Annotated in this window: 57 protein-coding genes; 30 read left to right on the forward strand and 27 right to left on the reverse strand. The window is 71.4% G+C overall.

Annotated features, from left to right (window positions below; all coding sequences use genetic code 11):
• Positions 1–174 precede the first annotated feature (174 nt).
• Genes ABZ396_RS35030 through ABZ396_RS35050 form a run of 5 tightly spaced genes read left to right on the forward strand, consistent with a single transcriptional unit; the run spans position 175 to position 2,843 of the window.
• Complete coding sequence (locus ABZ396_RS35030) at positions 175–1,200, forward strand: SRPBCC family protein (protein ID WP_358920008.1); 1,026 nt, start codon at positions 175–177, stop codon at positions 1,198–1,200.
• Positions 1,197–1,541 (forward strand): gas vesicle protein, encoded by a 345-nt coding sequence (locus ABZ396_RS35035; RefSeq protein ID WP_358920007.1) that lies wholly within the window; start codon positions 1,197–1,199, stop codon positions 1,539–1,541. The genes ABZ396_RS35030 and ABZ396_RS35035 overlap by 4 nt, the downstream gene beginning before the upstream one ends.
• On the forward strand, positions 1,538–2,353 hold the full coding sequence (locus ABZ396_RS35040; protein ID WP_358920006.1) for a GvpL/GvpF family gas vesicle protein: 816 nt from the start codon (positions 1,538–1,540) through the stop codon (positions 2,351–2,353). Before ABZ396_RS35035 ends, ABZ396_RS35040 begins: the two co-directional genes overlap by 4 nt.
• Positions 2,350–2,538: a gas vesicle protein gene (locus ABZ396_RS35045; RefSeq protein ID WP_358920005.1), complete on the forward strand. Its 189-nt coding sequence runs from the start codon at positions 2,350–2,352 to the stop codon at positions 2,536–2,538. Before ABZ396_RS35040 ends, ABZ396_RS35045 begins: the two co-directional genes overlap by 4 nt.
• A complete protein-coding gene (locus ABZ396_RS35050; protein WP_358920003.1) occupies positions 2,535–2,843 on the forward strand; it encodes a gas vesicle protein K in 309 nt (102 codons plus the stop codon). Before ABZ396_RS35045 ends, ABZ396_RS35050 begins: the two co-directional genes overlap by 4 nt.
• A 21-nt stretch (positions 2,844–2,864) precedes the next feature.
• Here the strand turns inward: ABZ396_RS35050 and ABZ396_RS35055 are convergent, their stop codons facing one another.
• From ABZ396_RS35055 to ABZ396_RS35065, 3 genes are all read right to left on the reverse strand, one after another.
• Positions 2,865–3,035 (reverse strand): hydrophobic protein, encoded by a 171-nt coding sequence (locus ABZ396_RS35055; protein ID WP_358920001.1) that lies wholly within the window; start codon positions 3,033–3,035, stop codon positions 2,865–2,867.
• Between the two features lie 47 nt (positions 3,036–3,082).
• Positions 3,083–3,898: a class I SAM-dependent methyltransferase gene (locus ABZ396_RS35060; protein ID WP_358919999.1), complete on the reverse strand. Its 816-nt coding sequence runs from the start codon at positions 3,896–3,898 to the stop codon at positions 3,083–3,085.
• Between the two features lie 139 nt (positions 3,899–4,037).
• Positions 4,038–5,522 carry a phosphatase PAP2 family protein gene (locus tag ABZ396_RS35065; RefSeq protein WP_358919997.1) on the reverse strand — a complete coding sequence of 495 codons (1,485 nt, stop codon included), beginning with the start codon at positions 5,520–5,522 and terminating at the stop codon, positions 4,038–4,040.
• Between the two features lie 72 nt (positions 5,523–5,594).
• Here ABZ396_RS35065 and ABZ396_RS35070 point away from each other — a divergent pair, with 72 nt between their 5' ends.
• From ABZ396_RS35070 to ABZ396_RS35080, 3 genes are all read left to right on the forward strand, one after another.
• On the forward strand, positions 5,595–6,254 hold the full coding sequence (locus ABZ396_RS35070) for a histidine phosphatase family protein (RefSeq protein WP_358919995.1): 660 nt from the start codon (positions 5,595–5,597) through the stop codon (positions 6,252–6,254).
• A gap of 141 nt (positions 6,255–6,395) precedes the next feature.
• Positions 6,396–8,015: an ATP-binding cassette domain-containing protein gene (locus ABZ396_RS35075; RefSeq protein WP_358919993.1), complete on the forward strand. Its 1,620-nt coding sequence runs from the start codon at positions 6,396–6,398 to the stop codon at positions 8,013–8,015.
• A gap of 259 nt (positions 8,016–8,274) precedes the next feature.
• A complete protein-coding gene (locus tag ABZ396_RS35080; protein ID WP_358919991.1) occupies positions 8,275–8,532 on the forward strand; it encodes a DUF6158 family protein in 258 nt (85 codons plus the stop codon).
• Positions 8,533–8,615: 83 nt separating this feature from the next.
• Here ABZ396_RS35080 and ABZ396_RS35085 read toward each other — a convergent pair whose 3' ends face one another.
• The 3 genes from ABZ396_RS35085 to ABZ396_RS35095 all read right to left on the reverse strand — a co-directional run bounded on the left by ABZ396_RS35085 (position 8,616) and on the right by ABZ396_RS35095 (position 10,067).
• Positions 8,616–9,164, reverse strand: a complete 549-nt coding sequence (locus ABZ396_RS35085) for a type 1 glutamine amidotransferase domain-containing protein (RefSeq protein WP_358919989.1) — start codon at positions 9,162–9,164, stop codon at positions 8,616–8,618.
• A gap of 37 nt (positions 9,165–9,201) precedes the next feature.
• A complete protein-coding gene (locus ABZ396_RS35090) occupies positions 9,202–9,582 on the reverse strand; it encodes a DUF2795 domain-containing protein (RefSeq protein WP_358919987.1) in 381 nt (126 codons plus the stop codon).
• Positions 9,583–9,785: 203 nt separating this feature from the next.
• Positions 9,786–10,067 carry a hypothetical protein gene (locus ABZ396_RS35095; RefSeq protein WP_358919985.1) on the reverse strand — a complete coding sequence of 94 codons (282 nt, stop codon included), beginning with the start codon at positions 10,065–10,067 and terminating at the stop codon, positions 9,786–9,788.
• An 880-nt stretch (positions 10,068–10,947) separates the two neighbouring features.
• Between ABZ396_RS35095 and ABZ396_RS35100 the strand changes: the two genes are divergently transcribed.
• The 3 genes from ABZ396_RS35100 to ABZ396_RS35110 all read left to right on the forward strand — a co-directional run bounded on the left by ABZ396_RS35100 (position 10,948) and on the right by ABZ396_RS35110 (position 13,623).
• Positions 10,948–11,079: a hypothetical protein gene (locus ABZ396_RS35100; protein WP_358919983.1), complete on the forward strand. Its 132-nt coding sequence runs from the start codon at positions 10,948–10,950 to the stop codon at positions 11,077–11,079.
• Positions 11,080–11,194: 115 nt separating this feature from the next.
• On the forward strand, positions 11,195–12,475 hold the full coding sequence (locus tag ABZ396_RS35105) for an aminotransferase class I/II-fold pyridoxal phosphate-dependent enzyme (RefSeq protein WP_358919982.1): 1,281 nt from the start codon (positions 11,195–11,197) through the stop codon (positions 12,473–12,475).
• On the forward strand, positions 12,472–13,623 hold the full coding sequence (locus ABZ396_RS35110) for an MBL fold metallo-hydrolase (RefSeq protein WP_358919980.1): 1,152 nt from the start codon (positions 12,472–12,474) through the stop codon (positions 13,621–13,623). The genes ABZ396_RS35105 and ABZ396_RS35110 overlap by 4 nt, the downstream gene beginning before the upstream one ends.
• Before the next feature lie 86 nt (positions 13,624–13,709).
• On the opposite strand, the gene ABZ396_RS35115 is transcribed toward ABZ396_RS35110, so the two are convergent.
• Together ABZ396_RS35115 and ABZ396_RS35120 are read right to left on the reverse strand one after the other, a co-directional pair.
• Positions 13,710–14,351, reverse strand: coding sequence for a VTT domain-containing protein (locus ABZ396_RS35115; protein WP_358920064.1), 642 nt, complete (start codon positions 14,349–14,351; stop codon positions 13,710–13,712).
• A gap of 14 nt (positions 14,352–14,365) precedes the next feature.
• Complete coding sequence (locus tag ABZ396_RS35120) at positions 14,366–15,139, reverse strand: MBL fold metallo-hydrolase (protein ID WP_358919978.1); 774 nt, start codon at positions 15,137–15,139, stop codon at positions 14,366–14,368.
• A gap of 83 nt (positions 15,140–15,222) precedes the next feature.
• Here ABZ396_RS35120 and ABZ396_RS35125 point away from each other — a divergent pair, with 83 nt between their 5' ends.
• Together ABZ396_RS35125 and ABZ396_RS35130 are read left to right on the forward strand one after the other, a co-directional pair.
• Entirely contained in the window at positions 15,223–15,654 is a 432-nt protein-coding gene (locus ABZ396_RS35125; RefSeq protein WP_358919976.1) for a hypothetical protein, read from the forward strand.
• A 131-nt stretch (positions 15,655–15,785) separates the two neighbouring features.
• On the forward strand, positions 15,786–17,786 hold the full coding sequence (locus tag ABZ396_RS35130) for a phage holin family protein (RefSeq protein ID WP_358920063.1): 2,001 nt from the start codon (positions 15,786–15,788) through the stop codon (positions 17,784–17,786).
• A gap of 63 nt (positions 17,787–17,849) precedes the next feature.
• On the opposite strand, the gene ABZ396_RS35135 is transcribed toward ABZ396_RS35130, so the two are convergent.
• Positions 17,850–18,683 carry a CAP domain-containing protein gene (locus tag ABZ396_RS35135; protein ID WP_358919974.1) on the reverse strand — a complete coding sequence of 278 codons (834 nt, stop codon included), beginning with the start codon at positions 18,681–18,683 and terminating at the stop codon, positions 17,850–17,852.
• 898 nt (positions 18,684–19,581) lie between these two features.
• Here ABZ396_RS35135 and ABZ396_RS35140 point away from each other — a divergent pair.
• A complete protein-coding gene (locus ABZ396_RS35140) occupies positions 19,582–20,361 on the forward strand; it encodes a hypothetical protein (RefSeq protein WP_358919972.1) in 780 nt (259 codons plus the stop codon).
• A 133-nt stretch (positions 20,362–20,494) separates the two neighbouring features.
• Here the strand turns inward: ABZ396_RS35140 and ABZ396_RS35145 are convergent, their stop codons facing one another.
• Both ABZ396_RS35145 and ABZ396_RS35150 read right to left on the reverse strand, forming a co-directional pair.
• Positions 20,495–21,010, reverse strand: coding sequence for a phosphate-starvation-inducible PsiE family protein (locus ABZ396_RS35145; RefSeq protein ID WP_358919970.1), 516 nt, complete (start codon positions 21,008–21,010; stop codon positions 20,495–20,497).
• Between the two features lie 529 nt (positions 21,011–21,539).
• Complete coding sequence (locus ABZ396_RS35150) at positions 21,540–22,100, reverse strand: HD domain-containing protein (protein WP_358919968.1); 561 nt, start codon at positions 22,098–22,100, stop codon at positions 21,540–21,542.
• A 290-nt stretch (positions 22,101–22,390) separates the two neighbouring features.
• On the opposite strand from ABZ396_RS35150, the gene ABZ396_RS35155 reads away from it, so the two are divergent.
• Both ABZ396_RS35155 and ABZ396_RS35160 read left to right on the forward strand, forming a co-directional pair.
• Positions 22,391–23,062, forward strand: a complete 672-nt coding sequence (locus ABZ396_RS35155) for a hypothetical protein (RefSeq protein ID WP_358919966.1) — start codon at positions 22,391–22,393, stop codon at positions 23,060–23,062.
• Positions 23,063–23,308: 246 nt separating this feature from the next.
• Positions 23,309–24,085, forward strand: coding sequence for a D-Ala-D-Ala carboxypeptidase family metallohydrolase (locus tag ABZ396_RS35160; RefSeq protein WP_358919964.1), 777 nt, complete (start codon positions 23,309–23,311; stop codon positions 24,083–24,085).
• Between the two features lie 99 nt (positions 24,086–24,184).
• Here ABZ396_RS35160 and ABZ396_RS35165 read toward each other — a convergent pair whose 3' ends face one another.
• The 5 genes from ABZ396_RS35165 to ABZ396_RS35185 all read right to left on the reverse strand — a co-directional run bounded on the left by ABZ396_RS35165 (position 24,185) and on the right by ABZ396_RS35185 (position 30,340).
• Positions 24,185–26,533, reverse strand: coding sequence for a GH92 family glycosyl hydrolase (locus ABZ396_RS35165; protein ID WP_358919962.1), 2,349 nt, complete (start codon positions 26,531–26,533; stop codon positions 24,185–24,187).
• 397 nt (positions 26,534–26,930) lie between these two features.
• A complete protein-coding gene (locus tag ABZ396_RS35170; protein ID WP_358919961.1) occupies positions 26,931–27,938 on the reverse strand; it encodes a DUF2891 domain-containing protein in 1,008 nt (335 codons plus the stop codon).
• Entirely contained in the window at positions 27,938–28,588 is a 651-nt protein-coding gene (gene pcp / locus ABZ396_RS35175) for a pyroglutamyl-peptidase I (RefSeq protein ID WP_358919959.1), read from the reverse strand. Before pcp ends, ABZ396_RS35170 begins: the two co-directional genes overlap by 1 nt.
• A gap of 61 nt (positions 28,589–28,649) precedes the next feature.
• Positions 28,650–29,624: a DUF979 domain-containing protein gene (locus ABZ396_RS35180; RefSeq protein WP_358919957.1), complete on the reverse strand. Its 975-nt coding sequence runs from the start codon at positions 29,622–29,624 to the stop codon at positions 28,650–28,652.
• A complete protein-coding gene (locus ABZ396_RS35185; protein ID WP_358919955.1) occupies positions 29,621–30,340 on the reverse strand; it encodes a DUF969 domain-containing protein in 720 nt (239 codons plus the stop codon). Before ABZ396_RS35185 ends, ABZ396_RS35180 begins: the two co-directional genes overlap by 4 nt.
• Before the next feature lie 196 nt (positions 30,341–30,536).
• Here ABZ396_RS35185 and ABZ396_RS35190 point away from each other — a divergent pair, with 196 nt between their 5' ends.
• The 7 genes from ABZ396_RS35190 to dnaK all read left to right on the forward strand — a co-directional run bounded on the left by ABZ396_RS35190 (position 30,537) and on the right by dnaK (position 38,389).
• The gene (locus ABZ396_RS35190) at positions 30,537–31,289 is read left to right on the forward strand and encodes a 5-oxoprolinase subunit PxpA (protein ID WP_358920061.1); all 753 of its coding nucleotides are present in this window, start codon (positions 30,537–30,539) and stop codon (positions 31,287–31,289) included.
• Positions 31,286–31,933 (forward strand): allophanate hydrolase subunit 1, encoded by a 648-nt coding sequence (locus ABZ396_RS35195; RefSeq protein ID WP_358919953.1) that lies wholly within the window; start codon positions 31,286–31,288, stop codon positions 31,931–31,933. Before ABZ396_RS35190 ends, ABZ396_RS35195 begins: the two co-directional genes overlap by 4 nt.
• Positions 31,930–32,787 (forward strand): biotin-dependent carboxyltransferase family protein, encoded by an 858-nt coding sequence (locus ABZ396_RS35200; protein WP_358919951.1) that lies wholly within the window; start codon positions 31,930–31,932, stop codon positions 32,785–32,787. The genes ABZ396_RS35195 and ABZ396_RS35200 overlap by 4 nt, the downstream gene beginning before the upstream one ends.
• A gap of 267 nt (positions 32,788–33,054) precedes the next feature.
• Entirely contained in the window at positions 33,055–34,116 is a 1,062-nt protein-coding gene (locus ABZ396_RS35205; RefSeq protein ID WP_358919949.1) for a MoxR family ATPase, read from the forward strand.
• On the forward strand, positions 34,113–35,912 hold the full coding sequence (locus ABZ396_RS35210) for a hypothetical protein (RefSeq protein WP_358919947.1): 1,800 nt from the start codon (positions 34,113–34,115) through the stop codon (positions 35,910–35,912). The genes ABZ396_RS35205 and ABZ396_RS35210 overlap by 4 nt, the downstream gene beginning before the upstream one ends.
• A 69-nt stretch (positions 35,913–35,981) precedes the next feature.
• Positions 35,982–36,407 carry an OsmC family protein gene (locus ABZ396_RS35215; protein WP_358919945.1) on the forward strand — a complete coding sequence of 142 codons (426 nt, stop codon included), beginning with the start codon at positions 35,982–35,984 and terminating at the stop codon, positions 36,405–36,407.
• 134 nt (positions 36,408–36,541) lie between these two features.
• Positions 36,542–38,389, forward strand: a complete 1,848-nt coding sequence (gene dnaK, locus ABZ396_RS35220; RefSeq protein WP_358919943.1) for a molecular chaperone DnaK — start codon at positions 36,542–36,544, stop codon at positions 38,387–38,389.
• A gap of 21 nt (positions 38,390–38,410) precedes the next feature.
• On the opposite strand, the gene narJ is transcribed toward dnaK, so the two are convergent.
• The 4 genes from narJ to ABZ396_RS35240 form a co-directional block, all read right to left on the reverse strand.
• Positions 38,411–38,902 carry a nitrate reductase molybdenum cofactor assembly chaperone gene (narJ, locus tag ABZ396_RS35225; RefSeq protein ID WP_358919941.1) on the reverse strand — a complete coding sequence of 164 codons (492 nt, stop codon included), beginning with the start codon at positions 38,900–38,902 and terminating at the stop codon, positions 38,411–38,413.
• Positions 38,902–39,105 (reverse strand): hypothetical protein, encoded by a 204-nt coding sequence (locus tag ABZ396_RS35230; RefSeq protein WP_358920072.1) that lies wholly within the window; start codon positions 39,103–39,105, stop codon positions 38,902–38,904. The genes narJ and ABZ396_RS35230 overlap by 1 nt, the downstream gene beginning before the upstream one ends.
• A 234-nt stretch (positions 39,106–39,339) precedes the next feature.
• Positions 39,340–40,203, reverse strand: coding sequence for a helix-turn-helix transcriptional regulator (locus ABZ396_RS35235; RefSeq protein ID WP_358919940.1), 864 nt, complete (start codon positions 40,201–40,203; stop codon positions 39,340–39,342).
• Positions 40,204–40,329: 126 nt separating this feature from the next.
• Positions 40,330–41,160 carry a helix-turn-helix transcriptional regulator gene (locus ABZ396_RS35240; RefSeq protein ID WP_358919938.1) on the reverse strand — a complete coding sequence of 277 codons (831 nt, stop codon included), beginning with the start codon at positions 41,158–41,160 and terminating at the stop codon, positions 40,330–40,332.
• A gap of 201 nt (positions 41,161–41,361) precedes the next feature.
• Between ABZ396_RS35240 and ABZ396_RS35245 the strand changes: the two genes are divergently transcribed.
• From ABZ396_RS35245 to ABZ396_RS35255, 3 genes are all read left to right on the forward strand, one after another.
• Positions 41,362–41,667, forward strand: a complete 306-nt coding sequence (locus ABZ396_RS35245; protein WP_358919936.1) for a 4a-hydroxytetrahydrobiopterin dehydratase — start codon at positions 41,362–41,364, stop codon at positions 41,665–41,667.
• Between the two features lie 5 nt (positions 41,668–41,672).
• Positions 41,673–42,422, forward strand: a complete 750-nt coding sequence (locus ABZ396_RS35250; protein WP_358919934.1) for a class I SAM-dependent methyltransferase — start codon at positions 41,673–41,675, stop codon at positions 42,420–42,422.
• 435 nt (positions 42,423–42,857) lie between these two features.
• A complete protein-coding gene (locus tag ABZ396_RS35255) occupies positions 42,858–43,769 on the forward strand; it encodes a methyltransferase domain-containing protein (protein WP_358919933.1) in 912 nt (303 codons plus the stop codon).
• Positions 43,770–44,002: 233 nt separating this feature from the next.
• Here the strand turns inward: ABZ396_RS35255 and ABZ396_RS35260 are convergent, their stop codons facing one another.
• Positions 44,003–44,194, reverse strand: a complete 192-nt coding sequence (locus tag ABZ396_RS35260) for a hypothetical protein (RefSeq protein WP_358919932.1) — start codon at positions 44,192–44,194, stop codon at positions 44,003–44,005.
• Positions 44,195–44,266: 72 nt separating this feature from the next.
• Between ABZ396_RS35260 and ABZ396_RS35265 the strand changes: the two genes are divergently transcribed.
• On the forward strand, positions 44,267–44,968 hold the full coding sequence (locus ABZ396_RS35265; protein ID WP_358919930.1) for an SDR family oxidoreductase: 702 nt from the start codon (positions 44,267–44,269) through the stop codon (positions 44,966–44,968).
• A 32-nt stretch (positions 44,969–45,000) separates the two neighbouring features.
• Here the strand turns inward: ABZ396_RS35265 and ABZ396_RS35270 are convergent, their stop codons facing one another.
• Complete coding sequence (locus ABZ396_RS35270; protein ID WP_358919928.1) at positions 45,001–45,696, reverse strand: glycoside hydrolase family 75 protein; 696 nt, start codon at positions 45,694–45,696, stop codon at positions 45,001–45,003.
• A gap of 226 nt (positions 45,697–45,922) precedes the next feature.
• Here ABZ396_RS35270 and ABZ396_RS35275 point away from each other — a divergent pair, with 226 nt between their 5' ends.
• A complete protein-coding gene (locus ABZ396_RS35275; protein ID WP_358919926.1) occupies positions 45,923–46,534 on the forward strand; it encodes a hypothetical protein in 612 nt (203 codons plus the stop codon).
• Positions 46,535–46,718: 184 nt separating this feature from the next.
• Here ABZ396_RS35275 and ABZ396_RS35280 read toward each other — a convergent pair whose 3' ends face one another.
• From ABZ396_RS35280 to ABZ396_RS35295, 4 genes are all read right to left on the reverse strand, one after another.
• Positions 46,719–47,555 (reverse strand): aldo/keto reductase, encoded by an 837-nt coding sequence (locus tag ABZ396_RS35280; RefSeq protein WP_358919924.1) that lies wholly within the window; start codon positions 47,553–47,555, stop codon positions 46,719–46,721.
• A gap of 368 nt (positions 47,556–47,923) precedes the next feature.
• A complete protein-coding gene (locus ABZ396_RS35285) occupies positions 47,924–49,750 on the reverse strand; it encodes a long-chain fatty acid--CoA ligase (RefSeq protein WP_358919922.1) in 1,827 nt (608 codons plus the stop codon).
• 247 nt (positions 49,751–49,997) lie between these two features.
• Complete coding sequence (locus ABZ396_RS35290) at positions 49,998–50,300, reverse strand: hypothetical protein (RefSeq protein WP_358919920.1); 303 nt, start codon at positions 50,298–50,300, stop codon at positions 49,998–50,000.
• A 21-nt stretch (positions 50,301–50,321) separates the two neighbouring features.
• Positions 50,322–51,188: a LysR substrate-binding domain-containing protein gene (locus ABZ396_RS35295; RefSeq protein WP_358919919.1), complete on the reverse strand. Its 867-nt coding sequence runs from the start codon at positions 51,186–51,188 to the stop codon at positions 50,322–50,324.
• Positions 51,189–51,374: 186 nt separating this feature from the next.
• On the opposite strand from ABZ396_RS35295, the gene ABZ396_RS35300 reads away from it, so the two are divergent.
• Complete coding sequence (locus tag ABZ396_RS35300; RefSeq protein WP_358919917.1) at positions 51,375–52,397, forward strand: bile acid:sodium symporter family protein; 1,023 nt, start codon at positions 51,375–51,377, stop codon at positions 52,395–52,397.
• Positions 52,398–52,868: 471 nt separating this feature from the next.
• Positions 52,869–53,396 carry an isochorismatase family protein gene (locus ABZ396_RS35305; RefSeq protein ID WP_358919915.1) on the forward strand — a complete coding sequence of 176 codons (528 nt, stop codon included), beginning with the start codon at positions 52,869–52,871 and terminating at the stop codon, positions 53,394–53,396.
• 4 nt (positions 53,397–53,400) lie between these two features.
• Here the strand turns inward: ABZ396_RS35305 and ABZ396_RS35310 are convergent, their stop codons facing one another.
• Entirely contained in the window at positions 53,401–54,120 is a 720-nt protein-coding gene (locus tag ABZ396_RS35310; protein WP_358919913.1) for an SDR family oxidoreductase, read from the reverse strand.
• Positions 54,121–54,224 lie beyond the last annotated feature (104 nt).

A 54,224-nucleotide genomic window follows, 5' to 3' on the forward strand; every position in this document is an offset into this window, starting at 1 on the left:
CAAGGGGCCTGCCCGCAAGGCGCCGGGCCAGAAGGCCCCCGCGAAGCAGGCGGCCAAGAAAGCTCCGGCGAAGAAGACGGCCGCCAAGAAGGCCCCGGCCAAGAAGGCCGCGCAGGGCCGGGCTGCAGTCCAGAAGACGACGGGCCGGGCCCCGTCGAAGGGAGGCGCTGACCGATGAACACAAGCCCGCTCACGGACGCGGCCCGCTCCGAGGCCGCCGACCGCCTGAAGGCGGAGCTGCAGCAGTACCTCACCGCCCAGGCCGAGCGCCTGCTCACGGGCGCGGGGCGCAAACTCGGCGAGACCACCGGCAAGCTCAACGACATAGCCGAGGGGAACAGCCCGGGCTTCGCCCAGCTGGCCATGGACGCCGGCCGCAAGGTCGCCGAGGGCAAGGGCCCGGTGCGTTCCGTAGTGGAGCTCGGCCTTTCCCACGCGAAGGACACCGTCATGGACAAGGTGCGCAACGCCGGGGGCGGCAAGGGCAAGGGGAAGAGCAGCGGTCAGAAGCCGACCGTCATCCTCGAGTCGGTCGACGTCGGTGTGCCGGTGCGCACCGCCTACGACCAGTGGACCCGTTACCAGGACTTCAGCATCTTCACCAAGGGTGTGAAGAGCGCCAGCCGTACCGACGACATCACGTCGGACTGGAAGGGCAAGATCTGGTGGTCCACCCGCAGCTGGAAGGGCCACACCGCCGAGCAGGTCCCCGACTACCGTATCCAGTGGTCGTCGGAGGGCGCCAAGGGCACCCACAAGGGCGTTGTCACCTTCCACTCGCTCGACGAGAACCTCACCCGCATCCTGCTGGTGATGGAGTACTACCCCAGCGGCTTCTTCGAGAAGACCGCGAACATCTGGCGCGCCCAGGGCCGCCGGACCCGTCTCGACCTCAAGCACTTCGCCCGGCACATTTCCATGAAGGGCGAGGCGGACGAGGGCTGGCGCGGCGAGATCCGCGACGGCGAGGTCGTCCGCAGCCACGAGGACGCCCTGGCCGAGGAGGAGGAGAACGAGGCCGAGGAGCGGTACGAGGACGAAGGGCCCTACGACGAGACGGAGGACGCCGGGCAGGGGGAGGATGAGGAGTACGAAGGCGAAGCCGAGGAGGACGAGGAACCCGAGGGCGAGTACGAGGACGAGGAAGCCACCGAGGACGAGGACGAGGACGAGTACGCCGAGTCCGGGAGCCGTCGATGACGATGGCCGGTCGGCTGCCCGAACCCTACGGACGTGACGGCGGGGGTGCCAATCTCGCCGACATCCTGGAGCGCGTCCTGGACAAGGGCATCGTCATCGCCGGTGACATCAGGATCAACCTGCTCGACATCGAACTGCTCACCATCAAACTTCGCCTGGTCGTCGCCTCCGTCGACCGGGCGAAGGAGATGGGCATCGACTGGTGGGAGCACGACCCGGAGCTGTCCACCCGGGCCCGGCGCGACCAACTCACCCGGGAGAACCACGAGTTGCGGGAGCGGCTCGCGGCCCTGGAGGCGCTGGAGGCCGGACACGGACAGCGACAGGAGGAGGATCGATGACCGCACAGGCCGGACTCCGGTATGTGTACGCCGTCTGCCGCCCCTTCGAGGCTGCCCTCCAGTCCCAGCTCACCGGCGTGGCCGGCGCCCCGCCCGGGCTGCTCAGGCACCGCGGCCTGGTCGCCGTCGTCAGCACGGTCCCGGAGGGGGACTTCGCCGAAGGGCCCTTGCGGGAGCATCTGGAGGACCTGGACTGGCTGGCCGCGACCGCCCGCGCCCACCAGGGCGTGGTCGACGCGCTCACCACCGTCACTACGCCGTTGCCGCTCCGGCTCGCCACGGTCTTCCGGGACGACAGCGGCGTTCGGACCATGATGGAGGCCCGCGAGGCCGACTTCCTGCACACCCTCGACCGGCTCGAAGGACGGGTCGAATGGGGGGTCAAGCTGTACGCCGACCCGCCGGAGAAGGATCCGGCGCCCGCCGGCAAACCCGCGAGCGGGCGGGACTACCTTCGGCAGCGGCGAACCCGCAGCCGCGAACACGAGGAGAAATGGCGGGCCGCCGAGGAATTCGCCCGTGTCCTGCACGAGCGGCTTTCCCAGCACGCCGAGGATTCCCGGCTGCACCCACCGCAGAACGCGGCGCTTTCCGGAGTGCCCGGACAGAATCTGCTCAACGCGGCCTATCTGGTGGGGCGCTCGGATTCCGAGGAATTCGTGGAACTGGTGGACCGTACGAAGGGCGAGGCACCCGGCATGAGGGTGGAACTCACCGGGCCATGGGCGGCCTACTCGTTCACGGAACTGATCGCGGAGCCGGGGCAGCCGGGGCAGCCGGGCGAGTCGGCGGAGTCGGGGGCCGAGCGGTGACCGTCGTCGAACGCCGTGAGGTCGCCCTGGTCGACCTGCTCGACCGGCTGCTGGCCGGCGGGGTCGTCATCACCGGCGACATCACCCTGCGCATCGCGGACGTCGACCTCGTCCGTATCGACCTCAACGCGCTGATCAGCTCGGTCAACGAGCAAGTGCCCGCACCCTGGGGGGAGCCGACGTGAGTGAGCACCGCGATCAGGAGCCGGGCGAGCGCCGCAACCGGCTGGACCTCGACCCGGACACGGTCGAGCGCGACCTGGTCAAGCTGGTGCTGACCGTCGTGGAGTTGTTGCGCCAGCTGATGGAACGGCAGGCGCTGCGCCGTTTCGACACCGGGGAGCTCACCGAGCAGCAGGAGGAGCGGATCGGGCTCACCCTCATGCTGCTGGAAGACCGCATGGCCGAACTCCGGGACCGGTACGGACTGCGGCCCGAGGACCTGAATCTGGACCTCGGGCCGCTGGGACCGCTGTTGCCGCGCGAGTGAACCGGCCACCAGGGGGTGGCCTCACCACCTGTACCAGCGGCCCCTGCCACCGGCGCCGGTCGTGCCGCGGACCAGGAATCCGAGGAGCCACAGCACGAGCACGGCGAGCGCGATCCACCAGAGCAGTTTCACTGCGAATCCGGCACCGAAAAGAATCAGCACCAGAAGCAGTACCAGCAGAATGGGAACCATAGTTTGACCTCCTGGCACCCGGGTTTCCCGAATTAGGCGGATCAGACTCACTTCCGGCAGAGAATTTCTCCGTGCAGGACGGCGAACCAGCCGTCGTCCCGCACCGCCCACTCCCGCCAGGCCGCCGCGAGCGCGCGCAGTTGCTCGGTGGTCGCGTGACCACCCTCCGTGGCCCGTCCGGCGTACGACGAGGCGACCGTGCGGTCCGCCCACAACCCGCCCCACCACGCCCGCTCCTCGGCCGTGCTGTACGTCCAGGTGCCGGAGGTGGCGGTGATGTCGGTCAGCCCCGCGGCCAGCGCCCAGGACTTCAGCCGCCGCCCGGCGTCCGGCTCGCCCCCGTTGGCCCGCGCCACCCGCCGGTACAGCTCCAGCCAGTCGTCCAGGCCCGGCACCGCCGGATACCAGGTCATCGCCGCGTAGTCCGAGTCCCGTACGGCGATGAAGCCCCCGGGCCTGGTGACCCGGCGCATCTCGCGCAGGGCCCGCACCGGGTCGCCCACGTGCTGGAGCACCTGGTGGGCGTGGACCACGCAGAAGGTGTCGTCCGGGTAGTCCAGCGCGTGCACGTCGGCGACCGTGAAGTCCACGTTCGTCAGCCCGCGCCCGGCGGCGGTCTCCCGGGCCTGCTCCAGGATGCCCGGCGCGTGGTCGGCGCCGGTGACATGGCCGTCGGGAACCAGTTCCGCGAGGTCGGCGGTGATCGTGCCCGGGCCGCAGCCGATGTCCAGGATCCTCATGTGGGGCTTCAGCGAACCGAGCAGATAGGCCGCGGAGTTGGCGGCGGTGCGCCAGGTGTGGGAACGCAGCACCGACTCGTGGTGCCCGTGCGTGTAGACGGCGGTCTCCTGCGGTTTCGACATGGCTCGGCCCCTTCGCTGCACACCAGGCGGACGGGGCCGGACGACCCCGTCCCGCGGTACCGGCAAAGCTACGCCCGTATGCCGAATGATGAGACCCGCGTTCTACGATGTGGACAGACGCTCTGTCGGTGAGGCTCTGTCAGTGGGGTCGGTAGACGGTCAGCGCCTCCGGCAGCTTCTCCACCGTCACCTCGCCCGTCACATCGGTGACCTCACCGTCGTACGCGAGCGGGGTGCCGGTCATGAGGCCGGTGAGACGCAGCCGGCGCACCCGCGCCTCCGCGAGCGCGGGGGAGCGGGTCAGCGGACCCGCCACGGCGGCGGCGAGCAGGCGCAGCGCGGGATGCCGGCCGCCGTGCACCACCCGCACGTCCAGCAGCCCGTCCGCCAGGTCGGTACGGCGGCCCGGCGTGAGCCCCATCCGGTGGTAGACGCAGTTGCCGACGAACAGCAGCCACAACGGGCGTGACGCGCCGCCGAGTTCGACCTGCAGCGGATGCTGGTCCGTGCGCAGCACCCGCAGCGCCGCGAGCACCTCGGCGGGCCGGCCGCCGATGCGGTGCGCCCAGCGCTCCCGCTCCCGCACCAGCTCCGGATACACGCCGAGGCTCAGCGTGTTGAGGAATACGCCCTCCCGGCCGTCGCAGGCGAAGCGGCCGACGTCCACCCGGACCGCCTCGCCGTCGCGCACCGCGCGGCCCAGGCCGCGGCCGTCCTCGACACTCAGGTCGTAGGCGAAGTGGTTGAGGGTGCCGCCGGGCAGCACCGCGAGCGGCAGGCCGTGCCGCAGGGCGATCTGGGCGGCCGCGTTCACGGTGCCGTCGCCGCCGCACACCCCGAGCACCTGCGCCCGCAGCGCCGCCTTCTCCAACTCGGCCCGCACCTCGACCGGATCGCACTCCACCAGTTCGGCCTTCGGCAACTCGTCGTGCAGCGCCCGGACCCGGTCGGCGCTGCCCGAGGCCCGGTTGGCCACCATCACCAGGCCGTCCCCGTCGGGCAGCGCCGGGGCGTCCGCACGGGGCCGGGGCGGCGGGCCGGTCTGGATCCGGGTCGGCACCAGCCGGCGTACGGCGAACGCGGCGCCCACGCCCAGCGCCGCGCCCGCGAGCACATCGCTCGGGAAGTGCACGCCCGTATAGACCCGGGACATGGCGACGGAGAACGCCAACGGCGCCACCACCGCGCCCCACGCCGGGGACTCCAGAGCGACCCCGGTCGCGAACGCGGCCGCCGACGCCGCGTGACCGGAGGGGAACGAAGTGGTGATCGGCTGCCGCTTCAGATGCCGTGCCGCCGGCACCGGGTCCAGGACCGGCCGGGGCCGGCGCACCGAGCGCTTGCCAACGGTGTTGATGGTCAGGGAGGCCACGCTGAGCGAGGCCAGGCCGCGGGCGGCGGCCCGGCGGGCCCGCGGGGTGCGGGACGCGGCCACCGCGGCCGCCGCCGCGAACCACAGCACGCCGTGGTTGGCGCTGCGGCTCAGCCGGGGCAGCACCGGCTCCGCGAACGGCCAGTTCCGCTCGGCGGCCGCCTCGAACAACCGCAGGTCGAGAGCGAGCAGCCGGTCACGCAGCGCGTGCCGGCCGGGCTTCAGGACGGTCAGGTCAACATCTGGGCTCATGCGGGTGCGGGTACCCTGAAGTGGCTGTTTCCTGCCGGTACGCGGTGCGGTCGAGTGAGAGGAACCCCCCGGATGCGCCTGCTCCTCATACGTCATGGGCAGACCCCGACCAATGTCGAGTACCTGCTCGACACCGGCGTACCGGGCCCCGGCCTGACCGCTCTCGGCGAGCAGCAGGCGGCAGCCCTCCCCGAGGCCCTCGCCGACGAGGACATCGAGGCCCTCTACGTCTCCACCCTGACCCGCACCCAGCTCACCGCCGCTCCGCTGGCCGCGGCCCGCGGCCTCGTGCCGATCGTCCGCGACGGCATCCGCGAGGTCTCCGCCGGCGACCTGGAGATGCTGCCCGGCCACTCCGAGGCCGGCAAGAACTACATGCGGACCGTGTTCGCCTGGGCTGCCGGGGACACCGCGCATCGCATCCCCGGAGGGGAGACCGGTGACGAGGCCCTGGCCCGGTACGACGCCGTGATCGCCGAGGCCGCCGCCAGTGGAGCCCGGACGGTCGCCATGATCAGCCACGGCGCCGCGATCCGCCTGTGGACGGCGGCCCGCGCCGACAACGTCGACGTCCCCTTCGCCGCCGCCCGCCCGCTCGAGAACACCGGCGTGGTGATCCTGGACGGCTCCCCGGACGACGGCTGGAAGGCACTGTCCTGGGAGGGCGCGGTCGTGGAGCCGACGGGCGCGAGCGGGCCGACGGGGGAGCCGTTGGAGTCCGCCGCGGAGTGACTGTGCGTCACAGGGATGCCGACGTGTTCGGCTGCGGGCCCGGTGGGAACTGCGCGAGCAACCCCTACGCGCCCGCACCCGCAGGCGTCGGGCTGATAACGGTTTGCCCCAGGTCGGGGGCGCCACGCAGAATGCCTGACCATGGGACATCTGGAAGCCGCGCATCTTGAGTACTACCTCCCCGACGGGCGGGCCCTGCTCGGCGACGTGTCCTTCCGGGTCGGTGAGGGGGCGGCCGTCGCCCTGGTCGGCCCCAACGGCGCCGGCAAGACCACCCTGCTGCGGCTGATCTCCGGCGAGCTGAAGCCGCACGGCGGCACGGTGACCGTGAGCGGCGGCCTCGGCGTGATGCGCCAGTTCGTGGGCTCCGTACGGGACGAGACGACCGTGCGTGATCTGCTGGTGTCGGTGGCCCCGCCCCGGATCCGGGAGGCCGCGCAGGCCGTCGACCGGGCCGAGCACGGCATCTTGACCGTCGACGACGAAGCCGCGCAGCTCCGGTACGCGCAGGCGCTCGCCGACTGGGCCGAGGTGCGCGGCTATGAGCACGAGACGCTGTGTGACATGTGTACGACGGCCGCGCTCGGTGTGCCGTACGAAAAGGCCCAGTGGCGCCAGGTGGGCACCCTCTCCGGCGGTGAGCAGAAACGCCTCGTCCTGGAGGCCCTGTTCCGGGGCGCCGACGAGGTGCTGCTGCTCGACGAGCCGGACAACTACCTCGACGTCCCCGGCAAGCGCTGGCTGGAGGCGCAGCTGAAGGAGACCCGCAAGACGGTCCTGTTCGTCTCCCACGACCGGGAACTCCTCGCCCGCGCCGCCGAGAAGATCGTCTCCGTGGAGCCCTCGCCCACCGGCGCCGACGCCTGGGTGCACGGCGGCGGTTTCGCCACCTACCACGAGGCCCGGCGCGAACGCTTCGCCCGCTTCGAGGAACTGCGCCGCCGCTGGGACGAGAAGCACGCCCAGCTGAAGAAGCTGGTGGTGAACCTCCGTCAGGCGGCCGCCGTCTCGCACGAGATGGCGTCCCGGTACGCGGCCGCGCAGACCCGGCTGCGCAAGTTCGAGGAGGCCGGCCCGCCCCCGGAGCCGCCGCGCGACCAGGACATCAGGATGCGGCTGCGCGGCGGCCGTACCGGCGTGCGGGCCGTCACCTGTACGGGACTCGAACTCACCGGGCTGATGAAACCCTTCGACCTGGAGGTCTTCTACGGCGAACGGGTCGCCGTCCTCGGCTCCAACGGCTCCGGCAAGTCGCACTTCCTGCGGCTGCTGGCCGGCCGGGAGGTGGCACACACGGGACAGTGGAAGCTGGGCGCACGGGTGGTGCCCGGGCACTTCGCCCAGACCCACGCCCACCCCGAGCTCCAGGGCCGTACCCTCCTCGACGTCCTGTGGACGGAACACTCCCAGGACCGGGGCGCCGCAATGTCCCGCCTGCGCCGCTACGAGCTGACGAACCAAGCCGAACAGACCTTCGATCGACTCTCCGGTGGCCAGCAGGCCCGGTTCCAGATCCTCTTGCTGGAGCTACAGGGTGTAACGGCTCTGCTGCTCGACGAGCCCACCGACAACCTCGACCTGGAGTCCGCCGAAGCCCTCCAGGAGGGTCTGGAGGCCTTCGACGGCACGGTGCTCGCCGTCACCCACGACCGCTGGTTCGCCCGCTCCTTCGACCGCTACCTGGTCTTCGGCACCGACGGCCGGGTCCGCGAGACCCCGGAGCCGGTGTGGGACGAGCGCCGGGTGGAGCGGGCCCGCTAGGGCCTGTTGCGAAAGTCCCGCCTGCCCCGCGACGCCCGGCACGCACTCTCGCCGCACCGGGCACAAACCCAAGTACGTCCAGTACGAGGGCTTGCACCCGGCACCCCGAGAGCACGCACCGGACGCCGCGGGGGCCGCCCTCCGGGCGGACGACGGGACTTTCGCAACAGGCGCTAGACAGGACCGGGAGCCCGGACCTCCGTAGAGTGGACGCAGGGATCCGGACCGCCGGGACGGACACGACGAGCGGGGTACCACCATGACCGGAGTCGACCCCAGCCGGCTGGACGACCAGCAGCTCATGAAGGAGCTGGAGAACATCCACCGGACGCGCCACGACACCCTGCTGTACGGCTCCAACGACGCGCTGCGCGCCCACAACGAGCGCATGGCCCAACTGGAGGGCGAGTATCTGCGCCGCAATCCGCGCCGCGTCGTCGCCGCCGGCCGCACCCGGGAGGGCGCCAGGGAACGCACCTGCGCCGAGACAGCGACACCGAGGACCTCCGCGACCTGAGACCGCCGCCGGTCAGCTGCGCGGCGGCGGCCGGCTCCGGTGTGCCCGGAGCCCCTCTCGGTCGGCCTTCTCAGTTGCCTTTCTCAGTTGCCCTTCTCGGCCTTGCTGAAGACGTCGAGGAAGGCCTCGCAGAACGCCTTGAGGTCGTCCGGCTTACGGCTGGTGACCAGTGTGTTGGGCCCGGCCTCGCAGATCTTTACCTGCTCGTCCACCCAGGTGCCGCCGGCGTTGCGGATGTCGGTCCGCAGGCTCGGCCAGGACGTCAGGGTCCGGCCGCGCACGACATCGCCCTCGACCAGCGTCCAGGGCGCGTGACAGATCGCGGCGACCGGCCGGCCCGCCTCGAAGAAGCTCTTCACGAACGCGACGGCCTTCTCGTCCATCCGAAGAAAGTCCGGATTGGCGACCCCGCCGGGCAGGACCAGCGCCCCGAACGAGTCCGCCGAGGTGTCAGCGACCACCTCGTCCACGGGAAAGGTGTCCGCCTTGTCGAGATGGTCGAAGGCCTGGATCTCTCCCGGCTCCGTCGACACCAGCACCGGCTCGTGCCCGGCGTCGGAGACCGCCTTCCACGGCTCGGTCAGCTCCACCTGCTCGACGCCCTCGGGCGCGCTCAGAAACGCGATACGCATGATATTTACTCCCTTGCTTCCTTCTCGGTGTCCCGGCTCACTCCCCGCCGACCACGGCCTCGGCCAGCGCCAGCAGGCTGCGGTAGCGCGTCGAACGCGGCAACCTGGACACCCGCTGGACGAGGTCGTCGGGGGCGTTGCGATGGCGCAGCACGCGTGCCAGTTCACTCGGCTGCGCCGGGAAGTCGTGCCTGGTCAGGAACCGGGCCAGCTCCAGCCGTACGGTCTCCAGCGACGGCCGCTCACTGGTCCACGGCAGGATCGGGGCGCGGTACACCTCCGGATCGTCCTCGGCGGGTGGCTCGGGGTCGTTCCAGTCCTCGGTTCGCGTCGGGTGCCCGGACCTGAGCAGGCCCTGCAGCTCGTGTTTCATCTCGTCGTCCCGGTGGACGCTCAGCCGGTCGCTGCCTCGCTGCATATCTCCCTCCAGGTGCTTCAGGGGGTGCGGGACGCGTACCCGGTGACGAGGGGCCGACACGCCAGAACCGGCCCGTGACGTCACCCGAAAGGGCGGGCGTGTCCCGCGAATGGGCGTCGGCCGCGGGCGGCACGGCGTGGGGCGGGCTGTGATGGCTGCGGGGGCACCAGCCGCGTGTCCCCGGAGTCGTACGTTCCGAGGAGTCATCCCATGCGCCGTACCGCTCGCGTCCTGTCCGTCGCCGTCCTGACGGGTGCCGCGTTCGGCGTCGCCGGTACGGCCGCCGTGGCCGGCCCCGCCGCCGAGGCGAACCCCGGCGGTGCGCGGCCCGGGGCCACCGTCACCGTCTCCGTGACCTGCGGGACGACGACCGGCGGGCAGGCACCCGCGACCATCCACGCCCCCCGGGCCGTCTCCAAGGGCGCCGGGACCGCCGACGGGACCTGCCCGGCCACGAGCGGGGAGCAGGAACATCCCTCGAGCACACACCTCACGGTCGCCCGGAGCGAGGGAGGCACGGTTCCTCGCGGCGACGGCGGCACGGTTCCGGGCGGGGACAGCGGGGTCCCGCACGGGGACGGCGGCACGGTTCCGGGCGGCGACAGCGGGGTCGTCCCGCACGGGGACGGCGGCACGGTTCCCGGCGGCGACAGCGGGATCCCTCACGGGGGTGACGGCACCGTCCCTCGCGGCGACGAAGCAACGAGTCCCTGGGGTGACGGCGGCACGGGTGCTCGGGGTGACGATGGCACGGGATCTCGGGGTGACGGCGGCACGGGTGCTCGGGGTGACGATGCCACGGGTGCTCGGGGTGACGATGGCACGGGTGCTCGGGGTGACGATGCCACGGGTGCTCGGGGTGACGATGGCACGGGTGCTCGGGGTGACGATGGCACGGGTGCTCGGGGTGACGATGGCACGGGTGCTCGGGGTGACGATGGCACGGGATCTCGGGGTGACGATGGCACGGGATCTCGCGGTGACGATGGCACGGGATCTCGGGGTGACGATGCCACCGGTGGTCGGGGCGAGGTCGGCGCGGCGTCCGGGGGCAATGACGAGCGGCCCTGTTCCGCGGGGCAGAAGTCGTGCGGCGGGGACGGGCGGGAGTGCTCGGACTCGCGTGGCTGCGGAGGCGGCCGCGAGTGCGCTTCCTCCGGTTCCTCCCGTCCCGGCGGCTCCTCCGGTTCCGGCGGTTCGGGTTCGGGCGGACCTGGCTTCTCCGGCTCATCCGGCTCGTCCGGTTCCTGTGAGGACGGGCGCTCGTGCGGTACGACAAAGGGCGCGTCCTGCGCGGACGATCACGGGTGTGACGAGCCACGCGGCGGTGACACGTCGTGTGATCCGCCGACCGTGGAGCACGGGGTGGCGGCCGGGGAAGGGGGCGCCTTCACGGACTCGGTTCCCGCGCTGGCCGCGGGTGGCATGCTGATCGCGGCCGCGTGCGGCGGCGCGGTGTACCGGCTGTGCGGCGGGAGGTCCCGCGCGGACGGGTGAGACGGCCGCCACCGGGTACCCCGGGGCGACCACTCCGGCACCGTACGCACCACCCGACGTAGAGCACGGCCCGGACCGGAAGGCACACGGCACCACGGACTGCGCGGAGGCGGACATGCGGCGGACGGATCCCGAGGGGCAGGGGCCGGCCCGGGACACGCCCGCGCGAGGCCATGGACCCGTCCGGTACGGGCCGCCGCTGCCCGACGACGGGCTGCCCGTCCTGCCCGAACTCTCCGCCGTGCTGGCCGCCGCCGCGAGCCGGGGCGGGGAGGAGCCCGTCGGCGGCGGCCCGGCGCTGCTCGACGCGGCCTGCGGCTACTGGGAGCGCCGTGGGCTGCCCGTCACGCCCGGCCGCGTTGCCGCCGGACCCGGCGCCCCGGCCCTCCTGCTGGCGCTCACCGCCGCGCTCGGCGGTGACGTCCTGGTGCCGCGCCCCTGCGCCGCCTGGTGGGCACCGTACGCCCGGCTTCTCGGCCGGCCCGTCTTCCACGTGGCCACCCCGGCCGAGTCCGGGGGCGTACCCGATCCCTACGCACTGCTGGAGACCGTGCGCCGGGTCCGGGACGAGGGCGGTGACCCCAGGCTCCTCGTCCTCTCCATCGCCGACGACCCCACCGCCACCGTCGCCCCGCCCGAACTGCTGCACGAGACCGTCGAGGCGGCGACCGGCGAGGGACTCCACCTGGTCAGCGACGAGACCTGGCGCGACACCCTGCACGCCGCACACGCGACCGTGCTGCTCAGCCCGGCCGAGATGCTCCCGGACCGGGTCACCGTCGTCACCGACCTGGCCGGCGCCCTGTTGCCGGCCGGCTGGCCCGCCGCCGTCGCCCGGTTCCCCGAGGGCGACACCGGTACGGCCCTGCACGCGCGCGTGCTCGACGTCCTGACCGCCCTCGGCGCCCGCCTCGCCGGGCCGGTCGCGGTCGCCGCCGGGCACGCGCTCGACGAGCCCGAGCCCGTCACCACCCGCCGGGAGGCCGCCGTACGCCTGCACGCGCGCGTGGCCGCCGCCGCGCACGCCGCGGTGGTCGCCGGCGGCGGCCTGGCCCGGCCCCCGCAGGCAGGCCGTCACCTGTACGCCGACCTGGAACCCCTGCGCGCCGCGCTCGGTGCCCAGGGGGTCGGCGACGCGCAGGAGTTGGAGGACTTCCTCACCGGCCGGCTCGGCGTGCCCGCGCCCGGCGGCCACCGCTTCGGCGACGATCTCCAGGCGCTGCGCGTCCGGCTCGCCACCGGGCCGCTGCTGGGCGGCACCGACGAGGAACGCCTGGAATGCCTCACGTCACCCGCACCGTCGGAACTGCCACACGTGCAACGCGCGTTGATGTCCTTGAGGTCGGTACTCGGCGACCTCCGCGACGACGCTCAGCGATGGGAGCCTCCTCGATGACGCAGCAGACGCATGAGTCAGGGTCCACCACGACGACTGCCCCCACGACGACTGCCCCCACGACGAACGCACCCACGACGACTGCCGACACGACTGCCACGACGACCCTGGACGACACCGCCCGCACAGCCCCGACTCCCTACGCGCCTCCGTCTCCGCCGCTCGCCGAACCCCGCCCGCTGGGCGAACTCCGGGTCTGGCCGCGGACTTTCCACGACCGTCTGACCGCACCCCTGCCCGGCCTCAAGGCCATGGCCCGCTTCGCCCGCGAGGGCTCCGTCCGCCCCGGGCGCGAGGGCCTCGCCGATATCCCGCTGCTGCCCTACGAGCCGGGCCCGCTGCCCCGCGTCGACACCGACACGGTCGCCGTCACCTGGGTCGGACACGCCAGTTGGGTCGTCCGGATCGGCGGCCTGACCGTCCTCACCGACCCCGTCTGGTCCCGTCGCATCATCGGCACCCCGGCCCGCATCACGCCGGTCGGCGTCGCCTGGGAGACCGTGCCGCGCGTCGACGCGGTGGTCATCAGCCACAACCACTACGACCACCTGGACGCCCCCACCCTGCGCCGCCTGCCGCGCGACACCCCGGTGTTCGTACCGGCCGGCCTCGGCCGCTGGTTCCGGCGCCGCCGCTTCACGACCGTCACCGAGCTGGACTGGTGGGAGGCGGCCGAACTGTCCGGTGTCCGCTTCGACTTCGTCCCCGCCCACCACTGGTCCAAGCGCACCCTCACCGACACCTGTCACAGCCTCTGGGGCGGCTGGGTCCTCACCGCCGCCGACGGGCGGCGTGTCTACTTCGCCGGCGACACGGGTTACGGCCACTGGTTCTTCCGCATCGGAGGCCGCTACCCGGGCATCGACCTCGCCCTGATGCCCATCGGCGCCTACGACCCCCGCTGGTGGCTCAGCGACGTCCACCTCGACCCGGAGGAGGCGGTCCGGGCGACGCAGGACCTGGGGGCACGGCGGATGGCACCCATGCACTGGGGCACGTTCGTCCTCTCGGCAGAGCCGGTCCTGGAACCCCTGACACGGGTGCGGGCGGCCTGGGAGAAGGCGGGGCTGGAGCGGGAGGATCTCTGGGATCTGCCGGTGGGAGGGTCGAAGGTGATGGACAGGGTCGGATCAGACAGCGCCGGGTGACCGAAGCGCCCCGAAAGGGGCGCGGGGTCGTCACGTTTCGCGGCCTCGCCGCGTGGGCGGGTCAGCCCCCCACGCACACCCCCGGGCTATCTACGCACCGCACCACCCCGAACCCGCCGCCACACACTCGGCGCCGCGCTGATCACCACGGTCAGCGCGACCGCCACCACAACCCCCTCCCACGGCTCCGGGAACAACGACCCACCCACGATCCCGATCAACTGGTACGTCACCGCCCAGGCCAGACACGCCGGTGCGTTCCCCCGCGCGAACCGCCTCAGCGGCCACTCCGCCAGCAGACACGCCAGCATCACCGGAATCCGCCCCGCCGGCACCAGGCGCGACAGCACCAGCACCGTCACCCCGTGCTCGGCCAGCTTCTCCTGCGCCTGCTCCAGCCGGTCCTCCGGCGCCCGCGCCCGGAGCGCCGCCAGCCAGCGCGACCCGTTCCTCGACCTCATCCCGCGCCGCCCCAGCCAGTACAGCGCCGCGTCCCCCAGGAAGGCGGCCGGCGACGAAGTCACCAACACCAGCGCCAACGCGAACGGCGCCGTCTGATGAAAGGCCACCACCGCCGCCGAACTCACCAGCGCCCCCGTCGGTATCACCGGCAGCAGCGCCCCGACCAGCACCAGCAGAAAGAGCGCCGGATAGCCGATCGCCTGCTGCGTGGACTCGGTCGACGAGGCCGGCGAGGTGGTCGCCGTGGCACCGGCGGCGGCCGCCATCACCACCAGCAGTCTCACCGTGCGACCTCCAGCCGCGCACCCTCCCCGTGACCGAGCTTGTGCACCGCCACCTGCGGCGCGTACTCCGCCGCGAGGCGCACGAACTCGTCGCCCGGTGCGTGGAACTCGTGCGGGCGCACCCCGTCCATGCCGATCGGCCAGTACGTCCCGTAGTGCACCGGCACCGCGCTGCGCGGCGCCAGCCGGGCCAGCGCCAGCGCCGCCCGCCCGGCGTCGAGGTGCCCCTCCCCGAGGTACGGTCCCCACCCGCCGACCGGCAGCAGGGCCACGTCCACCGGCCCGACCGCCTCGGCCATCTCGTCGAACAGCCCGGTGTCCCCGGCGAAGTACGTCCGTGCCGCGCCCTCGACGACGTATCCGAGGGCGGGGGAGCGGTGCGGGCCGACCGGCAGCCGGCGGCCGTCGTGCAACGCGGGCACGGCCCGTACGACGAGGGGGCCGACGGGTATCTCGTCCCCGACGCCGACCTCGGTGATCCGCAGCTGACGGAGCCGGCGGAGTGCGGGCACCGCACGTGGTGCGCCCCGGGGTACCAGCAGGCGCGTGCCCGGGGCGAGCCCGGCCAGCGAGGGGACGTGCAGGTGGTCGGCGTGCAGATGGGAGACGAGCGCGAGGTCCGCGCGACGGGCCTCGGGCGGCGGCGGGGCCCCCCGGCGTCGGCGTAGATGGGCGAGCCGGCGCGCGAACAGAGGATCGGTCAGCAGTCGTATGCCCGAATCCTCGATCGTGCAGGTGGCGTGACCCCACCAGGTGATCTCCGCCGGCACCCTCTTTGCCTCCTTCGCGCGACTCCCCGAAGCCTACGTGCAGGAGTAGTGTCGGCGGCGAAACCCGGAGGTGAGGGGGCGCCATGGGACAGGTGCGGGGTGCCTACGGCGGGCTCGCGCCGGTGCGGGTGACCGCCATCGCGAGTCTGACGCCCCTGGAGGAACTGGAGATCGACCCCTTCCTGGTCGACTCCCGCAGCCAGCACGCGATGTGCGCGCGCTGGGCCGTGGAGAACGGATACGTAATCGCCCGCGAACTCCTGGTCCGCGGGCTGCGCCACGACCACAGCGCCCTGTGGTCAGGTGTCCGCCCCGGCCTCGACGTCTTCGTCGCACCGAGCAGACGGGTCCTGGAGAGCGCGCTGTCGTCGGTCGAGGACTTCACGGCGGAGTGCGCGAGACGTGGGGTGCGGGTGGAGACGGTGGGGCGGGCCGAGCCCCGCTACGACGCCCAGATGAAGGCGCGGGTCCACCGGAGGCTGTCGATGCCGACGGCCGGGTACGACGGAAGGTGAGCCCGCTCGCCCCCATGACCGTATGACAGGGTTGGCGGCAGCAGGTCCGCGGCGGACGCGGGTCGCGGACGTGAGGTCGGTGGGGCGTGCGGTGGCGGCGGGGCGTCAGTCAGGTCGGGCGCAGCGTCGTGGTGTGGGCGGTGTCCACCGTCACCATTCTGGTCCTCGCCGGGATCCTGCCCGACTTCCGGCTCCAGTCCGCCGACGGTGACAGCGCCACCCGTATCGCCGTGACCGCGGCCCTCGGCGCCGGCGCCTTCGGTGTGCTGTCGGCCGCCGTATGGCCCCTGCTGGTACGACTGTTGCTGCTCGTGCCCGCACTCGTCCTCGGCCTGCTCGTGTTCTTCCTCAACGGCTCCCTCCTCCTCGTCGCCCTGCGCGTCAACCCCTCCGGGCAGAGCGAGGCCGCCCCGGAGACCGCCGTGATCGTGGCCGCCGTGATGTCCGCCGTCGCCTCCGCCACCGGCGGTGCGCTCGCCGTCCGCGACGACGACGCCTACCGGCGCCGGCTCTCCCGCCTCGCCACCCGCCGGCGCGGCTCCCACCCGCCCTGCCCGGCCGCCCCCGGCACCGTCTTCCTCCAGCTCGACGGCGTCGGCCACGACGTGCTCACCGCCGCCGTCGCCAGAGGCCTGATGCCCACCGTCGCCACCTGGCTGGACGGCACCCACCGGCTCACCCCCTGGCGCACCGACTGGTCCAGCCAGACCGGCGCCAGCCAGCTCGGCATCCTGCACGGCTCCAACTTCGACGTCCCGGCCTTCCGCTGGTACGAGAAGGACAGCCGGGAGGTGATGGTGTGCAATCGACCGACCAGCGCGGCCGAGCTGCAGCGCCGCGCCATGCTGTACACAGCCGACGGTGGACTGCTCACCGTGGACGGCGCCAGCCGCGGCAACCTCTTCAGCGGCGGCGCCGATGAACAGGCCCTCGTCCTGTCCATAGCCACCCGCCGCCGAGGCCGGAAGAACCGTTCCCGCGCCGGTTACTTCGCCTACTTCTCCGACCCGGCCAACGCCGTCCGCACGGCGCTCTCATTCTTCGCCGAGGTCGGCCGCGAGATCGGCCAGTCGACGGCGGCCCGGCTGCGCAAGCAGCGCCCGCGCGTCAAGCGCGGCGGCCTCTACCCCTTCGTCCGTGCCTTCGCGACCGTCGTCGAACGGGACGTCGTCGTCGCCGCGGTCATGGGCGACCTGCTCGCCGGCCGCACCGCCGTCTACGCCGACCTCGTCGCCTACGACGAGGTCGCCCACCACTCCGGCCCGCACAGCCGCGACGCCGAGAAGGTGCTGCAACGCCTCGACCGCGCCGTCGCCCTGATCGAGAAGGTCGCCGAGCACGCCCCGCGGCAGTACCGGATCGTCGTCCTCTCCGACCACGGGCAGAGTCCCGGTGAGACCTTCCACTCCCGGTACGGGCTCACCCTCGGAGACCTGGTCCGGGCCGGCTGCGGACTCCATGTGCCGCGCCGGGCTGAGCGTACCCATAGCGGCACCGAGGCCCGGGCCGCCGTCCGTGCGGCCCTGCGCAGGCCCGTCGAGGAGGGCGGCGAGAAGCACCGGCCCACCCGGCGCTCGGAACCGGTCGTCCTCGCCTCCGGCAACCTCGGCCTGGTCTCCTTCCCGGACGTGCCGCACCGCATGACCAAGGAGGAGATGGACGCCCGGTACCCCGCCCTGCTCACCAGCCTCGCCAACCACCCCGGCGTCGGCTTTCTGCTGGTGCGCAGCGAGGAGCACGGCGGGGTGGTGCTCGGTGCGTACGGCGCGCAGACACCGCTCGACCGGCTCGACGGCCGACCGGGGCCGGTCGCCGTCTTCGGTCCGGGCGCCGCCGACGCGGTCCGGCGCACCCACTCCTTCCCGCACACCGCCGACATCATGGTCAACTCCTGGTATGACCCCGAGTCCGGCGAAGTCCTGGCGTTCGAGGAGCAGATCGGGTCGCACGGGGGGTTGGGGGGCGCGCAGGGGAGGCCGTTCCTGCTGTCGCCGGTCTGCGTCTCCGTACCGGTGGAGGAGGGCGAGGAACTCGTGGGGGCGGAGGCCGTGCACCGGGTGCTGCGGCGGTGGCTCCGGGAGGCGGACGGGCCGCAGGTTCCGTTGTCTGCGGAGGGGGAGAGGGCCGCGTAGGAGGTCGGCTCGCGTACTCGGCCGCGTATGGCAGCCCCCGGCAGTCCGTTGCCCCGCAGCCGTTTACCGGGCGGTCCCGAAGTCCTGGGTCCAGTAGTTGTCGGGCTGCGCGAGGCCGACGCCGATCTCCTTGAACGCACAGTTGAGGATGTTGGCTCTGTGGCCGGCGCTGGACATCCAGCCCGCCATGACCTGGTCGGGGGTGGCGTAACCGTAGGCCACGTTCTCGCCGTAGGTGCTCCAGCTGTAGCCGGAACTCGTGATCCGGCTGCCGGGAGACGACCCGTCGGAGCCGGTGTGCGACATGTTCTGGTGGGCCGCCATGTCCGCACTGTGCGCCTGTGCGGTCTTGGTCAGGGTCGAGTTCAAGGTCACGGGTGAGCAACCGACCTGGCTGCGCTCGGCGTTGACGAGTTGCACGATGCGTGCGACGGCCCCGGACGCCGGGGCGGTGGTCTTCGGTGTGCTCGCGGGCGTGGGGGCCGCGGAGGCGGACGCCTTCGGAGTGCTGGGGGAGGTGGTGTGCGTGGACTTCGGCGCGGTGGTCGTCTGAGCACTCGCGGAGGCGGTCGGCGTCTTCGGGGTGTGCCTGGGCTTCGGCGCGGTGGTCGTCGGCGCACTCGCGGAGGCGGCCGGCGTCTTGGGTGCTTCCGCGGTACTGCGGTTGTGCTCGTGGTGGTTGTGGCGGTGGTGCCAGTTGTCTTTCCAGCCGCGACCGCCGTCGCTTTCGTTCCCCGTTTCCTTGACCGCGGTCCGCTGGGCGGTGAAGGCCTGATTCTCTCCGCTGTCCGGCCAGCCGCCGCATGCCATGGCGGCGGACGGCACGCCCACGGCACCCACGGCGACAGCGGCGATGACTATCCGCCGGTGATGCTTCTTCTTGCGGTGATTCCCCATCGTGACCTCACTCGGTGACCGTGATTGCCCCCCCCTGCGCGGCGGGCCTGCACGGACTCGGCTGCTGAACTGCGGAAACGTCTTGCGGATCGCCATTCTTAGGACGACTTCACAGGCAGCGCAAAGGGCCTTCCTACTAACTTGCTTCGTAGTCTTGGCCGCCCTTGCCACGGCCGTGGAGGCGTGCGGGGCCGGATTCCGCTGTCCCATGCCAATTCCTGTTGCACCGTCACAAAGCCTTCGTCGGCTGCGCGGTGGGCGGAATTGCCGACTATGGGGAATGCCCTCAAGCGGCGGTATAGGGTGCGCCTAATATCAAGCCGGACAAATCCCTTTTGCCGACAGGGCGGTATCTACTATCGGGCGGGGTGAATGGCCCCACCCGGTGTGACGGAATTCACGGAACCATCCGTTCCGGTTCTGGCTCCCCTGGGGGCCGTGGCTCGTGTGAGCGCCCGGACGGCGTTACGCGTTCCACGGCCGCATGGGTGCGCTCGACGGTCTGTGCGAGGTCCTGCTCGTCGAAGAACGCCCACGGCTTGTCGGGGGACGAGGTGGTCACCGGGCGGTTGCAGCTGCCAAGGCCGTAGCACTCCGTGTCTGCCTCCCGACTCCGCGACCGCCCGGTCCCCGGCAGGGCCGGTGTCGGTGGCCGGACCTCTCGCCAGGCTGGGCTGACGCCCAGCCCCCGGTCGTGGTCGACGCCCCGGGGGCCCGCCTCGCAGCCTGGTGGAGACCTCTCCGTCGACAGTGATGCGGTACGGAGGATCCGCAGCACCCGTAAGGCGGTGTCCACCGCGAGCGTGGGGCGCACCTGTGGCCATGCTGGGAGCAGTGCCCGATCGGAGACCGAACCCCTGATGCTCCGACCGGCCCTCGACCTTGAGTGAGGAAGTGCATGGCTGCGATCAGAGCGACTGAGGACCCCGGCATCGGCATCGAGTTCCTGCACGAAGAGGTGGAAGAGATCGCTCAGTCCGACGATCCGGTCACCGCGGTCCGCGCGATGGTTCTGGCCGCCGCGGTCACAGTCCCCATCGCGGGACCCATCATGACCGAGGCCGCAGACCAGATTGCGGATGTCATCGCCCAGCGGAGGTCGGACCTCCGTGAGACGGATGACGGACACGGCGTCGAGGTCGTGCTCCCCGCAACCGCGCTTACCCTGGGCCGCTGGGAGATCCAGTCGATCCGGCCGCTGCCCACCACCGTCCGTTCGGTGTCGATGGCGGAGACGTTCGCGTCTCTGCGCAGTCAGGCGGCGCCGACGGCGGCGAGCCGGGGCGAGGACCTTCATGTCTTCGCCCGGGACCCCGACGGCCGGATCCAGTACAACCGGAGTGAGCGGGGCGAAGCGTTCGAGGGCTGGCAAGAGGTCCCCGGCGGCATGGTGGGCGCCACCCAGCCCGCAGCAGCGGCCCGGGGCGAGGACGTGCTCGTGTTCGTGACGGATGTGGAGGGGCGCATTCAGTTCAACAGACTCGGTGCGGACGGATCGTTCGCCGGGTGGGACCCCGTGCCGGGTGACTTCACGACCGATACCGCCGTAGCGGTCGGCACCCAGGGCGAAGTGGTGTTCGTCTTCGCGCGGGACGTCGAGGACAGCATCGCCTTCAACCGGCTGCTGCCGGACGGAACGTACGAGGGCTGGCAGGGCAGGAGCATCGCGTTCCGGTGAGCCTCCGACAGACAAGGTCCTGTGCTGGCAGGCAGGGTCCTGTGCTGCGGAAATTGTCACGTGCGCAACTGAGCTGCCGCATCGTGAGCCGCGAGGCGGCCCAGGTCGACGGCCGCGGAGATGACCGCGCAGTTCAGCCGCGCCGCGGTCCCGGGGAGGGATGAGGGCCCTGGAGCGGGAAGTAGTCCTCCGGCCGCGTCGAACGCCGCCAGACGTAGATCGCGCCCGCCATGACCAGGATCAGTCCCGTCAGGATGACGAGCTCGATGCCCTCCACGCTCCACCGGAAGGACCGTTCCACCTCGGCCGTCACGATGAGGACCTTGCGGATACCCGCGATGAGGCCCACGACGAGGAACGGCTCGGCATCGAGTGTCTGGTTCCTGATGGTGAAGCGGACGGTGTGCAGCAGTTCCGCCACGATGAACAGGATCAGGGTGCTGTCCAGCATGGGGATCGCGATCGTCTCCGCGCGATGCGGTCCTTGGATCGCTTCCGCGACACGGACGGCGACCCCGACCGTCAGGATCCCCGCGAGGAGCACGAGCAGGGCTGCGACGATCATGTGAATGCCGTCCTCGATCGCCTGCAGAAGACTCTGCAGCCTGCCGCCCTCGATCTTCGGGAGAAAGCCTCGCACCCATCCCATGGTAGGTTCACCCGCCGCAACCGGCTCGGCGCCGCGGACCGCCAAGCGGCTGATCATGGACCGGACCGCGAGCGACACCGCCCCGGCCGAGCCGAACTGGGCCAAGCAGAGACGGGCCGCAAGGTGACGTCCGTGAAGAAGCCCGGCCCAGCGAACTGCTCAAGGACCGCTGAACAAGGAACTCGACGACGGTGCCGCCGTTGGCGAGACCGTCGACGGTGCCGGCGCAAAGCCGGGCGACGGTGAAGAGCACCTATTGGATCGGGTCCACGTCTGTCCTTACGCCGTCGTCTGCGGGGCTCTGCCGCGGGTTGTCCCGCGGGTTGTCCGCGCGATGGTAGTGCGGTCCCGGTGAACGCCTCGGCGGCGGCGCCGCCAGAACGGTGCCGGGAGTGCGCTCGGCGACGATCGAGTCCGCGCACGACCGGCACCCCAGGGCGCCGCCGCCCCCCGACGAGCCGGGCGTGCCCCAGCCCTGTGCCGCCATGGCCGGCCCTGCTTTCGTGGATCGGCCGCGGGCAGGTGGAACTCAGCCGACCGCAACGCGACCTGAAGCGACACGCTCCACAACGGGTCGCCAGGAATCGAGACCAGCCACGCGCAGGCCCACCGTCTTCCCCGCCTCGTCGGCGCGGCGCAGTGCGATCGCCCCCGCGAACTCGGGGTCGGCCTCGAAGGCGGCCGCTTCCTCAGAGCTCATGGGGCCGCCCTGGCAGCCGAGGGTGCGGGTGCTCTCCGGCGACAGCACGAGGCGTGGGTCGACGGCGGCCAGGTAGCGCTTGGCCGGGATGTGCAGGGCGACGAGCCGTGCGACGCGCGATCCCAGCAGGCCCTCGACAGCCGTCGCGGCATGTGTGCCGTGTCCCGCTTCGTCGCTGGGCACAAGGTAGTGGCCTATGTCGTGGACGAGCCCGGCCACCTGCAGTTCCTCGTCGGCCGGGAAGCGCTCGGCCAGCACCGCGGCGACCTGGAGGCCGTGGTCGAGGATGTCCACCGGGTCGCCGGAGCGGTCCGGGGTGTCCCAGACGTCCTCACAGTCGGCCAGCAGGGCCATGAGCCCGTCCACGGACTGTGTTCCGTCGTACGTCATGCGGTCAGGCTGCCGCAGCCGGGCGTACGGCGGGTGACGGCAGGTCGTACTGTTCCCCGCGCACTTTCCCATCAGGAAGCGGCCGGAATCGGACAGATACGGGGAGGTTGCAGGTGCAACTTCCGACGCCGTCGCCGTAACCGTCCGTTCAATCAGTGGCTGTTGCAGGCATGACAATTCGGCCCTACGGTTTACGCGCGTCAACCCTCGCCACGGCGTCGCCTCCGGTTCTGCTGACGCCACCGACCACCGTGTACCAGCCAACGCCTCCGGACCCCGAAGGAGTACGTATGCTCCGCCGCCCCGTCCGTCTCGCCCTGCGCCTCCTCGCCCCCGTGATGGCGGCCGCCGCCCTCACCGCCCTTGCCACCGGCCCCGCGGCGGCCGGAAACGTCTGGCAGATCCAGACCGCGAACTCCCCGAGCACCGGCGCGCCCATCGCCGGCGGCGGCAGCTGGATCGTGAACAAGCCGAGCGGTTACTACCTGGGACGCTCCCTGCGGGGCTGGGAGTTCGACAACGAGCAGACCACCGCGGCCAACTGGCACTACGGCCGGGCCATCACGAGACTCAACATGTGCGGCTGGGCGATGCCCGGGTCCATGGGCGCGTTCGTCCGCAGCGTCGGCGATTCCTGCTCCGACACGACCAAGGACATGCTGTCGCATCGCCTCAACACAGGCCGCGACTACAACGCCGCGGCCCACGCCACCGGCGACGGCACGGCCTCGCCCGCCAACACCGGCTGCACGCTGTACTACAACTACTTCTACGGCACCGACTTCACCTCCAACGGCGGCCATTGGGCAGACCCAGCGGGCGCCGCCTCCGGCACCGTCATGTACCGCTTCACCACGCGCGACGGCCAGGCTGCGGTGGTCCGGGACCCCGCCCTCGGCTGGGGCTTCCTCCCGATCGGCTGCGTCACCAGGCCCTCCGCCCTGTACAACGACAACGACTGAGAGGGCCGGGGGAGCCGTTCGGCTCGCGCGGGTCCGGAACCTGCCGCCAAGTCCGGTGAGTTGCGGAGCGGCAGCACCTGGCTCACTGGTCGCCTGACCGGCACAGGCAGTGCCCGACCGACCCCACGCGCAGGGCGGCCGGCGGTACGCAGCCGGGCTCACCGCCCGGCCGACCCGGCGGTCGGCAGCCGACGCCGTTCGCGCAGTGACCGGCAGTTCCGCACATCCAGCAAAGGAGTCAGTTTCATGAACATGCCCCAAGACAGCCGAAGCATCGACCGCCGCGCCCTGCTCCGCGGCGCGGCAGGCGTGGCCGCCGCGCTGGGCATGGCGGCAGCCGCCGACCTCGGGTCGGCGGGCCGGGCCTCGGCGTACGGCTGGAGCCGCACTCTCCAGCAGGGCGACTCCGGCTCCGACGTCAAGGAGCTGCAGATCCGGGTCGGCGGCTGGGCGGCGTCCAGCGCACAGCAGACCTACGTCGCCTGGGACGGCGCCTTCGGCGCGGGCACGGGCGCCGCGGTCAGACGCTTCCAGTCCGCCTACGGTCTGACCGCTGACGGTGTCGTCGGCCCGCAGACCCAGAGCGTGCTCAACAGCCTCGAGAACAGCGACGGCTCGACTGCGCACTTCGACTGGAGCGAGTTCTCCTCCCACGACGGCTCCGGCTTCGGCGGCGGCAAGGTGGGATCGGCGGAGGTGAAGGAGAACGTGCGCCGGCTGATGTACAAGCTGGAGGCGCTGCGCAAGAAGGCCGGCAACAGCGCGGTGACCGTCAACTCCGGCTTCCGGAGCGTCGCCTACAACTCCTCGGTGGGCGGTGCGTCCAACAGCATGCACTGCTACGGCGTCGCCGCGGACATCGTGGTCGCCGGCCACACCACCTACCAGGTCTACAAGATCGCCGAAACCTGCGGATTCTCCGGCCTCGAGGCCTACTCGCACTCCTGGCAGCATGTGGACAGCCGTGTCCAGTACCCCTCGTACGGCTCCGGCTCCTGGTGGTGGGAGAGCGGTACGGTCTGACAGGCACAGCGCTGCCGGCTGCGGCCCGATGCGTGCGGAAGGCGGCACGCATCGGGCCCCGGCCGTGTACGGCGGCTCGGCCGCGCGGGAACCCGTGGGTCAGTTCAGTGCAGGAGGCCCGGCCTCGGCGGTCGTTCCCCATCCGGACGGCTCGGCGCCGACCGTGAACGCGAGCGACCGGGTGTCACGCAGGGCATCCGTCGTCAGATACGTGCGGCCGTACGGGGAGCCGTCGACTCGGGCCGACTGGATGTAGCGGCGGCTGTCCGATGTCCCGGGTGCCGTCACCGTGAGCGAGCCACGCGGGTAGTAGCGGCGGTCGAGCGTGAGGTCGATCCGTTCGAAGACGGGTGTGGACAGGCCCCAGGTGTCGTAGCCGGGCTGCACCGGGAAGATGCCGATGGACGACAGCACGTTCCATGCGGACATGGTGCCGAGGTCGTCGTTGCCGGTCATGCCGGTCGGGGTGTCCGTGAAGAGGGTCAGCGCGGCGTGCACCACGTCGGTGGTCTTCCACGGCTGGCCGGTCGAGAGGTAGGTGTACGGCGCTATGAGGTCGGGCTCGTTCTGCGGGTTGTACTTGTCCGCGTTGTAGTAGGCGTACGGGCCGTTCACCCATACCTCGCGGGCGGTCTTCGCGGGATCCTGCACGAGCTGTCCGTAGGCGAAGAAGGAGTCCAGCCGGTCGTTGGCCGCCTGCTTGCCGCCGATCAGGTCGACCATTCCCGGCAGGTCCTGCGGGACGAGCCACTGGTACTGCCAGGACGTGCCCTCGTGGAATCCCTCGCTCTTGGCCGGGTCGTCCGGCCCGGTGAAGGCACCGGAGGCGTCGCGTGCGCGGAAGAAGCCGGTCGAGGCGTCGAAGATCCTGCGGTAGTTCTGGGCGCGGGCGGCGTAGCGCGCCGCGTCCGCGTCATGGCCGAGATCGCGGGCCATCTCACCGAGCATCGCGTCCGACAGCGCGTACTCCAAAGTCGCGGACGCGCCGTGGTCGTAGTCCGAGTCGCCGGGCTTCGCGTGCGGGCGGTCCTTGATGTACGGCGCGAAGCCGCCGGCGATGTACTCCTGGTTGGCCTCGCGGCCGACGGCCGGCGAGTCGGCGGGCGGCACCCCGTCGGCGTTCTTCTTCAGGGCCCGGTAGGCCCGTTCCTCGTAGCCCTTGAGCAGGCCCTGCTGGTAGGCGTTGGTCAGGAACGGAGTGACCGGGTCGCCGGTCATGATGTTCGTCTCGACCGTGCCGTACCCCCACTTGGGCAGCCAGCCGCTCTCCTCGTCGATCTTGATGACGGATATCGCCATGTCGCGGGCCTCGCGGGGCGCGAGCAGCGACAGGAGCTGGGACTGGGTGCGGTAGGTGTCCCACAGGGACCAGTTCTGGTAGTACGTGAAGCCGTGCGCGCGGTGGATCCTCTGGTCCCAGCCCGTGTAGCGACCGTCCGCGTCGCTGCCGATGTTGGGCGCGAGGAAGGACCGGTACAGGGAGGAGTAGAACGTGCGGCGGAGTGTGTCGCTCCCGCCCTGGGCGCGGACGTCGTCGAGCCGGTCCTCCCAGGCTCGCCGAGCGGCACCGCGGACCTGGTCGAAGGAACGACCGCCCTCGGCGCGGAGGTTCAGGGCAGCGCCGTGTGCGTCGACGTACGAGAGTGCGGTCGTGGCCTCGACGGTCCGGTCGTGGCTGGTGTCGAAGCGGACGTACGCGCCGTCCCGGCCGGTCCTCGACCCGTCGGTGACCGTGGAGCCGTTCCAGGTGCCGAACGCGGTGAACGGGCGGTCGAAGCGGGTGATCGTGTAGACGGTGTACGGCTTGGTGTCCTGGCAGAATCCGCTGCCGGTGATCGCGGTGCGCACGGTCCGGGCGTCGAGTACCTCGACCTTGGTGGCGACCGTGCGGTGCAGTGACTGCCCCGCGTTGAGCAGGACGTTGGCCTTGTCGGTGGCGGGGAAGGTGTAACGCTGCACACCGGTGCGGGCGGTCGCGGTCAACTCGGCGTCGATGTCGGTCTTCAGACCGACCTTGTAGTAGCCGGGGCTCGCCGTCTCCGCGTCGTGGCTGAACTCGGCCTGGTACTTGGCGTAGTCCGTCTCGGTGACGTCACCGGTGGTCGGCAGCACGGGCAGGTCACCGCCCAAGCCGCAGCCGACGCCGGAGAGATGGACGAGTGAGAAGCCCCGGATGTGGTTCTGGGAGTAGTCGTAGCCGGTGTTGTGCCCGGTGTCCGGTGAGAGCTGCACCATCCCGAAGGGCACGGCCGCGCCGGGATAGGTGTTGCCTTCGTTCTGGGTTCCGATGAACGGGTTGACGAGATCGGTGAGTTGGCTCTCCTGCGGGGCGGCGGCCTGGGCCGTGGGCACGGCAAGGGCGGCGCCGAGCAGGGCTGCCGCTGCGACCACCGTGCCCGCACCGCGTATGCGTCGGGTCCAACTTGTGGGCGGATGGGTCCATTTCATGGGCGGAAGCGCCTCCCCGAAGGCCAGACAACGTTGTCAGACAGGGCGCGCTCATTCTTTGTGCTGTACGTGTACTCGTCAAGAGTTCGCGCGGGCCGCGGAGTTCGGCGGCAGGTTTCGGCACGAGCGAGTGGTCTCCTCGGACTGCGCGGGTCGCTGGACCGCACAGCGGACGCGATCACCGCCTTCGCCGCGGCCCGGTGGAAGGTACTGACCTGCGCGGCCGACGGCACCGCGCAGCGGAAGGTGACGTTGCCGCTGCCCGCGACCGCGTTGAACGGGCGGTGGAGCTACTCGGTCGGGGAGTCGCGGCGGACCTCGGTGACCATGCCGGCCCCACGCGCTGGGCCGCTCGGGCATGACTGCGTTCCTTGCCCGGACAGACGAACCGGGGCGTTCATGTCGCGGGATCAAGGGCCAATGTGGCGAAGGAGGCCAGCCAATGGTCGGTGGTGAAGTCGCCGCGGTCCACGGCGGGCAGGCCCGCGGTGAGGTGTGCTTCGGCCGCCTCGGCCAGGCGCGTGCGCACCGGTCCGCCGGGCAGGGCCGACGAGATCGAGCGCAGCGCGGCGGCCTTGCTGAGGGCGAGGCCCAGCAGATGGCCGATCTGCGGATCGGCGTGGTCGGAGACGACAGGCACGTCAAGGAGCGGGCAGGGGGCGCCGGACCGCAGCGTGGGCAGGAAGCGGTCGAGCCACCGGGCGAACCGGTCGGTGCTCAGCACCCTGCGCATCGCGTCGGCCTCGGTCAGCGCCGGGGACAGGAAGTCCTGCCCCGACGGTTCCCAGTGCGCGGGCGCGTCGTGGTCGTCGGCGAACCAGTCCAGCAGACGTTGCCGTACGGCCTCGGTGGTCGCGGTGGGCAGTTCCCCCGCGTCGAGTACGAGTCCCAGTGCGAAGGCGCTGTTGGGATGGTTCCCGTGGCGTACCGGATACGTGGCCTTCGGCAGCCAGTCGGCCAGCAGCCGGTCGACGACGGCGACACCCGGCGCCAGGGCCGCCGACCAGCGGGCGCCCGACGCACCCCCGTACGCCCGGCACTCGGCGGCGAGCGCGACCAGCCAGGCCCACCCGTAGGGCCGTTCGAAGGAGGGCCGGTCGCGGAGGTAGGCGGCTTCGACGGCGAGGTTCTCGGGGGTGAGGTGGCTGTCGAGTACGTCGACGACCGGCGCGGTGTCGGCGAACGCGGGCGTTTCGCCGTGGCGGCGCAGCAGGCGGACGAGCAGCCAGTGCATGTGGACCGAGGAGTGCCAGTCGTAGGCGCCGTAGAAGGCCGGATGCAGGGCGGTCGGCCGGAGTTGCTCGTCCGCTGATGTCACCAGGTGGGCGGGGAAGTTGGGGTACTCCCGTGTGACGTTCGCGAGGGCGAGCCGGGCGAAGTCGGCCGCGTACGTGGTGAGCGGCATCAGTGGGTGGCTCCCTCGGTGACCAACAGGTCCTGGTCCGCGGGAAAGTTGGCCGCGGTGACCAGCAGCGCGCGCACTCCGCGGGCGACCGTGGCGGGTTCCAGGGCCGGGGCGGTGCCGTCGGTGACCTGTTCCGGCGCCCAGGGGACATGCACGAAACCCCCGCGGACGTGCGGGAATTCGGTGGCGATGAGGTGGCCGAGGCCGTAGGTGACGTGGTTGCAGACGAAGGTGCCCGCGGTGTGGGAGACGGCGGCGGGGACACCCGCCTCACGCAGGGCGGCGACGCAGGCCTTCACCGGCAGGGTGGAGAAGTACGCGGCGGGGCCGCCCGGGACGACCGGTTCGTCGATGGGCTGGTTGCCCGCGTTGTCGGGGATGCGTGCGTCGTCGATGTTGATGCCGACGCGTTCGACGGTGACGGCGGGGCGGCCGCCCGCCTGACCCAGGCAGACGACCAGGTCGGGGGTCGCAGCGCGGATGGCGTCGCGCAGCGCGTCGATGGACTTGCCGAAGTCGCAGGGGAGTTCGGTGGCAGTCACGGTGAGCCCGGCGGGCGGCTCGGCGGCCACGAGGGAGGCCGCCTGCCAGGAGGGGTTGACGCTCTCGCCGTCGAAGGGGGCGAAGCCGGTGATGAGTACACGGGTCATGGCACTTCCTTGCGGGTCGAATGGCTTGGAGGGCGGATCGGAAGGCAGGCGCCGCGAGGGCTCAGAGGGCGAAGAGCGCCATGATCGCGGTGCAGCAGACCAGGAGCGGGAGCGCCGTCGGGATCTGTGCCTTGATCGGTCCGTACTGGTCCTTCAGTTCGAGCAGTGTCGCCGGGACGATGTTGAAGTTGGCGGCCATCGGTGTGCAGAGGGTTCCGCTGAAGCCGGCGAGCATGCCGATCGCCAGGATGGCCGGGGCGTTGCCGTGCATCTGCTCGATGAGGACGGGCCAGCCGATCGCCGCGGTCATCACGGGGAACGCCGCGAAGGCGTTGCCCATGACCACGGTGAACAGGAACATGCCGAGGCAGTACGCGATCACAGCGAGGTACTTGGAGTTCCCCGGGAGGACATCGTTCACGATCTTGCCGACCTGGGTGCCGACTCCGGCCAGCGCGAAGATCGAGCCGAGCACGGCGAGGAGCTGAGGCAGCAGCAGGGCGGAGCCCATCGCCTCCAGCATGGAACGCCCCGAGTGGATCGGGACGGAGAGCTTCTTCTCACCGGTGACCAGCATGCCGACGACCAGGGCGACGATGCATCCGACGCCGAGTCCGAGGAGGGTGGCCTTGCCCGTCTCGAACAGCCCGGACGTGTCTAGCAGGGAGGCGCAGACGATGGCCACGAGGGGGATCGTCAGGGCGGGGATGAAGATTCTGTTTCCGAGCCGGGCCGCGGAGGCCTCGCGCTGCTCGTCGGTGGTGGTGTCAGGGACGCCCTTGCCGAGGAAGTTGAACCCGGCCAGCACGATCAGGGCGAGGACCGCGACGCCGAGCGGTTCGGCGGGCAGGGTCCAGCTCCCGGCGCCCGCGGTGGCGTTGGCGACCCCGGTGGCGTACGGGAAGGTGAGCCCGAGCAGGCCCCAGAAGGCCGCGGACGTCCACCGCTTGGGATTGCTGCGGTCGGCCGCCATCTGCACGGCCATGACGACGAAGACGAGGCCCACCAGCCAGTAGAGCCATTCGACCTTGATCACTTGGTGGTCCCCTTCGCGAGCGGCAGGTCGTGCTCGGCGGCGGCGAGCGCCATCTCGCGTTGGAGCTGCTTGTCCAGGAGCAGCAGGCGGGTGCCGTGGATGAGGAAGGCGCAGACGGCGAGCGGGACCGCCCACAGGGCCAGTTGGGTCGGCTCCAGGTTCTGGTGGTACGTCGAGTTCACGAAGCCGGTGATCAGGAGGATCGAGCCGATCGCGATGAAGCAGTCCTCGCCGAAGAAGACGCCGACGGTGTCGGCCGACGCGGAGTACGAACGCACCTTCTCGCGGAGGCGGTCGGGCAGCTTCGCTCCCGTCGAGCGCTCGGCGGCGGCCTCGGCCATGGGCGCGACGAGCGGCCGCACGGTCTGCGCGGGACCGCCGATGTTGTTGAGGCCGAAGGCCGCCGTGACCTGACGGACCAGCAGGTAGACGGCGAGGAAGCGGCCGGCGCTGAGGCCGCCGAGACGGCCGATGAGATTGCGGGCCTGTTCGCGCAGGCCGTAGCGCTCCAGGAGCCCGATCACCGGGAGGACGATGGCGAAGATGGTGACCGAGCGGCTGTCGGCGAAGGACCGGCCGAATGCCGCGAGGATGTTGAGCGGGCTCATCCTGCCGAGCAGTCCGGTGACAATACCGGCGACGCCGACCACTAGGACGGGATTGCGGCGCGTGACGAATCCGAGGATCACCACGACCACACCGAGAAGAACGATCATGCGGTGGCCTTCTTCAGGCGTAAGGGGCACAGCGCCAGGGGCGGCACGGATCCGGAGGGCATCGTATCCGTGTGGGATGCACGGACTTTAGGGGATCGTTGAACGATGGAACAAGGGGGTTGGCTCGCTGTTTCTCTGAGACGGCGAAATTGCCCCCTTGTCGGATCGTTCAACGATCGACTACGTTCCGGGCGTGATGATCGATCTGAACGCAGACCTCGGTGAAGGCTTCGGCCGCTGGACCCTCACCGACGACGGTGCCCTCCTCTCCGTCGTCACCAGCGCCAACGTCGCCTGCGGCTTCCACGCGGGCGACCCCTCCGTGATGCGCCGCGTCTGTGACCTGGCCGCCGAGCGCGGGGTACGGATCGGGGCACAGGTGTCCTACCGGGACCTGGCCGGTTTCGGGCGGCGCGCGATGGACGTCCCCGGCGACGAACTGGCGGCCGAGACGGCTTACCAGATCGGCGCGTTGAGAGTCTTCGCCGAGGCTGCCGGGGCCCAGGTGGCATACGTCAAGCCGCACGGCGCCCTGTACAACCGCACCGTGCGCGACGCCGAGCAGGCCGCCGCCGTGGTGGCGGGAGTGCAGCTCGCGGGCGGGTCGCTGCCGGTTCTCGGTCTGCCGGGGTCGCGGCTGCTCGCCGCCGCCGAGGACGCGGGGCTCATAGGCGTACCGGAGGCCTTCGCGGACCGCGCCTACACCCCCGAGGGCACACTCGTCGGGCGCCGCGAGGCGAACTCCGTGCTGACCGACGAGGACGCGGTGGTGCGGCGGGCGCTCGGGTTCGCGACGGAGGGCGCGGTCGAGGCCGTGGACGGCACCACCGTCGCGGTGGCCGCGCGCTCCCTGTGCGTCCATGGCGACACCCCGGGCGCGGCCCGGATCGCGGCACGCGTGCGCGAGGCACTCGAGACGGCCGGGATCGCGGTCGGGGCATTCGCATGACCGGGCGCCGGCTGCTGGACATCCGGCCCGCCGGGCGGCACGCACTGCTCATCGAACTGCCTGACGCCGAGCGCACCGGAGCCTTCCACGCCGAACTGCTGCGGCTGCGCGCGGCGGGCACCCTGCCTCCGGTCGAGGAGATCGTGCCGGGGGCGCGGACCGTCCTGCTGGACGGCGTCGCGGACCCCGAGGGGCTGACCCGCCGGCTCGCCGACTGGGACATGCCGGCACAGGCCGCCGACAACCGGGGAACGATAGAGATTCCCGTGCGCTACGACGGGCCGGACGTGGCCGACGTGGCCGTCCTGTGGGGGATCGGCGCCGATGAGGTCGCCGCACGCCACTCCTCGTACACGTACTCCGTCGCCTTCTGCGGTTTCGCGCCAGGGTTCGGCTACCTCACCGGACTGCCCCCGCAACTGCACGTGCCGCGCCGCGATACGCCCCGTACCCGGGTGCCGGCCGGAGCCGTCGCGCTCGCGGGCCCCTACAGCGCGGTCTACCCGCGTGCCACCCCCGGCGGCTGGCAGCTGATCGGCACCATGCCCGACCCGGCTCCGCTGTGGGACCTCGCTCGGGACGAACCGGCGCTCCTCACCCCGGGAACGCGGGTGCGATTCGTCGCAGCGGCCGGTGCGGCATGAGCGCCAAGCTCACCGTCGTACGACCCGGCGCCCTCACCACGATCCAGGACTCCGGTCGGCGCGGTCACGCGCACCTGGGAGTCCCGCGTTCCGGCGCCATGGACGCGCCCGCGATGACACTCGCGAACCGGCTGGTCGGCAACGACCCCGGTGCCGCCGTTCTGGAGACCACCCTGACCGGCTGCGCCCTGCGGCCCGACCGCGGCGTCACCGTGGTGGTCGGCGGGGCGCCCTGCCCGGTGACGGTCGACGGGCGGCCGGTGGCCTGGGGTGCGCCGGTGCCGGTGCCCGCGGGCGCCGTGCTCAACGCGGGCACGGCGACGGCGGGCGTGCGCTCGTATGTGGCCGTCGCCGGGGGCGTCGCCGTCGAGCCGGTCCTCGGCAGCCGTTCGACGGACCTGCTCTCCGGGCTCGGCCCGGCGCCCTTGCGCGACGGGGACGTGCTCCCGCTGGGAGCCTCAGCCAGGTGGGCGGCACTACCCGCCGCCGCCCCCTGGTCGGCGCCGCCCACCGAACTCGTCCTGCCGCTGCGGCTCGGCCCCCGCGCCGACTGGTTCACCGCCGCGGCACTGCGCACCCTCACCTCGGCCACGTACCGCGTGTCCCCGCACAGCAACCGCATCGGCCTGCGCACCGAAGGGCCGCCACTGGAGCGCGAGGTGACGGAGGAGCTGCCCAGTGAGGGCATGGTGCTCGGCGCGGTCCAGGTGCCCCCGGACGGGCGCCCGGTGGTGTTCCTGCACGACCACCCGACGACGGGCGGCTACCCGGTGATCGGCGTCGTCGCGGACGCCGCCCTGGCGTCGGTGGCCCAGGCCGCGGTGGCGACGCCGGTGCGCTTCACGCTGGGATGACGGGCCCGGTCGCCGAGCCCCGTGGAGCGTCGGCGACTGACGACAACGCCGCAGATGGGCGTGCCAGACCCCGCGTCTGCGGCATGATCCGCCGGACAGGCCCTAGCTGGCCGAGCAAGTCATGCCGAGGCGGACCGCCGCGGCCGCACCGTCCTGCTCCACCCTGGGCGGGGATAAATCAGCTGCGTTCCTCTGGCTCCCGGCACACACTGGTTCGAGTCGGAGGTAGTCGTCACCCTCCTCAAACACTCCTCAGGAGCCCACCCTTTGCAGGCAGCCGTCACCGTCACCCCCGCCCGCCTCCCCGAGCTCCTCCTCGGCCTCGCCACCGTCCGGCCCGTCTTCATCTGGGGCGCCCCCGGGATCGGGAAGTCCTCGCTGGTGCGGGAGTTCGCCGCATCGCTCGGGCTGGAGTGCGTGAGCCTGCTCGGTACGCAGCTCGCGCCCGAGGACCTGATCGGCGTCCCGCAGATCCGCGACGGGCGGTCGGTGTTCTGCCCACCCGAGGCGATCGCCCGGGACGAGCCGTACTGTCTCTTCCTCGACGAGCTGAACGCGGCCACCCCCGATGTGCAGAAGGCGTTCTATTCGCTGATTCTCGACCGCCGGATCGGCAACTACGAACTGCCGAAGGGGTCGATCGTCATCGGCGCCGGCAACCGGGCCACCGACAACGCCCTCGCCCGGCCCATCGCCTCCGCGCTCGTCAACCGGCTCGCCCACGTCCACCTGGAGGCCTCCGCGCACGACTGGCTCGCCTGGGCCGCGGGCAACGGCATCCACCCGTGGATCCTCGACCACCTCACCGACCGGCCCGACCATCTGTGGTCCAAGCCGCCGAAGACCGAGGAGCCGTTCTCCACCCCGCGCTCCTGGCACATGCTCTCCGACGCCCTGCACTCCTTCGGGCGCGACCTGGACGAGGAGACCCTGAAGGTCCTCGCGCACGGCACCCTCACCTCGGCCCACGCCACCGCCTTCAGTGGATACGTCAAGATCGTGCGCAGCCGGTTCGGCATCGAGGCGATCCTCAAGGGCGACGCCGGCTGGCCGCACCGGACCGAGGACCGCGACCTGCTGTACTACCTCGCCGAGTCGTTCCGGGGGCGGCTGGTCAAGGAGCTGCCCGTCGACAAGGAGCACATGTCGGCGAACGGCCGGCAGACGGCGTACCGCGCCAAGTCGCTGCTCGTGCAGCTCGCCGAGATCTCCGTCGAGGTCGCCCAGACCGTCATCGCCTCCGACGCCGACGGCAACCCCGTGCTGCCCGCCTGGTTCCTGATCGAGGCCGCCCGGGACATGCCCCGGCTGGTGGAAGCCCGACGATGAGCCGCGGCGGCCGCAAGGAACAGAAGAAGGACCCCGCCGCGGAGAACTTCGCGGCCGGGGTCGAGCTGCTGCGCGCCAACCCGGCGCTGCGGGCCGTCGAGTTCACCATCTGCCGGCACGAGACGTGCGAACTGGCGCCCCACGAAGGGCTGGTACGGGCCGACTCCGACGGCGTCCTGCACGCCCACGCCACCCGGCGTGCCGAACCGGCCGAGTGGGCGTGGGCGTTGGCCCACTGCACCATCCATCTCGGCTTCGGTCACCTGCCCGCCGCCACCGGGCCGCGCACCCAGCCCGACCACTACGACCTCGCCGCCCGCTGCACCGTCGTCAACCGATTCCTGCAGACCTTCCCGGCCGGCGAGGCACCGGACCACCTGCCCGCGTCCTTTCCGGAGGGCGACGAAGAACGGCTCGCCGCCGGCTGGCGCCGCGTCGGCGGCATCCCGGCCGCGTACGAGCGCGGCGGCACCAGCGGCGGCGAACCGGACCAGCTCCTCCTCTCCTGGAACAAGTGGGCGGGCCAGATCCCCGACTGGCAGGTGGCGTTCGCGCACGCGCTGACCCGCACCATGTCCAGGGCGATGGACCTGGCCGGCGGCCGCCGCGCCTCCATGACCGGGCCGCCGACCCCGCTGCGCCCCTGGCAACAGGCGCTGAGCTGGTTCATCGCCTCCTATCCGCTGCTCGGCGGAATCGCGGCCGGCATCAAGCTGGTCGCCGACGCCGAACTGGCCCGCGCCCACGACATCGCGATCGCCGCCGTCAATCCCCAGGCCGGCGAGATCTACATCAACCCGCTGCGCACCCTGGACGGCGAGGAATGGCGGTTCGTCCTCGCCCACGAGATGCTGCACGCCGCCCTGCGCCACGGCGACCGCCTCGGCAGCCGCGACCCCTACCTCTTCAACATCGCCTGCGACTACGTCATCAACGGCTGGCTGGTCGAGATGCGCGTCGGCACCATGCCCGAAGGGCTGCTGCACGACCCGGAGCTGAAGGACCTGTCGGCGGAGGAGGTGTACGACCGGATCGCCGTCGACCTGCGCCGGATGCGGCGCCTGGCCACCCTGCGCGGCAAGGGGCGCGGTGACGTCCTGGGCGCGCCGCTCGGGCCGCCCGGCGCCTATGCCGACCTCGACGAGTTCTACCGCCGGGGCCTCGGCCAGGGCCTCGACCTGCACCAGGCGCAGGGCCGCGGCTTCCTGCCCGGCGGCCTGGTCGAGGAGATCCGCGCGCTCAGCCATCCGCCGCTGCCCTGGGACGCCCGACTCGCCCGCTGGTTCGACGAGTACGTGCCCAGCCCGGCGGCCGTACGGTCGTACGCCCGGCCCTCGCGCCGCCAGTCGTCCACCCCGGACATCCCGCGCGCGGGACGGTACTTCCCGCCCGAGGAGATCGCCCGCTGCACCTTCGGCGTGGTCCTGGACACCTCCGGCTCCATGGACCGCACCCTGCTCGGCAAGGCCCTCGGCGCGATCGCCTCCTACGCCGAGGCCCGTGACGTACCGGCCGCCCGTGTCGTGTTCTGCGACGCCGCCCCGCACGACGCCGGATACCTGCCGACGACCGAGATCGCCGGGCGGGTCCGGGTGCACGGCCGCGGCGGCACCGTCCTCCAGCCCGGTATCGACCTGTTGCACCGCGCGGACGACTTCCCGGCGAACGCCCCGGTCCTGGTGATCACCGACGGCTGGTGCGACGTCCTGCGGGTGCGGCGCGAGCACGCGTACCTCATCCCCGACGGCCGTCGCCTGCCGTTCACCCCCCGTGGGCCGGTCTTCCGCGTGCGGTGAGCCTGGATGTGATCGGATGGGAGGCAGCGAAACCGGTTCATTCGCCTTCGTACGCCGAAAGGAACAACCGTGGCCACCACGCGCACCGCTCACACCGTTTGGGAAGGCAACCTCCTCGAGGGCAACGGTGTCATCACCTTCGACTCCTCCGGTATCGGCCAGCAGCCGGTCACGTGGGCCTCGCGCTCCCAGGACGCGAACGGCAAGACCAGCCCGGAGGAGCTGATCGCGGCCGCCCACTCCAGCTGCTTCTCCATGGCCCTCTCGCACGCCCTGGCCGGGGCCGGCACCCCGCCCACCAAGCTGGTCACCAACGCCGACGTCACCTTCCAGCCGGGCGAGGGCATCACCGGGATCCATCTGACCGTCGAGGGTACGGTGCCCGGCCTGGACGAGGCCGGCTTCGTCTCCGCCGCCGAGGACGCCAAGAAGAACTGTCCGGTCAGCCAGGCCCTGACCGGCACCACCATCACCCTGGACGCGAAGCTCGCCTGACCGTCTTACTCCTCCGGATGCCGCGTCCCCGTCATGGGGCGCGGCATCGTCGTTCACGGGTACTCGGCATTGACAACGGCCCGCTCAAGTTTTGTGCTGGAGTCGGGGAAGTACCCGGGCGGAAGGGGACGGACATGACACGTGCGGTCGGGATCGACCTCGGTACGACGAACTCGGTGGTGGCCGTCCTGGAGGGCGGTGAGCCCACCGTCGTCGCCAACGCAGAGGGGGCGCGCACCACCCCGTCGGTCGTGGCCTTCGCGAAGAACGGGGATGTGCTGGTCGGCGAGGTCGCCAAGCGGCAGGCGGTGACCAACGTGGACCGCACCGCGCGCTCGGTGAAGCGGCACATGGGCGACGGTGCCTGGCGGTTCCCGGAGAGCGGAAGCGTCGACGGCACCCGCTACCGGGCCCAGGAGCTGTCGGCTCGGGTGCTGCAGAAGCTGAAGCGGGATGCCGAGGCGTACCTCGGTGAGGATGTCACCGACGCGGTGATCACCGTACCGGCGTACTTCGACGACGCGCAGCGGCAGGCCACCAAGGAGGCCGGGGAGATCGCCGGCCTGAAGGTGCTGCGGATCATCAACGAGCCGACCGCCGCGGCGCTCGCCTACGGCCTCGACCGGGGCGAGGAGCAGACGGTCCTCGTCTTCGATCTCGGCGGCGGCACCTTCGACGTCTCCCTGCTGGAGATCGGCGACGGCGTGATCGAGGTCAAGGCCACCAACGGCGACACCCACCTCGGCGGCGACGACTGGGACCAGCGGATCGTCGAGCACCTGGTCCAACGCTTCAAAGGGCAGTACGGCATCGATCTCGCCAACGACAGGATGGCGCTGCAACGGCTGCGCGAGGGCGCCGAGAAGGCGAAGATCGAGCTGTCCTCGTCCACGGAGACGTCGATCAACCTGCCGTACGTCACCGCCTCCGCCGAAGGCCCGCTGCACCTGGACGAGAAGCTGACGCGCGCTCAGTTCCAGGAACTGACCTCGGACTTGCTGGACCGCTGCAAGAAGCCCTTCCACCAGGCCGTCAAGGACGCGGGCGTGGAGCTGTCCGCGATCGACCATGTGATCCTGGTCGGCGGCTCGACCCGGATGCCCGCCGTGACCGACCTGGTCAAGGAACTCACCGGCAAGGACCCGCACAAGGGCGTCAACCCGGACGAGGTCGTGGCGGTCGGCGCCGCCCTCCAGGCGGGTGTCATCCGCGGCGACGTCAAGGACGTCCTGCTCCTCGACGTCACCCCGCTGTCCCTGGGGATCGAGACCAAGGGCGGCATCATGACCAAGCTGATCGAGCGCAACACCACGATCCCGACCCGGCGTGCGGAGATCTTCACGACCGCCGCCGACAACCAGCCGTCGGTCGGTATCCAGGTCTACCAGGGTGAACGGGAGATCGCCGCCTACAACAAGAAGCTCGGCGTCTTCGACCTCACCGGGCTGCCGCCGGCACCGCGCGGCGTACCGCAGATCGAGGTCGCCTTCGACATCGACGCGAACGGGATCATGCACGTCTCGGCGAAGGACCTGGCGACCGGCCGCGAACAGAAGATGACCGTGACCGGTGGCTCCGCCCTCCCCAAGGACGACATCGACCGCATGATGCGGGAGGCCGAGCAGTACGCGGAAGAGGACCGCAAACGCCGCGAGGCCGCCGAGACCCGCAACCAGGCCGAACAACTCGTCTACCAGACCGAGAAGTTCCTCCGGGAGAACGAGGACCGCGTGCCGGGCGACACGAAGGCCGACGTGGAGTCGGCGACGACCGAGCTCAAGGCGCTGCTGGAGCGGAACGCCGACACCGCCGAGCTACGGCAGGGCGTCGAGAAACTGGCGAGCGTCAGCCAGCGGATGGGCCAGGCCATGTATGCGAGTGCCTCCGGCGGTTCGGCCGAGGAACAGCGGGCGCCCGAGGCCGACGAAGAGGCCGTGGTGGACGCGGAGATCGTGGACGACGAGAGGGGCGCGACCGGGTGATACGCAGGGCGGAACGGACGGTCATGGGCCGGCTCCGGTGCTTGCGGCCGGCAGGGCGGCGCAGACCGCGTCCAGGACACACGCGTACGGTGTGCCGAAGTCGGTGAGCCTGCGCCGGAGTTGCTCCAGACAGTCACGGTGCTCGGTGAGCAGGTCCGTGTTGCCGGAGCGTGCCGTGAACTCCAGGACGGCGGGCAGGAAGTCCGGCAGTTCCTCGCCGGTGAACTCCATGCCGTACGCCTTGTAGACGTCCTTGAAGCGGACCAGGGACACGCCCTGGCGGGTGTCGCCGTCGTGCCACCAACTGAGATAGAGGCTGTGCCGGTTCTTGAAGTCGAAGACCTGCACATAGTGCGCGGCCAGCTCCTGCGGTGGCGTCACCGCCGCGTGTTCGGTGAACTCCCGCAGTTGCGGGGCTGCCTCGCGCAGCAGCGGCAGCCGGGCGATGAAGTCGTCGTCCGGATAGGTGAGACAGAGCGCCGCCGCCTGGTAGAACACCGCGTCCGTGGACATCAGGCCTCCTTAGCCTCGTCCGTGGTGTCGGCGGTCTGCCGTCTGCGCAGGATGTGGAAGTTCTCCACCGACACGAGGGGGAGCAGGTTGCGCCCCGAGTCCTGACTGGAGGGTCCGTCGCCGCCCATGCCGGGGCGGAAGAACCGGGCGGCGCCGCGCAGGGCCGCGCCGGGCTCCCTGGGAGGTGTCTGCGTGCCGTTCACCTGCGCTCCTTTGCTCACTCTTTGCTTCGACGCTAGGGGCGAGGGCGGGAGAGCACCCGTCCAGACGATCCGAACGGGTCACCTGGCCGGCCATGCGATCGGGTCGCCTGTCCAGGACATCCGGATGTGTCGCCGGTCCTCTCACCCGATCGGCTCAAGCGGAGGGTTCGGGCGCCGGCCGGAGACCGGGATCACCCCGGGGCCGAGCAGTTCCAGGCCGTGGATGTCACGCCGTCAGAGCCTGTCGCGGTACTCCTGCAGCAGTTCCTCGGTCCGCTGCGTCGAGGCGGCCCGGGCCGTCATATGGTCCAGGACCTCCAGATGGGCGCCTACCTCGTCGCGGGAGTCCAGGTACAGGGCACCGGTCAGATACTCGGTGAAGACCATGTCGGGCAGCTCGGGCTCGGCGAACCGGAACAGCGTGAACGGCGCGTACGTCCCGGGGTGCGGGCCGCTCGCGAACTCGGCGATCTGGAGCGTGATCCGGTCCCGTCCGGCGAAGGCGAGGAGCTTGTCGACCTGGTCACGCATCACCTCGGAGTGGATGCTGACCGGGCGCCGCAGCACCGTCTCGTCCATGATCACCCACAGGTGCGGCGGATCGTCCTGCTCCAGCAGCCGCTGCCGGGTCATACGCAGTGACACATGCCGTTCGACGGCCGCGGGGTCGCTGTGGCCTATCGTCCCGGCCTCCAGCACGGCCCGCGCATACGCCTCGGTCTGCAGCAGGCCGGGGATGAAGTGCGGTTCGTAGGAGCGGACGACCCGGGCCGCGCCCTCCAGGCTCACGTACAGGCTGAACCAGTCCGGCAGTACGTCGTGGAACCGCTGCCACCAGCCCGGCTGGTTGGCCTCCTCGGCCAGCCGTACGAACGCGGCCTGCTCCTCCTCGGGCACTCCGTACGTCTCCAGCAGCACCTGGACGTACGGGATCTTCAGCGCGACCTCGGCCATCTCCATCCGCCGTACGGTCGCCTGCGCCACCCGCAGCACCCGCGCCGCCTCGTCCCGGCCGAGACCGGAGGCCTCCCGCAGTTCCTGCAGCCGTTTGCCGAGCACAACCTGTCCCACGGTGGGCGCAGCACGCCGCTCACTCACGCCACGCCTCCCCTACGCGCACAAGTACGGGGAGCAGTGTGCCACGCGATGCCGCCTCGCACATCTGGACGAGGGACATATTCCTGCGCCGGACCGGCAGGGAACCCCCATTGGTGGAATTCCTCGTCAACCGGCCAGCGAGTGAAGGTACTTGGCGGTAATCGGGTCCGCCGGCAGGAACGTCTCGATGGCCAGCTCGGCGACCGTCACGTCCATCGGTGTGTTGAACGTCGAGATCGACGACACGAACGACAGCACCCGCCCCTCGTGCTCGATCCGCATCGGCAGCGCGAACCAGGCGACCGGCTCGGCGGGCCGGCCGTCGTCCACGCCCGCCGGGGCCGGATACGCGGCGACCTCCTCGTACAACTCCCGCAGCGCGTCGGAGCGGTGGAGCGCGATCTGCCGTTCCATCTGCTCCAGCAGATGCCCGCGCCACTCACGCAGATTGCGGATCCGCGGTGCCAGGCCCTCCGGATGCAGGGTCAGCCGCATCGCGTTCGGCGCGGGCGTGAGCAGTGACTCCGGTACGCCCGCCAGCAGCATCGTGATGCCCCGGTTGGCGGCGACCACCGTGTACATGGCGTCCACGACCAGCGCCGGATACGGCTCGTAGCCCTGGATCAGCCGCTCCATGCCGTCGCGCAGGGCGTCCAGCGCCGGGTCGTCCAGCGGGGTCTCCGGGTAGTGCGGGGCGTAACCGGCCGCCAGCAGCAGCGCGTTGCGCTCCCGGACCGGCACGTCCAGGTGCTCGGCCAGCCGCAGCACCATCTCCTGGCTGGGCCGCGACCGGCCGGTCTCGATGAAGCTGATGTGCCGGGCCGAGGAGTCGGCACGCAGTGCCAGCTCCAGCTGGCTGACCCGCCGCCGCTCCCGCCAGGCGCGCAGCAGCGGGCCGACGCCCTTCCCTTCGGGGGCGGGCGGGAGGGCGGCGGGGCCGGACGCGGCAACGGTCATACGGACGACCGTAGCCGAGGGGCGTGCGGGTCTCCGAGCCGAGAACCTGCGCCGACTGCGCGCCGCCGCGCATCCCGCGCCCGCTCGCCGGCCACCCCGGTCACGGAAGACCGGCACCCGTGCGAACGCGCCCGGAAGTCCTGGTCGTGGCAGGCTGAACCCACGTACGCCTCCGGGCACCTCAGGGAAGGAAGCCGCACCATGGCCGTCGCACCGCTGTCGCAGAAGGAGATCGAGGACCGGCTGGCCGAGCTGCCGGGCTGGTCGCTGGACGGCGACCGGCTCGCCCGCGCCTACCGTCTCCACTCGCACTTCGCGGCCGCCGCACTCGTCGTGCACATCGCCCGGATCCAGGACGAGCTCGACCACCACTCCGACCTCACCCTCGGCTACAACACGGTCACCCTCACCGTGAACACCCACAGCGTGGGCGGCGCCGTCACCGGCAAGGACTTCGAACTCGCCCGCAGGGTGGAGGACATCGCCCCAGGCCACGGCGCACACTGAGCCATGTGCTCGACTACGACAAGGAAGCCGGGGCCTACGACGCGACGCGCGGCGGCGAAGCGCGCGCCGAGGCGGCCGCCGACGCCGTCCTCGGTCTGATCCCCGACCGTCCCGGCCGCCTCCTCGACCTCGCCTGCGGCACCGGCATCGTCACCCGTCGCCTGGCCGCCGGCCGCCCCGCGCTGCAGGTGACCGGGGCGGACCGCGCGTACGGCATGGCCCGGCTGGCGGCGGCCCGGCTGCCGGGGTCGGTCCTGCTGGCCGACAGCCGTCAACTACCCTTCCTGAACGCCACGTTCGACGCGGTGACCACCGTCTGGCTGCTCCACCTCATAGCGGACACCGCCGAGGTCCGCGCCACCGTCGCCGAATGCGCCCGGGTGCTGCGGCCCGGCGGGGTGTACGTCACCACCGTCGACAAGGCCGCCGCGCACGATGTCGGCAGCGACATCGACGCGGTCCTCGCACCGCGCCCGCGCCGCCCGGCCCCGGACGCGGCCGCCGTCGTCACGGCTCACGCTGCGGACAGCGCACTGTCCCCTGCCGGACAGACCACCTTCCTCGGCCGCGGGCAGGGCCGCACCCCCCGCGCAACCATCGCCGACCTGCGGCGCGGCTGGTTCACGGTGCTACGGCCCGGCGACCCCCGCGTCGAGGAGTTCGCCGTCCGGCTGGCGGCCCTGCCCCACCAGGACCGCCGCCGCCCCGACCCCCGCTTCGGCGTCCGGGCGTTCAGAAAGCCCGCGGACAGCTGAAACCCGCCGTCCAGCCGGGCACGCTCACCACACCGGCCCGGCCACCGGGATCGACGCCTACGGGGTCGCACATCCGGTCGAAGCCCTTGCCCTCGTCGTTCGGGACGGCGGTACGCGCCGCTGTCCGGGCACTGGTTCTCCGCCCCCGCCCAGCAGCTGATGGCGAACGCCTACTCGCCGCTGTCCTGACACCTGGCGTCCGCCGGGGCTCGGCCCTCCCGGGCCCTCCCCGGCGGATGACGGACTCCGCCGCCGAGTGCTCCCCGTCCGGCCGCTCCAGCTCGCAGGGAGTGGCCGGACACAGGGATGAAAGAGGCGCGGGTGCCGTGGCCGGCTTGCCGTTCGCAACCACTTTTTTGCCGCACCGGCAACAGGACTGGCCTTCGGGCGGTGCGTCGGCGCACGCTGGCGGCACCCGGACGAGAGGCTGCTCCCATGGCGCACGATCACCCGCACAAGCACACCGACTCCCACACCGACACCCACTCGCACACCCACGCCCACACTGACATCGACTGGGCCGAGATGGCCCCGCATCTGGAGTCGCAGGCGGAGCTCTTCGCCCCGCTCTACGAGAACGCCCTGGGCTGGCTCGGCAAGGAGGTCACCGAGCCGGGACTGATCGTCGACGTGGGCAGCGGGCCCGGTGTGGTGTCGTGTCTGTTCGCCGAGGTCTTCCCGGGTGCGCGGGTGCTGGCCGTGGACGGCAGCGAACCGCTCCTGGACCGGGCCCGGGCCCGCGCCGAGCGGCTGGGCGTGGGGGACCGCTTCGGCGTACTCGCCGGTGAACTCCCGAATGTCCTGGACAAGCTGGACTACCCGGCGGATCTCCTGTGGGCCGGGCAGAGCCTGCACCACCTCGGCGACCAGCGGGCCGCGCTCACCGCCTTCGCCGAGCGGCTGGCCCCCGGCGGCACCCTGGCCATCCTCGAGGGCGGCCTGCCCAGCCGCTTCCTGCCCCGCGACATCGGCATCGGCAGGCCCGGGCTCCAGGCTCGGCTGGACGCGCTGCAGGAGGAGTGGTTCGCGCAGATGCGCACCGAGTTGCCCGGAGCCGTCGCCGAGGCCGAGGACTGGCCCGCGCTGCTGAACTCCGCCGGCCTGGGGCACGCCCGCAGCCGCAGCTTCCTCATCGACCTGCCCGCCCCGGCCCCCGACCGGGCCCGCGCCTACGTGACCGAGATCCTCTCCCGGCTGCGCGACACCGTCGGCGACGGTCTGGACGCCGACGACCACGCCACCCTGGACCGCCTCCTCGACCCGGCCGACCCGGCGAGCGTCCACCACAGGTCCGACGTGTTCGTCCTCGGCGCCCGGACGGTACACACGGCCGTACGGCCCGTCTAGGGCCTGCTGCGAGAGTCCCGCCTGCCCCGCGACGCCCGGCACGCACTCTCGCCGCACCGGGCACAAACCCAAGTACGTCCAGTACGAGGGCTTGCACCCGGCACTCCCCCAGCCTCCGGCCGGGGGGACCCCCAGAGCACGCACCGGACGCCGCGGAGCCCGCCCCGGGGCCCGCCCTCGGGGCGGACGACGGCACTTTCGCAGCAGGCCCTAGCAGCGGAGCGCGTACACGCTCACCCGCGCCCCCGCACCGCCCGAGTCCCGCACTCCTCGAACCGCCCGGTGAGCGTCCTGCGCTTCATGACTCCACCGGGCGCCGGGTCCGGCGGCTGCCCCACCGGATCCCGCAGTACGACGATCCGGTGTGCGGAGAGCAGCCGGGCCCGGATCACAGACGGGCGGGCCTCCGTGCCGTACCGAGCCACCTGCGGTTCTTGACATCGAGAGCGCTCGAAGTGATGGACTCCGGTCGATCACCGGACCACAGGGGGGACACCATGACCGACTCTCCGGTCGCGCTCATCACCGGCGGCGGCAGCGGTATCGGCGCCGCCGTCGCACGGCAACTGCTGGACGCCGGGTACAGGGTGGCCGTCACCGGCCGGGGTGAGGAGCGGCTGCGCGCCTTCGCCGGGGAACTCGGCGAGCCGGACGGCCTGTTGACCGTCGTGGGCGACACCGCCGAGTACGCCGACGTCCAGGCGGCGGTCGACAGTACGCTCAAGGCGTACGGCCGTCTCGACACCGTCGTCGCCAACGCCGGCTTCGCCACCCACGACACCGTCGCCGACGGCGACCCGGCGGGCTGGGCCGAGATGGTCCTCACCAACGTCCTCGGCCCCGCCCTGCTGATCCGGGCCTCCGTCGACGCCCTGAGGGCGAGCCGGGGGCGGATCGTCCTGGTCGGCAGCGTCGCCGGGTTCGTGAACACGCCCGGCAACCTGTACGGCGCGACCAAGTGGGCCGTCACCGGGCTCGCGGAGAACACCCGCCGCCAGGTCACCGAGTTCGGCATCGGCGTCACGCTGGTCGCGCCGGGCCGGGTGGAGACCCCGTTCTGGGATGCCAACGGCAGCCTGCCGCCCGGCCTTCTGCTGACCGCCGACCAGATCGCCGACTCGGTGGTGTGGGCGATCCGGCAGCCGGCCGGCGTTGACGTCAACACGCTCGTCGTACGCCCGCTGGGGCAGCCCAACTGACCTGCCCCGGACAGGCCCTGGGCCGCCCCGGGTCAGTTGGCGGCGAGGAACTGCTTCGCCAGCTGGTCACCGAGGGACACCGCCGCGCTGTGGCTCTCGATGGGGGACACCTTGGAGTTCTTGAACAGGATGTAGGTCACGCCGGAGTCGGCCCCGCCGGTCGCCGGGTCGGGGTCGATGCCGAGCGCCTTGGCGGTGGCGTACGACGCCTCGCCGATGATCCCCGTGGGCCCGGTGTCGCCGACCACCGCGTACTCGACCTTGTCGTTGTAGATCACGGCCACCACTCCGCCGCCCTTGATGCCGGCGCCGGAGTAGTTCCAGATGCTGCTGGAGCTGGGCACCACGACGTACGGCAGCGATTCGGCCTTGAGGGGCTTGCCGTCGGACTGGTGGAACGCGGTGTCGTCCTGGTACCAGGGGTCGCGGTTCTCGTTGCAGTTGGTGGTGCGCTGGCCGTCGCAGTCGATGTCCATGTCGGCCTTCCAGAACACCGCGCCGTTCTTGCCGCACACGGGGATGGTGGCCGAGGTCTCTTCGTCGGTCTTGTACTTGCCGTTCGAGATCTGGGAGCAGGACGTCACCTTGGCGAGCAGGTCGGCCGCGCTGACCGAGCCCTCCTGGGCGGACTTCGGGACGGTGGTGCCGGACGCGCTCGCGGGAAGCACTCCGGCGGCCAGCAGCGCGGCCCCGGAGGCCGCGGCGAGGGTCAGTGTTCGGATGCGCACTGTGGGGGTGCCCTTCTGTTAGGAAAGTTTCCTGACCGGGTGCCGTACAAGGTGGACCCGGCTGCATGTCCGCGTCAACCCTCCGGCGTGAACTTGAAGAATTGTCGTGCATTGCGGTGATATGCACGCCAAGCAACACTGGTGGGGCAGGACATTCCGAACATTTATTCAGGAGCCCTGCGGGTGTTGAGCAGTGGCTCCGGCGGCTCCTGGGAGGCGAGGGGTCATGTTCGTACGCACGGTGTACGTCACCGGCGATCCGGCACAGGTCGAGGCCGCCGTCCGGGCTCTGAACAGCGAAGGACGCAGTCTGCTGGAGGAACGTCCCGAATACCGGGGCGCGGGCGTCTTCGTCGACCGGGACCTGGGCAAACTGCTCGCGGTGAGCTGGTGGGGCTCGGAGGCGGCCCGGCGCAACAGTGATCAGGTGATGAGCGAGCGGCGCGGGCCGATGCTGGAGCCGTTCGCGGGCACCGTCGCCGTGGAGAACTACGAGGTGGCCGTCTTCCACTCGGTGCAGTTGCCGAGGGCGGGCGGAGGCCTGCGGTCCACCAGGGTGGAGTTCGACCCGGCCGACACGGACCTGTTCGTCGAGACGTTCCGCTCGTCGGCGATACCCCGTCTGGAGACGCTGCCCGGGTTCGCGCGATCTGCCCTGTTCGTCGACCGGCAGCGGGGCCGGGGCACGGTCGGCGTGCTCTTCGTCGACCGCGCCTCGATGGCCGCCTCCCGCGGCGGCCAGGCGGCCGCCCGCCGCCAGGACGTGGCCAAGGCGCATGTGACCGTGGTCGGCCTGGAGGAGTTCGAGGTGGTCCACGCGGACGTGCACTCCGACTGACGCGCCCCGCACGCGAGTCGGGGAACGCGGAACGGCCGTCCCGCCGGGAACACGGCGGGACGGCCGACGGCCGATGTGAGCCCGCTTGTGAGCCGGGCCTGTGGGCTCGCCTTGTGAGCCGGGCCGCCGCTCAGCCCATGTCGGCCGCTCAGCCCATGTCGGCCGCTCAGGCCGTGTCGGCGGCTCAGTTCATGCCGAAGGTGGCCGGGTCCGGGCCGATGCGCCGGTCCTCGTTGAGCGCGCTGATCGCCGCGAGGTCCTCGGTGTCCAGGCTGAAGTCGAACACCTCGATGTTCTCCTTGATCCGGGACGGGGTCACGGACTTCGGGATCACGACGTTCCCGAGCTGGATGTGCCAGCGCAGCACGACCTGGGCCGGGGTGCGGTTGTGCTTCCGCGCGATCGCGACGATCGCCGGCACCTCCAGCAGGCCCTTGCCCTGGCCGAGCGGGGACCAGGCCTCGGTGGCGATGCCCTGCTCGTCGTGGAACTCCCGTGCCGCGTGCTGCTGCAGATGCGGGTGCAGCTCGATCTGGTTCACGGCCGGGATGACCGAGGTCTCCGCGATCAGCCGCTCCAGGTGCTCCGGGAGGAAGTTCGAGACACCGATCGCCCTGATACGGCCGTCGGCGTGCAGCTTCTCGAACGCCCTGTACGTGTCGACGTACTCGCCGTGTGCCGGCAGCGGCCAGTGGATGAGGTAGAGGTCCAGGTAGTCCAGACCCAGCTTCGCCATCGACGTGTCAAACGCACGCAGCGTGGTGTCGTACCCCTGGTCGGTGTTCTGGAGCTTGGTGGTGACGAAGATGTCCTCGCGGGGCACCCCGGAGGCGGCGATCGCCTTGCCGGTGCCCTCTTCGTTGCCGTAGATCGCCGCTGTGTCGATGCTGCGGTACCCGGCCTCCAGCGCCGTGACGACGACCTGCTCGGCCTCGTCGTCCGGCACCTGCCACACGCCGAAACCCAGCTGGGGCATCTGGACGCCGTTGTTGAGGATTTTCGGGGGGACCTTGCTGCTCACGAGCTCTCGATCCTTAGGTTGTCGACAAGTGGTACTCCCATCGTCAACGATCACCGGCCGTGATGCATTCCTGACATCGGAATCCGCCGGAACCGAGCGGTGAGCCGGCCTCTCGGGATGGATATTGGCCGGAAATGCCTCCGACGTTATGGGTCCGGACCATTGACCGCGGTCCGTCCGACGAATCCCGAAGACCGCCAGGCAAACCCAACCGCTCTGAAGACATCCGATGAAAAGGTCTGGCGAAGCCCTGGTTATCAGGTCGTGGAGACCGCCCCGGAAGGGACCGGCTACGCCCTCGGCGACCGCTGACCCGCACCATGACTGTCACCAGCGTCCACGCCGGAACGGCATCAGGTGACAGGCCGTCAGGCCCGGTAGAGGGCCTCGACCTCGCCCGCGTAGGCGTTCTCGATCGCCTTGCGCTTCAGCTTCAGCGACGGGGTCAGCAGACCGTGTTCCTCGGTGAACGGCTGGGCGAGGATACGGAAGGTCCGGATCGACTCGGCCTGTGAGACGAGGGTGTTTGCGGCCACCACCGCGCGCCGCACCTCGGTCTCCAGGTCGGCGTCGCGCACCAGCTGGACCGCGGACATCCGGGGCTTGCCGCGCATCTGCAGCCAGTGCTCGACGGCCTCGGTGTCGAGGGTGACCAGGGCGGCGATGTAGGGGCGGTCGTTGCCGACGACGATGCACTGGTTGACCAGCGGATGGTCGCGCACCCGCTCCTCCAGGACACCGGGGGAGACGCTCTTGCCGCCGGAGGTCACCAGGATCTCCTTCTTGCGGCCGGTGATGGTGAGATAGCCGTCCTCGTCCAGGGAGCCGAGGTCACCGGTGGCCAGCCAGCCGTCGTGCAGGGTGGAGTCGGTGGCCTTCTGGTTGTTGAGGTAACCCTGGAAGACATTGCCGCCGTGCAGCCAGATCTCGCCGTCGTCCGCGATGTGCACGGTGCTGCCCGGGATGGCCTGGCCGACCGTGCCGTAGCGGGTGCGCTCGGGCGGGTTGGCGGTGGCGGCCGCCGTCGACTCGGTCAGGCCGTAGCCCTCGTAGATGTGCACGCCCGCGCCGGCGAAGAACAGGCCGAGTCTGCGGTCCATGGCCGAGCCGCCGGACATGGCGTTGCGGATCCGGCCGCCCATCGCCGCCCGCACCTTGGAGTAGACGAGCTTGTCGAACAGCTGGTGCTGCAGGCGCAGCGACGCCGAGGGGCCGGCTCCGGTGCCCCACGCCTTCGCCTCGACCGCGTCCGCGTACTTCACCGCGATCTCGACCGCCTTCTCGAAGGGCCCGCCCTTGCCCTCCTTCTCCGCCTTGCGCCGGGCCGCGTTGAACACCTTCTCGAAGATGTAGGGCACGGCCAGGATGAACGTCGGCCGGAACGCGGCGAGATCGGGCAGCAGCGCGGCCGCGTGCAGTTGGGGCTGATGGCCGAAGCGGACACCGTGCCGGATCGCGGCCACCTCCACCATGCGGCCGAAGACATGCGCGAGCGGCAGGAAGAGCAGGGTCGAGACCTCCTCGCCCTTCTTCGCGCGGAACACCGACTCCCAGCGGCCGACGACCATGTCCGCCTCGTACATGAAGTTCCCGTGCGTCAGCACACAGCCCTTCGGGCGGCCGGTGGTGCCCGAGGTGTAGATGATCGTGGCGACCGAGTCCGGGGTGACCGCCTGCCGGTGCCGGTGCACCACCTCGTCGTCCAGGTGGGCGCCCGCGTCGTACAGCTCCTGCACCGCGCCCGAGTCCAGCTGCCACAGCTGGCGCAGCTGCGGCAGCCGGTCGATGACGGTGGCGATCGTCATCGCGTGGTCCTCGTGCTCGACGACGGCGGCCGTGCACTCGGCGTCGTACAGCATCCAGAAGCACTGCTCGGCCGACGACGTGGGATAGACCGGCACGACCTGGGCGCCGATCGTCCACAGGGCGAAGTCGAACAGCGTCCACTCGTAGCGGGTGCGGGACATGATGGCGACCCGGTCGCCGAACCGGATGCCGCGGGCCAGCAGGCCCTTGGCGAGGGCCAGGACCTCGTCGCGGAACTCGGACGCGGTCACATCACGCCACTGGCCGAGTTCGTCCTTGCGGCCCAGGGCGATGTGCAGCGGGTCCGTCAGGGCATGCTCGAACACGCAGTCGGCCAGACCGCCGACCGGCGGTGCCGACGCCAACGGCGGGTTGGTGAACTCGCGCAAACCCCGCTCCCGCTTCTCGCTCCCCAGTCACGCTCCGCACAGCGCCGTGAAAGCTACCCCACCGCAAGACCCTGCGGGAGGGGGTGCCAAAACGAGCATTGCTCCCGTATGGTCGGCTCAGCACTGGGAAAATGCGCTCACATAGGGAAGGGTCGGACAGATTCCTTACGGTTCCGTAAGTTTCGGCTCTGTAATCTCCACTGAATCTGTACGACCCGATCACGGCCCCCGGCCGGTTACCCGCCGGTCAGGCTCGGGTGCCGACGCCTCCTCCGAAGTCTGCGCCAGCGGGGCGGATTTCGTTACTCCGCTTGCTGACCGAGGCGCCCGCACCCAGCACCAGGACCAGCGCGCCGGCCACCACCGCGGCACCCCCCATCGCCTTCAGGGCGCCGTTCAGTCCCGAGGCGAAGGCCGTGCGCGGGGTGTGCTCGGCGAAGGTGCCCCGCAGCCCCCGGCACCGCCGCCCGCCGGCGTGTGCGCCGCGTCGTGCGGCAGCGCGCCGGTCGTCCGGGAGGTCTTCGCCATGACCAAGCCCAGCGCGTGTCAACCACGCTCGTGATCAATACACCTAGCGGGTGCGGTGCAGACGCTCGCCGCCGGTGAGGATCGCCGCCGCCAGCGCGTCCGCCGCCGTCTGTGCCGGTGAACGCCGTTGGCCGTGCACCAGCACGAAGTCGATCTTGCCCAGCTCCGGGAGGGCCGCCCGGTCCGGGACACGGAACAGCCCCGGCGGGACCAGGCGCTTCGAGTGGGCCATCACGCCCAGGCCGGCCCGGGCCGCCGCGATCAGACCGTTGAGGCTGCCGCTCGTGCAGACGATGCGCCAGTCGCGGCCCTGGCGCTCCAGCGCCTCCAGGGCCAGGGCGCGGGTGATGCCCGGCGGGGGATAGACGATCAGCGGGACCGGGCGGTCGGGATCCAGACGGAGCCGTTCCGCACCGATCCACACCAGGTCGTCGTGCCAGACCAGCTCGCCCAGCGGATCCTCCGCGCGCCGCTTGGCCAGGACCAGGTCCAGCTTCCCGGCTGCCAGCTGCTCGTGCAGGGTGCCCGACAGCTCCACCGTCAGTTCCAGGTCGACCTCGGGGTGGTCGTAGCGGAAGCCCTCCAGGATCTCCGGCAGCCGGGTGAGGACGAAGTCCTCCGACGCGCCGAAGCGGAGCCGGCCGCGCACCCGGGTACCCGTGAAGAATGCCGCGGCCTGCTCGTGCACCTCCAGGATCCGGCGGGCGAACCCCAGCATGGCCTCGCCGTCGTCGGTCAGTTCCACGGAGTGCGTGTCCCGGGAGAACAGCTGGCGGCCTGCCGCGTCCTCCAGACGGCGCACGTGCTGGCTGACCGTCGACTGGCGCAGTCCCAGGCGGCGGGCGGCCTGGGTGAAGCTGAGCGTCTGGGCCACCGCAAGGAAGGTTCGCAGCTGTGAAGGCTCATACACTCGAACAGGTTATCGCGGAACGCGATGGCAGTCAGAACGGTATGCCGGATTCCCGATCAGGAGCCGGAGGAGGACGATGGAAGGGGGCCTCTTGGCCACCGCCGAGAGCCCGGCGTACGCGCCGGCACGACAGCATTGACTGACCGCAAGTGGAGCACCGTGAAACGCCTGAGCTGGCCCCGTTGGATGCCGATCGACCCATACCTCCTGCTGTTGCTCGGGACGGTATGCGTCGCCGGTCTCCTCCCGGCCCGGGACACCGCCGCCGACGTGGCCTCCGGCGCCTCCACGACCGCGATCGCCTTCCTCTTCTTCCTCTACGGCGCCCGTCTCTCCACCCGCGAGGCCGTCGACGGACTGCGGCACTGGCGGCTCCATGTCACGGTCCTGGTCTGCACCTTCGTGATCTTCCCGGTGCTCGGCCTGGCCGCCCGCGGTCTGGTGCCCGTGCTGCTCACCCAGCCGCTCTACCAGGGCCTCCTCTTCCTCACGCTGGTGCCCTCGACCATCCAGTCGTCGATCGCCTTCACCTCGATCGCCCGGGGCAACGTGCCCGCCGCGATCTGCGCCGGTTCCTTCTCCTCGCTGATCGGCATCGTGCTCACCCCGCTGCTCGCCGCGGGGCTGCTCGGCAGCAGTGGGGGCGGCTTCTCCACGGACTCGATCGTCCAGGTCGTCCTTCAGTTGCTGGTGCCGTTCGTCGCCGGACAGCTGCTGCGCCCATGGATCGGCAAGTTCGTCGCCCGGCACAAGAAGGTCCTCGGGCTGGTCGACCGCGGCTCGATCCTGATCGTCGTCTACACCGCGTTCAGCGAGGGCATGGTCCGGGGCGTCTGGCACCAGGTCAGCGCCGTCCGGCTGGCCGAACTACTCGCCGTCGAGGCCGTGCTGCTGGCCGTGATGCTCATCCTGAGCTGGTACGGCGCGAAGGCGCTCGGCTTCGGGCGTGGGGACCGCATCGCCATCCAGTTCGCCGGGTCGAAGAAGTCCCTCGCCTCCGGACTGCCCATGGCCAGTGTCCTGTTCGGCGCGCACGCCTCGCTGGCCGTGCTGCCGCTGATGCTCTTCCACCAGATGCAGCTCATGGTGTGCGCGGTCATCGCCAAGCGTCGCGCCCAGGACCCGGAGGCCCAGGAGGCCGCCGCACCCCCGGCCGCCCCCGCGGCGGAGTCACGGACCGCCGTCAGCGCCGGGAGGCCCCGCCGCTGAGGCGCCGCGCCTCCGGTCGTCCCCGCGGCGGTGTCACGGGCTGCTGTCGGCGGCGGGGCGCGTGGCAGCTGGCGTGCCGCGCCTTCGGTCGTCCGCGCGGCGGTGTCACGGGCTGCTGTCGGCGGCGGGGCGCGTGGCAGCTGGCGTGCCGCGCCTTCGGCCGTCCGCGCGGCGGTGTCACGGGCCGCTGTCGGCGCCGGGACGTCCGGCCGCTGACATGCCGGTTGCCCGGCCGTCGTCGTACCGGGACGCCTGGCTGCTGGCGCGCCGGTTGCCCGGCAGCTGGCGCGCCGGTTGTCCGACCCGCCGGTTGCCCGGCTGCTGAGCTGCCGGTGCGGGGCGCGGCGCGATCGTGCCGGGGTTCGCCCGGGACTCGGTCACCAGTGTTGTCGGCTGTCGAACGCGACGAGTTCATGGGCCTGTTGATCCGGATTTCCGGTACGGACGGCTGATGACGGCTAACGTTCCGTCATGACCGCACCCCTGGCGCTCGACCCGGCGCGCACGGCCCTCGTCCTCGTCGACCTGATGGACCGCATCGTCGCGCTGCCCCTGGAGCCCCGCAAGGGCACCGAAGTCCTGCACACCGCCGAGACGCTGGCCCACTCCTTCCGCGCGGCCGGCGCACCCGTGGTGCTCCTTCGCGTCGAACGGCCCGCGCTCGCCGAGCAGCCGCCGGGCAGCGGACTGGTGGCCGGACTCCGCAGAGAAGGGGACGTGGAGATCGTCAAGCGCACCGTCGGCGGCTTCCAGGGCACCGAGCTCGACGCCCGGCTGCGTCAACTCGGCATCACTCGCCTGGTGTTCGGCGGCGTCGCCACCAACCTCGGCGTCGAGTCGACCGCCCGTGCCGCCGCCGACCTCGGCTACGACCTCGTCTTCGTGGCGGACGCCATGGCCGCCTTCACGGCCGCAGAGCACGAGGCGTCCGTCCGGCTGGACTTCCCGCGCCTGGGCACGGTCGTGACCGCCGCCGACGTACGCCTCACCCCCGCCTGACCGCTCAGACCAGCGTCCCACCCCCGTCCACGACCACCACCGACCCGGTGCTGTATCCCGCACGCATCAGGTACAGATACGCCTCCGCCACATCCGCCGGCTCGCCGACCCGCCCCACCGGCAGCGATTCGGCGGACGACAGGAACAGCCCCTCCCGGTCCGCCTCCGGCATATCCCGCCACAGCTCGGTCCGCACCACCCCCGGCGAGACCGCATTGACCCGCACCGGCGCCAGCTCCACGGCCATCGCCCGGGTCAGCGACTCCATCGCCCCGCACAGCGCCGACGCGACGCTCGAACCGGGCATCGGCCGCCGACCCGCCGTTCCCGTGGTCAGCACCACCGAACCGCCCGGGCGGATCGACCCGATGCCGTACTTCACCGCCGTGTACGCGCCGAACAGCCGGGTGTCCAGAAAACGCCGGGCCGCCACGATGCTCGTCTCGGCCACGGTCTCCAGCAGCAGCGACTCACCCGCCGTATACACCAGGTGGTCGTATCCGCCGAGCCGCGCGAAAAAGTCGCGTACCGCGTCCTCGTCCGTGGCGTCCAGCACCCGGCCCTCGGCGCCCTCGGGCAGCGCCTTCAGTGCCGCGTCCACGCTCTCCTGCCGGCGCGAGGCGACGACCACCCGCGCGCCCTCCCGCGCCGCGCCCTCGGCGACCGCCAGCCCGATACCCGACGTACCTCCGATGACGACGACACGCTGTCCCTGCAGACGCATGGCCGACCCCTCTCCAAGCTGGTGTTCCGTCCCTTTCGGACGCTTCCAGCCTGCGGCCCGGCGGCAGCGGCCGTCCAAGACCTCTTTCGGCGTCGGCGATACCC

Source organism: Streptomyces sp. NPDC005866 (assembly GCF_040629895.1).
Classification (GTDB): domain Bacteria; phylum Actinomycetota; class Actinomycetes; order Streptomycetales; family Streptomycetaceae; genus Streptomyces.

Coding starts and splice junctions, on each gene's coding strand:
- ABZ396_RS35030 (WP_358920008.1), top strand. CDS start 175: ATGAACACAAGCCCGCTCACGGACGCGGCCCGCTCCGAGGCCGCCGAC.
- ABZ396_RS35035 (WP_358920007.1), top strand. CDS start 1,197: ATGACGATGGCCGGTCGGCTGCCCGAACCCTACGGACGTGACGGCGGG.
- ABZ396_RS35040 (WP_358920006.1), top strand. CDS start 1,538: ATGACCGCACAGGCCGGACTCCGGTATGTGTACGCCGTCTGCCGCCCC.
- ABZ396_RS35055 (WP_358920001.1), bottom strand. CDS start 3,035: ATGGTTCCCATTCTGCTGGTACTGCTTCTGGTGCTGATTCTTTTCGGT.
- ABZ396_RS35060 (WP_358919999.1), bottom strand. CDS start 3,898: ATGTCGAAACCGCAGGAGACCGCCGTCTACACGCACGGGCACCACGAG.
- ABZ396_RS35065 (WP_358919997.1), bottom strand. CDS start 5,522: ATGAGCCCAGATGTTGACCTGACCGTCCTGAAGCCCGGCCGGCACGCG.
- ABZ396_RS35070 (WP_358919995.1), top strand. CDS start 5,595: ATGCGCCTGCTCCTCATACGTCATGGGCAGACCCCGACCAATGTCGAG.
- ABZ396_RS35075 (WP_358919993.1), top strand. CDS start 6,396: ATGGGACATCTGGAAGCCGCGCATCTTGAGTACTACCTCCCCGACGGG.
- ABZ396_RS35080 (WP_358919991.1), top strand. CDS start 8,275: ATGACCGGAGTCGACCCCAGCCGGCTGGACGACCAGCAGCTCATGAAG.
- ABZ396_RS35085 (WP_358919989.1), bottom strand. CDS start 9,164: ATGCGTATCGCGTTTCTGAGCGCGCCCGAGGGCGTCGAGCAGGTGGAG.
- ABZ396_RS35090 (WP_358919987.1), bottom strand. CDS start 9,582: ATGCAGCGAGGCAGCGACCGGCTGAGCGTCCACCGGGACGACGAGATG.
- ABZ396_RS35105 (WP_358919982.1), top strand. CDS start 11,195: ATGCGGCGGACGGATCCCGAGGGGCAGGGGCCGGCCCGGGACACGCCC.
- ABZ396_RS35110 (WP_358919980.1), top strand. CDS start 12,472: ATGACGCAGCAGACGCATGAGTCAGGGTCCACCACGACGACTGCCCCC.
- ABZ396_RS35115 (WP_358920064.1), bottom strand. CDS start 14,351: ATGGCGGCCGCCGCCGGTGCCACGGCGACCACCTCGCCGGCCTCGTCG.
- ABZ396_RS35125 (WP_358919976.1), top strand. CDS start 15,223: ATGGGACAGGTGCGGGGTGCCTACGGCGGGCTCGCGCCGGTGCGGGTG.
- ABZ396_RS35135 (WP_358919974.1), bottom strand. CDS start 18,683: ATGGGGAATCACCGCAAGAAGAAGCATCACCGGCGGATAGTCATCGCC.
- ABZ396_RS35140 (WP_358919972.1), top strand. CDS start 19,582: ATGGCTGCGATCAGAGCGACTGAGGACCCCGGCATCGGCATCGAGTTC.
- ABZ396_RS35145 (WP_358919970.1), bottom strand. CDS start 21,010: ATGGGATGGGTGCGAGGCTTTCTCCCGAAGATCGAGGGCGGCAGGCTG.
- ABZ396_RS35150 (WP_358919968.1), bottom strand. CDS start 22,100: ATGACGTACGACGGAACACAGTCCGTGGACGGGCTCATGGCCCTGCTG.
- ABZ396_RS35155 (WP_358919966.1), top strand. CDS start 22,391: ATGCTCCGCCGCCCCGTCCGTCTCGCCCTGCGCCTCCTCGCCCCCGTG.
- ABZ396_RS35160 (WP_358919964.1), top strand. CDS start 23,309: ATGAACATGCCCCAAGACAGCCGAAGCATCGACCGCCGCGCCCTGCTC.
- ABZ396_RS35165 (WP_358919962.1), bottom strand. CDS start 26,533: ATGAAATGGACCCATCCGCCCACAAGTTGGACCCGACGCATACGCGGT.
- ABZ396_RS35170 (WP_358919961.1), bottom strand. CDS start 27,938: ATGCCGCTCACCACGTACGCGGCCGACTTCGCCCGGCTCGCCCTCGCG.
- pcp (WP_358919959.1), bottom strand. CDS start 28,588: ATGACCCGTGTACTCATCACCGGCTTCGCCCCCTTCGACGGCGAGAGC.
- ABZ396_RS35185 (WP_358919955.1), bottom strand. CDS start 30,340: ATGATCGTTCTTCTCGGTGTGGTCGTGGTGATCCTCGGATTCGTCACG.
- ABZ396_RS35190 (WP_358920061.1), top strand. CDS start 30,537: ATGATCGATCTGAACGCAGACCTCGGTGAAGGCTTCGGCCGCTGGACC.
- ABZ396_RS35195 (WP_358919953.1), top strand. CDS start 31,286: ATGACCGGGCGCCGGCTGCTGGACATCCGGCCCGCCGGGCGGCACGCA.
- ABZ396_RS35200 (WP_358919951.1), top strand. CDS start 31,930: ATGAGCGCCAAGCTCACCGTCGTACGACCCGGCGCCCTCACCACGATC.
- ABZ396_RS35210 (WP_358919947.1), top strand. CDS start 34,113: ATGAGCCGCGGCGGCCGCAAGGAACAGAAGAAGGACCCCGCCGCGGAG.
- dnaK (WP_358919943.1), top strand. CDS start 36,542: ATGACACGTGCGGTCGGGATCGACCTCGGTACGACGAACTCGGTGGTG.
- narJ (WP_358919941.1), bottom strand. CDS start 38,902: ATGTCCACGGACGCGGTGTTCTACCAGGCGGCGGCGCTCTGTCTCACC.
- ABZ396_RS35240 (WP_358919938.1), bottom strand. CDS start 41,160: ATGACCGTTGCCGCGTCCGGCCCCGCCGCCCTCCCGCCCGCCCCCGAA.
- ABZ396_RS35245 (WP_358919936.1), top strand. CDS start 41,362: ATGGCCGTCGCACCGCTGTCGCAGAAGGAGATCGAGGACCGGCTGGCC.
- ABZ396_RS35255 (WP_358919933.1), top strand. CDS start 42,858: ATGGCGCACGATCACCCGCACAAGCACACCGACTCCCACACCGACACC.
- ABZ396_RS35265 (WP_358919930.1), top strand. CDS start 44,267: ATGACCGACTCTCCGGTCGCGCTCATCACCGGCGGCGGCAGCGGTATC.
- ABZ396_RS35275 (WP_358919926.1), top strand. CDS start 45,923: ATGTTCGTACGCACGGTGTACGTCACCGGCGATCCGGCACAGGTCGAG.
- ABZ396_RS35300 (WP_358919917.1), top strand. CDS start 51,375: ATGCCGATCGACCCATACCTCCTGCTGTTGCTCGGGACGGTATGCGTC.
- ABZ396_RS35305 (WP_358919915.1), top strand. CDS start 52,869: ATGACCGCACCCCTGGCGCTCGACCCGGCGCGCACGGCCCTCGTCCTC.
- ABZ396_RS35310 (WP_358919913.1), bottom strand. CDS start 54,120: ATGCGTCTGCAGGGACAGCGTGTCGTCGTCATCGGAGGTACGTCGGGT.